Below are 49,393 nucleotides of genomic sequence, written 5' to 3'. Positions count from 1 at the left end.
CCTTTTATAAAAACAATATCACTATACAGAAAATCGCAATCGCCTATCAAAACCGATAGGTAGCCCGCATCCAGTAGTAACGGCCGACCGTGTCGTAGGTGCTCACGTCGGTGTTCGCGTTCAACACGTTGTTCTGGTACAGCACCGGCGGCTGCTTGTTGAACAGGTTGTCCACGCCCAGATCGAAGCGGATGTTGGCGTCACTCATGTCGTAGCCCAACTGCAGCGCGTGGTACATGTAGCTGCCGTAGTTCAGCACCACGCCCTTTTCCGAGCCATCGGCAGACATGTTCTCCGACAGGTCGGTGCTGCCGACCTGGATCTTGCCGATCCAGCGCGTGGTCCAGGTGGCGTCCCAGTTGCCCAGCTTCCAGCCGATCTGGCCGCGCGCGCGCCAGCGTGCGTAGTTGCCGTAGGACGAGTTGTACTTGCCGGCCATGTGCACCACCGAGTCGCCGGTGTCGATGTCGTAGCGCTGCAGGTAGGTGCTGTCCAGGGCCAGGGTGAACTTGCCGAACGCGGTGTCCGGCAGGGCGTAGTTGGCGCCGAAGTCGATGCCTTGGGTGTCCAGCTTGCCGATGTTGACCACCGGGGTTTCGATGTAGTCGATGTTGCCGGCGCTGACCGTGCCGGCCGCATAGCGGTGGATGTAGCTGCAGTACGGGCTGCTGTTGTCGTTGTAGCAGATGTTGGCCACGGTCTGCGCGGAGATCGACTGGATCAGGTCGTCGAGCTTGACCTTCCACCAGTCGAGGTTGAACGACAGGCCCTGCACGAACTCGGGGCTGTAGACGATGCCGTAGTCGTAGGAGGTGCCCTTCTCCGGCTTCAGGTCGTAGTTGGCGTAGGTGGAACCAGACACGATCGCGTTGGTCTGCGACAGGCCCGAGCCGGTCCAGCCGGTTTCCACGCCTTCGCAGGCGTTCTCGTGGCCGCTGCCGCTGTAGCCGATGCACGGATCGGTGAAGGTCGGCGAGTTCGCGGTCGGACCCTGGTACAGATCGTAGATGGTCGGCGCGCGGAACACCTGCGCCACGGTGCCACGCACCATCAGGTCGTGGATCGGGCGCCACTCGAGCTGGAACGAGGCGCTGTTGTTGGTCGAATTGACGCTGCTGTAGTCGGAGAAGCGATCGCTCAGGGTGACGTTCAGCGCACCGATTGGCGAGGACTGCGCCAGCACCGGGATGAACAGCTGCGCGTAGGCTTCCTTGACGCTGAAGGAGCCGCTCAGCGGCGAGGAGCAGGCCTCGGAGGAGATATCGCAGGTGTTGTCGCTGTTGATCAGCGCATTGCTGGACACGGTGTAGTCCAGGCTTTCCTTGCGGTACAGCGCGCCAACCGCCAACAGCGCGCTGCCTGCCGGCAGTTCCCACACGCTGCCGTTGGCGCTGGCTTCCCACTGGCGGCTGATGTGCGTGGTCTGATAGCGCGGGATCGATTCGTGGCTGTTCAGCCAAGACACGGTATTGGCATCGCTCTGGTCGAAGATATTCACTTCGCCGGCGTTGATCGCGTCCTGCAGCGCGGCGTAGTCCACGTAGCCGTGGCTCCAGTTGCGCTGCTGGTAGTGGCCGTAGTTGAAGTTGGCGTCCCAGACCCAACTGGTGTCGCCGATACTGCCCTTCAGGCCGAGCACGTCCTGGTCGGTGGTGGTGTCGTAGAAGCCTTCGCGCTGGCCCAGCGAGGTGAAGCGCGAGCGGTATTCGTAGCCGTTGGGACCGAACTCGACGCCGAACGGGTTGTAGGGATTGTCGGCGGCGATGGTGACGCCGTCGCTCTGCGCATCGAACGGCAGCGGCGCGATCGCGTAATGCGCCATCGTGTGGTTGTGGTAGGCGTTGACGTAGGCCTGCAGCTTGTCGGTGATGTTGAAGCTGCCGAGCACGAAGCTGTTGACGCGCTGCTGCGGGGTCATCAGCAGATTCTGCGACTGGTAGTTGTAGGCGTCGGAGGAGGAGTAGCACTTGTAGCCGCCGCCGCCGTCGCTGGTCATCGCGCCGCCGGTGCTGCAGCCATTGGCGGCCAAGGTGCTTGCAGGCAGCTTGTAATAGCCGCCTGGGGTCCGGCTGGAACCGCTCTTCAACACGCTGCCGCTGGATAGGTACAGCGCGTCCTTGGAGAACGCGCGATTGGCCGAGGAGATCTCTTTCTGCTTGTTGTAGTCGAGGCCGACCACGATGTTGCCGCGATCCCAGGTCTTGCCGAAGGTGAAGGTGCCGCCCTGGCGCGCGCCGTCGCCGCGGCTGGCCTGGCCGTAGTTGGCGGAGAATTCGCCGCCTTCGAAATTCTTGCGCAGGATGTAGTTGACCACGCCGCCGATGGCGTCGGAGCCGTACAGCGCCGAGGCGCCGACCTTCAGCACTTCGACATGGTCGATCATGCTGGCCGGGATCGAGTTGATGTCGTTGTTGAGGATGCGGCGGCCGTCGATCAGGATCAGCGTGCGCTGGTCGCCGAGGCCGCGCAGCGACACGGTCGAGGCGCCGTCGCCGCCGCCGTTGTTGACCTGCGGGTTGGTCGCATCGCCGGCGATGCCGGGCAGCGACTGCATCAGGTCGCCGAGCGTCTGCTTGCCGCTCTGCTGGATCTGCTGGCGATCGACCACGGTGACCGGGCTGGCCGTTTCCACGTCCACGCGCCGCACCAGCGAGCCGGTCACGGTGACGCGGTCCAGGTCGACCGCGCCGTTGGCGGATGTCGCCGCGGTGTCGGCGCTCTGTGCGTAGAGCGAAGCGGCGGGAAGCGTCGCCAATCCCAGGCAGATGGCCTGGGCGAGTCTGTTCTTTGGTGCGGACATTGGGGAAAACCTCATGTGATGGGCAACAGAACGCCAGCGGTGCACGCGGACGTGAACCGGTTCGAATCGCGCTGGGCGCGACGTCTTCGTTGGATGCTTCGGACTTGCGGGCCGATCGGGACCGTCAAGCACTTGTTAGTTTTTTATAAGAAAAGTGTTGTTTTCATGTGCCGCATTGCGCCAGCGGTTGGCATAATCGCTACATCGTTCGAAAACATGTGCGTCCCAGGGCGCGGACGGGGAAGGCGCCATGGGCGCCGGCACGGGCCGAAGCGGCTGCCCGAATCAGTCGACGCGATAGTCCCAGCGCTGCAGGTAGGGCTGCAGCAGCGGCAGCACCGGCTCGAAGAATTCGCGATACGGGCGCCAGCGGTCCAGGCCCTTGCGATTGATGCCTTCGACCACCTGCGCATAGCTGGGCGTGCTGATGAAGCCCTTGGCGCGCGCATGGCGCTGGAACTCCAGCAACCACTCCGGTTGTTCGAGTTCCAGGAAGCTGCCCAAGCGCGCGACCTGCGCCTGCGGATCGGCGACCAGGTCTTCGTAGCGCAGCTCCAGCGCGCGCGGTTGCAGCAGCTCGACGTGGTAGAGCCAGAACGCCATCGCATCGGCGTAGCCCTGCGCCAGGCGTTGCGCGCTGGAACACAGCACCGCGAAGGCCGGGGAGCGGAACGCCTGCATGTAGCAGCTCAACAGCACGTCGCAGGGATGACGCAGCGCCAGGATCACGTGCGCGTTGGGGAACAGCCGCTGGATCAGCGGCAGGCGCAGCAGGTTCAGCGGATTCTTGTCGACCAGGCGTTGTCCGGGCTGCAGCTGCACCACGCCGCGTACGGACCGCCAGTAGTCGGCGCGCAGGGCCGCGCAGGCGGCCTCGTCGAGCTCCCCGAGGCCATCGGGCCAGGCCAGGCCGCGGCGCTCGCTGCGCTCGGCCAGCCCTTGCAGGAACGGCCGTTCGTCCATCGCGCACAGCTGCGGATGCGCATCGAGCATCTGTTCCAGCAAGGTGGTGCCGGAGCGCGGGAACCCGACCACGAAGATCGGCGAGGCATCGCGCGGCGGCGCCGTCACCGGCAGCGCGGCGGCGTAGCGCACCGGATCCCAGCGGCGTCGCGCGACCGGCAGCGGCGCCGCGCCCGCCGCAAGCAGTTCGGGCACCAGCGAGGCGACGCCCTCGACCTGCCCGGCATGGCCCTGCGCGCACGCCGCCAGCATTTCGTCGTGGCGCCCCAGGCGGTCGCAGACGCGGGCCATCGCGAACAACAGGTTGCTCTGCTTGCGCGTGTCGGCGGCCGCGGCGGCGGACAGCAGGCCGCGCAGCAGCCGGTACGCGGCGTCCCACTGCCCGTCGCGCATCGCCAGCACCGCCAGCGCATTGATCGCATCGTGGCGCGCGTCCACGTCCTCGATCCGCTCCGGCGGCGGCAGGTGTGCGGCCGCCCGCCGCGCCTCGTCGAGTTGGTTGACCCGCTCGAGCACCAGCACCAGGCGCGACCAGGCGCGCTCCGGTTGCGGCATCGGTCCGGCGGCGCAGGCGCGCAGCATCTCGCAGGCCGCATCGGTGTGGCCGGACTGCGACAGCAGCCAGGCCAGTTCCAGCGTGGTCTCCGGGTCCAGCGCAGGCCATTGCGCCCAGTCCGCGAGCAGCGCCTCCACGCGCTGGAAGTCGCCGCACTCGTGGCAGGCCATCGCCGCGTGGACACGCAGTTGCGCCGAGTCCGGCGCCAACCCATGCGCATCCAGCAGATGCTCGCGGGCGACGCCATAGTCGCCTTCGTCCATCGCCAGCAGGCCCAGATTGTGGTGCAGCATCGCATCGCCCGGCGTCAGCATGAGCGCCTGCGCATACGCCTGCCGCGCCTCGGCGAAGCGGCGCGCCTCGCGCAAGGCGGTGCCCAGGTTGTTCCAGTGCGCCACGTCCTGCGGCTGCCGTTCGGTCAGTTCGCGATACAGCACTGCCGCCTGCGCCGCATCGCCCTGCATCTGCAGGCTCATCGCCAGCAGGCTGCTGGCCAAGGCGTCGCCGGGCGCGTGCTGCAGGTAGCGGCGCGCGCCCTGCTCCAGCGCCTGCGCCTGTCCCGCCTCCAGTGCCGCCAGCAATTGGGGCAGCGACGGGATCGCGGTGTCTTGCGGTGGGCTCATGCGCTGAAGGTCCAGACGGGCGGGCGGAAAGGGCTGCCACCATAGCCGGGCCGGATCGCGGGTCGCAACGCAGGCCGTGCCGGGCGCAGGCAAACGACGCACACACTGCGGATACGCAACTTCGCCGCACGACATGCTCGACGCCGGACCGCGCAAAGCACGCTGTCGCGATCGCGCCGACCGGCGCCAATCGCTCTAGATCGGATCGTGATACGCGGTAAGGAAGGCGCGCAGCGAGGCCGGCTTGACCGGCTTGGTCAGCAGCCGGTAGCCGCGTTCGCGGGCCTGCAGTTTCAGTTCGTCGCGGCCGTCGGCGGTGAGCAGCGCGCCGGCGACCGGGCCGACCATCGCCTCGCGCAGCGCATCCAGCGTGTCCAGCCCGTCCAGGCGGTCGTGCAGGTGGTAGTCCACCAGCATCACGTTGGGCGCGCGCGCCGCCAGCAGCAGCGCCTCGTCCACGGTGCTGGCGCAGATCACCTCCACCTGCCAGCGGCCGAGCAGCGCGCGCATGCCGTCGAGGATTTCCTGATCGTTGTCCACGCACAGCACGCGCAGCCCGACCAGCGAGTCGCTGCTGGCGACGCTGCGCTGCTGCCGCTGCTGCTTCTGCGGCACCGGCGCCACCCGTGGCACGGCGATCGAGAACATGCTGCCGTGGCCGACCGCGCTGCGCGCATCCAGGTCGTGGCCGAGCAGGCGCGAGATGCGCTGGCAGATCGACAGGCCCAGGCCCAGCCCCTGCTCGCCCCAGTCGAACGGCTGCTGGTAGCGCTGGAACTCTTCGAAGATCTGCTGCATGTGGTGCTTGGGAATGCCCGGACCGGTGTCCCACACCTGCAGCTCCAGCGCCGCGCCGCGGCCGCGCATGCCCAGCACGATGCGGCCCTGGCGGGTATAGCGCAGCGCATTGGCGAGGAAGTTCTGCAGCACGCGGCGCAGCAGGCGGCGGTCGCTGCGCACCCAGATCGGCCGCGCATAGACATGCATGCGCAGGCCGCGGCTGGCGGCGACCGGGGTGTACTGCGCGGCCAGTTCGCGCAGCAGCACGCTGGCGTCGAAGTCCTCGATCGTCGGGCGCATGCCGCCGGCGTCCAGCCGCGACACGTCGAGCAGGCCGTCGAGCAGTTCCTCGGCCGCACGCAGCGAGGCGTCCACGCGCTCGGCCAGATGCCGCTGCTCCTCGTTCTGGTGCGCTTCGCGCAAGGCGGAGGCGAACAGCCGCGCCGCGTTGAGCGGCTGCAGCACGTCGTGGCTGATCGCGGCCAGGAAGCGGGTCTTGGACTGCTGCGCCAGTTCGGCCTCGCGCGAGCGGTCGGCCACGCGCTGCTCCAGCGTCTCGTTGGCTTCCAGCAGCGCCTGCTCGGCACGTTTGTAGTCGGTGATGTCGTTGTAGCTGGTCACGTAGCCGCCGCCGGGCAGCGGCTGGCCGCGCATCTCGATCACCTTGCCGTCGCTGCGGGTGCGCTCGAACACATGCGAGGTGCCGGCGCGCAGATGCGCGATGCGGCGGCTGATCTGGTCCTCGATGCGGCCCTCGCCGAGTTCGCCGCGCTCGGCGTTGTAGCGGATCAGGTCGGCGACCGGGCGGCCGACGTAGAGCATGCCGTCGGGGTAGCCGAACATCTGCTGGTAGCGCCGGTTCCACGCGGTCAGGCGCATCGCCGGATCGACCACGCTGACCCCGGCGCTGATGTTCTCCAGCGTGGTGGACAGGATCTCGCGGTTGAAGCGCAGTTCCTGCCCGGCCTCGTCGAGCACCGCCACCACTTCGCCCAGGTCCATGCCCGAGCCGCGCAGCAGGCTGGTCAACACCAGCCGCGCCGAGGCCGCGCCGATCGAGGCGGCGAGCAGGCGTTCGGTGAACTGCACCCAGACGCGGTCGGCCACCGCATTGGGCTGCGGCTCGCGGCCGAGCAGTTGCGCCTGTTCGGCGAAGGCGCGGCGGGCATGACGCTCGCCGACCATGCGTTCGGCCAGCGCCTGCAGATCGACCACCTGTACCTGCCCGAGCCAGTCGCCGGCCACCGCCGGCCGCTGCGAATACGGCTCCAGGAACGGCGCCGCGCGCAGCCGCTCGTCCAGGCCCGGGCGCCAGCGCGCCGACACCAGCATCATCGTGCCGACGTTGAGCAGCAGCGACCAGAACGTGCCGTGCGCCAGCGGATCCCAGCCGCTCATGCCGAACAGCTGCTGCGGGCGCAGCCAGGAGATGCCGAACGGCCCGTCGTGCAGCCATCCCGGCGCCAGCCAGCCGGCCTGGGTCAGCGCCGGCAGCAGCAAGGTGTAGATCCAGGTGCCGAAGCCCAGCACCATGCCGGTCTCCACGCCCTTGCGGCTGGCGCCGCGCCAGTACAGCCCGCCGATCACGCCCGGCGCGAACTGCGCCACCGCGGCGAAGGCCATCAGCCCGTACGAGGCCAGCGAACTGTCGTTGCTGCTGCTGCGGTAGTAGCCGTAGGCGATCAGCGCCAGCAGCAGGATCGCCAGGCGGCGGATCCACAACACCCGCGAGGCGACGTCGGCGCCGGCCGCCTGGTGCCCGCGCCGGCGCAACAGCACCGGCATCACCAGGTCGTTGCTGATCATCGTCGCCAGCGCGATGCTGGAGACGATGACCATGCCGGTGGCGGCGGAGAACCCGCCTACGTAGGCGACCAGCGCCAGCGCGGTGCGGCCCTCGGCCAGCGGCAGCGCCAGCACGATGCTGTCGCGCGCCACCTCGCCGGAATGGCCGAACAGGGCGATGCCGGCCGACGCGATCGGCACCACCATCGCCGAGATCACCACCAGGTACAGCCCGAACAGCCAGCGCGCCTTGCGGATGTCGCCGATGTCGCTGCATTCCACCACCGCCACGTGAAACTGCCGCGGCAGGCACACGATGGCCAGGAAGCTGAGCAGGGTCTGCGAGATGAAGCCGACCGGCGGCGTGTTCTGGAACAGCGTGCGTGCCGACTGCAGCACCTGCCCGTCGCGGCCGCTCAACCACACGTAGGCGAACACGCCCACCGCGACCATCGCCAGCAGCTTGACCACCGACTCCAGCGCGATCGCCAGCATCATGCCGTGGTGGTGTTCGGTGGCGTCCACCTGGCGGGTGCCGAACAAGGTCGCGAACAGCGCCATCAGCAGCGCCACGTACAACGCCGGATCGGCGTAGAACGGCGCCCCGGCGCTGGACTGCCCGCTGAGCACCTGCAGGCTCATCGCCACCGCCTTGTACTGCAACGCCAGGTACGGCACCACGCCGATCAGCGCGATCACCGCCACCAGCGCCGCCAGGCGCCGCGAACGGCCGTAGCGCGAGGAGATGAAGTCGGCGATGGACACCGTGTTCTCGCTGCGCGCGATCAGCGCCAGCCGTTCGACGATGCGCCAGCCGAACAGCAGCATCAGCAGCGGACCCAGGTAGATCGGCAGGTAGCCGGCGCCGTTGCGCACCGCGCTGCCGACCGCGCCGTAGAACGTCCACGACGAGCAGTACACCGCCAGCGCCAGGCTGTACACCGCCGGGCGCAGCCACGGCCGTTCCGGGTACAGCGGCCGCCGATCGCCCCACCACGCCACTGCGAACAGCAGCGCCGCGTAGCCGACCGACACCAGCAGCAGGATCCAGCTAGAAACCAAGGGCGAGGTCCCCGGTGCGTTCGCCGCAGTCTAGCTCGCCGCCGCTCACGAGACCGCCGTCGCGCCGGCGTGCAGCGGCAACCGCAGGCGGAACACGCTGCCCTGCCCGGGCGCGCTCTCCACCAGCAATGCGCCGCCGGCCGCGGCGATCAGGTTGGCGCTGACCGCCAGCCCCAGGCCGGTGCCCTGCCCGCTGGGCTTGGTGGTGAAGAACGGCTCCAGGCAGCGCGCGCGCACATCCTCGCTCATGCCGTGGCCGCTGTCGCGCACCGCGATCTCCAGCGTGGCATCGGGCCGCGGCGCCAGGGTCAGCTCGAACTGCCCGCCCTCGGGCATCGCCTGCTGCGCGTTGGCGGCGAGATTGAGCAGGATCAGCTCCAGCTGCGCGCGGTCGAAGCGCACCGGGCACGGCGCCTCGTGCAGGTGCAGGCGCACCTGCACGCCCAGGCCGAACAACTGGTCGAACATCGGGCGCATGCCGGCGATCGTCTCGGCCGGTTCGAACACCTCCAGCCGCGTCGCTTCCTGGCGGCTGAAATCCAGCAGCTTGCGGGTCACCGCCGCCGCGCGCCGCGCCGCCGCATCGGCCCCCTGCAGCGCGGCCTTGAGCTGCTGCGGATCGTCGCTGCGGCGCGCACGGGCGGCATAGCCCATGATCAGGCTGAGCAGATGATTGAAATCGTGCGCCACGCCGCTGGCCAGGCGGCCGACGCTCTCCATCTTCTGGGCGTGCACCAGCTGGTCGCGCGAACGCTCCTTTTCCTGCATCTCCAGTTGCAGCCGGTCGCGCGAACGGGCCAGGTCGTTGCCGCGCTTGCGCGCCAGCGCCAGGCTGTCGCGCAGGGCCGCCACCGACTGGTCCAGCACCAGTGCGACCACCACGAAGCCGACCAGGCTGCCCACCGCCACTTCCAGGACCCGCGGCCACAGCGACGGCAGGAAGAACATGCGTGCCGCATCGCGCCATGCGCCCAGCGCGACCACCAATGCCAGCCACGCCACCGCGCCCCAGAGCGCGCGCCGGCTCAGCAACAGCCCGCCGATCAGTACCGGCAGCAGCTGCCCGAGCTGGCCGCGCAGTTGCGCTTCCAGCCCCCAACGCGCATAGCCCACGGTCAGCAGCGCCAGGCTCACCACCACGAACAGCCGCGCCGCCCACAGGAACGCGCCACGCCGCAACAGCGCGAAGCACACCCACATCGCCAGCGCATTGAATCCCGCCAACCACAACGCGACCGAGTCGATGGCTGCGCCGGCCCGCCACCATGCCATCAGCATCGCGATCAGCTGATACAGGCCCACGAACACCAGTACCAGCTGCAGCATCGCCGCGTTGCGCCGGTCGACGCGGTCGGCCAGCGGGATCGCGCGCCACCAACGCAACGCGCACGCCAGCGGGCCAGCGGCGGGCGGGTCGGCGGAACGCTGGGGCGTAGGCAGGTCGGGCATGCGCGGGCCAATGGCGGGAGCGCCGCCGGCAGGCGGACGCGGACTGCGGCTATATTAGCCACCTCCGTCTTCCCGCTGGATGCGACGCGGCACTGACCCTGCAGGTTGCCGCGCATGCTGCACGGGCCGATTCCGCCGCTCGACGCGCCTGGATTACAAATCGATGACGTTTCCCTTGTTCACCGGCCTGGGCCGGGCTGTGTTCGTGGCCGCAGGCCTGCTGGCAAGTCCGGTGCTGGCACAGACCGTTCCCGGCGCCGATCCGTACGAACCGCAGCTGCGGCGCTGCCAAACCAGCATTGCGCAGCAGCCGAGCGCCTCGCGGGATATCGCCAACGACCTGCTGACCATGCCCGGCCTGCCGGTACCGGTGCAGGTGCGGGCGACCGGCTGCCTGGCCACCGCGCAGCAGATGCTGGGCGACAGCACGCAGGCGGCGGCGACGACCGAGCGCTTGCTGGCATTGCTGCAGACACCCGGGTTGCCGCCGCTCGTCCGTAACGGCGGCCGCCTGCAGGCGGCGGCGCTGCTGCAGCAGGGTGGCCAGTTGACGCGTGCGCTGAAACTGCTGGAGCAGATTCAGGCCGATGCGCAGCGCAGCGGCGACACCGTCGCGCAGATCGGCGCGCTGGCCGGCATCGCGCTGATGCGCGGCGACGCGCTGGACGACTCGGAAGGCGCGCTGCACTACTTCCGCCAGGCCATCGCCCTGGCCGAACAGCTGCAACGGCCGCCGGCGCAGGCCGACATGATGCTGTACTACAACTACGGCTACGCGCTGCTGATGCTCAAGCGTTACGACGAGGCCGACGCCGCCTTCGATCGCGCTACCGCGGTGGCCGTCAAGCTGACCAACCAGGACCTGTTCCTGCACCGTATCGCCAGCCACCGCGGCGAGATCCAACGCGCCGGCGGCCACGCCGAGCGTGCCGAGCCGATGTTGCAGAAAGCGCTGTACTGGCAGCAGGCCGACGGCGATCCGCAAGGCGCCGCAGTGACGCTGCAACGCCTGGCGCGGCTACGCCTGGACCAGGGTCGGGCCAAGGACGCGCTGGTCTACGCCGAACAAGCGCAGACGCTGTCCGAGCGCAGCCGCTTCGTCGCGGAGATCCGCAACGGACTGGACCTGATCAGCGAGATCCACGCCGCGCTGGGCAATGCCGACGCCGCGGCGCACTACGCGCAGCAGGCGCGCGCGATGGACCGCGACAAGGCCCGCGCCGAAACCCTGGTCTCGCTGGCCAAGCTGCAGGCCGATGCGGCGCGCAAGCTGCCGCCGATCGCCGACACGGGCGCGGCACGCGCCGACAACGCCGGCCGCATCGCGATCGGCCTGGCGCTGGTGCTGGCGCTCGGCGTCGCCCTGGCGATCCTGTACCGCCGCCGCCAGCGCCGCGAGGCCGAACGCAGCCTGCTCGATCCGCTGACCGGGCTGCTGAACAGGCCGGAAGCCGAACGCCGGATGCAGGCGCTGTTCGCCGCGCCGAGCCGGGACAAGCGCGAGGCCGACGGCCGCTGTGCGCTCCTGCTGGTCGACGTGGATGGATTCAAGGAGTTGAACGCGCGCTACGGCCATGCCGCCGGCGACCGCGCGCTGTTGGCGCTGGCCGGCTGCCTGCGCGAGAGCTGCGATGCCGGCGACCTGATCGCACGCTGGGGCAGCGAGGAATTCCTGGTGGTGCGCGCGGACACCTCCGCGGCGGCCGCGTTCGCGCTGGCCGCGCACCTGCGCGGTGCGGTCGAACGCCTGCGCGTGGAAGCCGGCCAGGGCGAACTGCTGCCGTTGACGGTGTCGGTCGGCGCAGCGCCGTTCCCGCTGTTCCGCCGGCCCGATGCGCGCCTGCAGGACACCGTGGCGCTGGCCGAATGCGCGGTCCAGGCGGCCGGCCACGCCGGCGGCAACGCCTGGGCCGGACTGTGGGGCACGCCGGGCGACGTGACGGTCACGCCGCAACAGGTGCTGGCGGATCCGGTGCGCGCGCGCGCGCAAGGCTGGGTGCTGCTCGACGGCAGCGATCCGCTGCTGTGGACGCGCGCGTTCGCCGCGCCGGACGCGCAGCGCGCGTGAGCGCGTGCGCACGCGCGGCGCCGCCGTGGGCCGCGGCGGTCGTCCCCTCACCCCAACCCCTCTCCCGGTGGGAGAGGGGCCATGTGCCGCAGTGCAGCGGCGGCCGTGCCCATGCACGCTCCACGGCGGCGCAGTACCGCGGGTGCGACACGCTAAGATCCGTGCGGTGAACACCCACCCCCGCCCACGCTGATGTCGTCCGTCCCAGTCGAGTCGCGGGCGAGCTATCTGCAGCAGCAACGGCTGCGGCTGCAGACCCAGTTGCAGCAGGCGCAGGCGCGGCAGGCCGCTGCCGAAGCCGAGGTGGAGCGGCATCTGCCGGCGGTGGAACAGGCCGTGGCCACGATCCGCCGCGATTTCGTCGCGCAGGCCGCGCAGGCCGCGAGCGCGGTGCTGCGCCGCGAACGCCGCCGCGCGTGGTGGCCGGCGCTGCTGTTGCGCCCGCTGCTGCCGGACTGGCGCTGGCGGCTGGCGCTGCTCGCCTTCCTGCTGCTGGCGCTGCCATGGATGAGCGCGCACTGGCTCGGCGACGCGCGCGGCTATCTGGACTGGTGGCGCCATCTGGGCATGCAGCGCGACACCCTGCAGCTGCTGCAGCGCGTGCTGCCGTCGCTGCTGGCGTATGCGCTGCTGGTGATCGGCGGCGCGCAACTGCTGGCCCGGCATGTCAGCCACGACGAACGCGCGCGGTTGAACGGTTTCGCGCAACGGCCGCTGGCGCTGCTGCAGTTCGCCAGCGACAGCCGCCACGACGCCGCCTTTCCGTACCGCGTCACCCGCGCGCCATGGCCGCAGCGCGAACTGCAGGGCCGCTGGCAGATCGCCGCGGCGCACGGCGACCTGTTCGGCGCGCGCATGCTGGCGCTGCACGACGGTGCCGAACCGGAACCGCAGGTACAGGCGCTGCTGGTGCTGCCGGACGCGTCCCACGCCGCGGCGCTGATCCCGATCGCCGCCGAGCTGGATGCCGAGGCGCAGGCGCAGCTGCACGCCCTGGCGCTGGCCGTGGCGACGAACGCGGCGGCCGAATCGCAGCCCATCGCCGAGCTGCACCGGCACGTGGACGCGTGGATGGAAGCGCGCAGCCAGCAGCGCATGCTGCAACAGCGGCTGCAGAGCATGGACGCCATCCACCGCCACTGGGCCGACGTGGCACTGCCCGACACCACCCTGGACCAGATCCTGAAGCTGGTGGACCTGTTCGTGTCCGGGCGCGCGCCGGCGCCGAAGGGCATGCTGCTGCACGGACCGCCGGGCACCGGCAAGACCCTGATCGCGCGCAAGCTGGCGCGCCATGCCGGCTGCCATTTCGAAGCGCTGGGCGTAGCCGACCTGAAGGCCGCGCACGTCGGCCACACCGGCCCCAAGGTGCAGGCGATCTGGCAGCGCTGCCGCGCCAAGGCGCCGGCGATCCTGTTCATCGACGAATGCGAAAGCGTGTTCGCGCGCCGCGGCGGCGTGGACAGCGACAGCTTCGGCGCCGAGCTGGTGCAGACCTTCCTCGCCGAATGGGACGGCTTCCACGAGGCGCGCGGCCAGGTGCTGGTGATCGGCGCGACCAACCGTCCCGGACTGCTCGACGACGCGGTGATGTCGCGCTTCACCGCCAGCATCGGCATCGGCCTGCCGGATGCCGATGCGCGCGCGCGCATCCTCGGCGGCGAACTGCAACGCGCCGGCTTCGCGCTGGCCCTGGACCCGCGCGTGGTCGCCGACAGCAGCGGCCTGTCCGGCCGCGACCTGCACACGCTGGTGGCGCGGGTCGCCGCCGAGTGCATGGACGGCGAACTCGACGGCGACGCGCTGCTGGCGCAACTGCGCTTGCTGCGCGGCAAGGGCTCCACCCGGGTGACGCCGCTGGACTGGAACGACATCGTGCTGCCGGCACCGGTGATCGATGAATTCGTCGGCCTGGGCAAGGAACTGCGCAATGCCGAGACGCTGGCCACGCTGGGCGTGCCGGTCCCGCGCGGGATCCTGATGTACGGCCCGCCCGGCACCGGCAAGACCCAGCTCGCGCGGATCCTGGCCAGCCAGTCGGGGTTGGCCTTCATCGCCCTGACCGGCGCCGACCTCAAGGCCGCCTACCTGGGCCAGTCGGGCCAGCGCGTGCAGGCCGCGTTCGAGCGCGCCCGCGCGCAGGCGCCGTGCATCGTGTTCGTCGACGAGATCGACATCGTCGCCCCGGCGCGCGGCGCCGACGGCGACGATGCGCTGACCCGCGAGATCGTCGGCCAGCTGCTGCAGGAACTGGACGGCGTCGCCAGCCAGGCCGGGCAGGTGTTCCTGCTGGCCGCCAGCAACCATGCCGCGGCGATCGACCCGGCGCTGCTGTCGCGGCTGGACCGGCAGATCGAGATCGGCCTGCCCGACCGCGCCGCACGCAGCGCGATCGTCGCGCGCCTGTTGCACGGCAAGCCGCTGGCATTCGACGCAACAGAGGCGGCCACCTGGCTGGCCGAGCGCAGCGAAGGCCGCTCCGGCCGCGACCTGCAGACCTGGATCAGCCGCGCGATGCGCCGCGCCGCGCGCCGCGCCCTGCTGGAAAGCGACGATGCGGCAAGCACCCGGCTGCAATGGCAGGACCTGATCGACACCGCGGATGAGGCACGGGCATAGCGCGCCATCCTGTCGCGGCTGAAGCCGCTCCGACAGGAGCAGGCATGCCACTGGGCCCAGTGTAGGAGCGGCTTCAGCCGCGACCAGACACCATCCGCAGCCCGATCGCCCGAGCCGCCCTCACCTCTCCGGCAACATCACCTCGACCCGATAACGGCGCCCCGCCTCGATGCCCTCGATCCGCGCCACGTCCAGCACCCGCCCATCCACGCTGACCTGCGGCGCAACACACCCCGCAGCGCGCTGCATGCGCACCTCCAACACCGCTCCGCGAAACCGGCGCTGCACCGTGGCCTGCCTCCAGTGCGACGGCAACTGCGGGCGCACGCACAGCGCCTCGCCCTCGCCTTTCAGCCCGAACAGGCCCTCGATCAGGCAACGGTACATCCACGCCGCGGTGCCGGTATTGAACAACTGGCTGGAACGGCCGGCGGTGCGCGGCAGTTCGCGCCAGGCGCCGCGGTAATAGTTCGGCACGAACACCGGCAACTGGCCGCGCTGCAGGTAGTCGGCCAGGTCCGGCCCCGGGATCATCGCGCGCAACACGCGCCAGGCACGGTCGGCGTCGCCGATCGCGTACAGCGCATGCAGGTAGAACGCGGCGGCGTGGTTGTAGACCGAACCGTTCTCCGCCGAACCCAGATGCTTCTGCGTGAGCCGGCCAACGTCCTCGCGCATCGCGGTATACGGCGGCGCCAGCATGGTCGGCCCGTACGGCGTGTCCAGCTGCGCATCGACCGCCTGCAGCAAACGCTTGCGCTGCTCCGCATCCGCCGTACCCGCGAGCAACGCCCAGCTCTGCGGATTGAGATAGATGCGGCCCTCCGCGTCGTCCTTGATGCCGAAACGCACGCCGTCGTCGGTGATGCCGCGCGCATACCAATCGCCGTCCCACAGTTCGCGGTTGACCGCGGCGTTGACCTCGTCCGCGCCGGAGCGAAACGCCGCTGCCTGCGCCTGGCGGCCATGGCGTTCGCAGAGCGTCGCCCACAGCTGCAGCGCGTAGGCGGTGGCCACCGACAACCAGCCGGACACGCCGCGGCCGCGATAGCCGACCATGTTCATCGGGTCGCACCAATCGCCCTGCGCGATGTAGCTCAGCCCGCGCGCGTCGCGCGCGCCGAGCAGCCAGCGCATCGCCGCGTCCAGCCGTTCGGCGACGCTGGCGCCGTGCCCGTCGGCACCGACCACGACCTCGTCGAGCAGCGCCGCATCGCCGGTCTCGTCCAGGTACGCCGACAGGAACACCGGCAGCCACACGCAATGGTCGGTATGCGGCACCTGGTTGATGTACTTCAGCTCCGCGCCCTCGATCAGCAGGATGCCGTCCGGCATCGCGCCGCTGGCTTCCTGCTGGGACAGCGCATGCAGCAGCGCCGCACGTGCGGTCTGCGGGCGCAGGAAGCTCATGCCCATGTGATCCTGCAGGAAGTTGCGGGTCTGCGGATCGGTGGTCAGGCGGTTGACGTCGCCGTGATAGAACACCTGCCGCGGCAGCCAGTGGTTGACCAGGTTGTCCAGGCACGGATCGGGCGTGGCGATGTGCAGGCAGCCGGCCGCCTCGTTCAAATAGTCGCCGTACGCGGCCGCCGCTTCCGCGAAGCCGGCAGCGGACAGATAGCGCTGCCGCAGCGCAGCGATCTCCGCATCGTCGCGTGCCGGGCCGAACAGGAAACGCAACGTCTGTTCCTGCTGCGGCTGCAGCGTCAGGCAGTACTGCAAGGCTGCGGTGGGCGTTTCGTAGCGCGCATCGCTGCCGCCCAGCCGCGGCTGCAGCACCGCGCTCGGCGCGTGCAGGCCACCCTCGCCTTCGAACGCCGATTGCCGCGCATCCCACGCATCGGGCGCCTGCTCGTGCAGCAGGAAGGTGCAGTCCTTGAAGTCGCGGTTGCGGAAGTAGTCCTCGACCTTCTGGTATGGCGTGACGCTGCGGCAGACGATGCCGCCCAGGTCGGCGCGGTACTCGCCGCTCTGATGCATCCACGACATGTAGCCGACCGGGAAATACGCATACAGCGCGATCCGCCGCGCGCGCCCGTCCAGATTGCGTACCTGGCACTGCCACAGCTCGACCATGTCCTCGACCGGCAACTGCAGGCGCACCTCCACCTCGATCTCGGCGTAACGCACACACCAGGCGATGTCGCGCTTGCCGACCGAGAAACGGAATGCCTGCGGCGTCGCCCGCACCGGTTCGTACGGCACCGAATAGACCGCACCGCTGTCCTCGTCCTTGAGATAGAAGAAACGCCCCGGATGATGCGCGTAGTACGGCTGCTCCGGCTGCATGAAGGTCCTGGCTTCCAGGTTCGGCGCATGCGCGTACTTGGCCGGCTCCGGCTGCATGAACTGCGCGGTGGCGTAGCCGCGGCAGGTGGCCTGGATCATCATCCGCCGGTTCCACAGGAAGCCGCCGGCATTGGGCAGGGCCGTCGCGCTATGCAGCTCGTAGCGTTCGCCGTCGGCGCTGGGCGCCAGCAGATCGGTTGCCTCGCGGGATGCCTCATTGCCAACGCTCATGCGCTTGCCTCCTCCGCGGCGCGCTTGCGCACGGCCAGTTCCTGCTGGATACGCAGCAGTGCCGCATCGTCGAGCGGGTAGAACCGCATCGTCCACGCCGCCAGGAACGCGACCGCGCCGGGGATCACCGTCAGCAGCAGCACGATGCCCAACTGCGAGGCGTCGCTCTGCGCCTGGTTGGCCACATAGCCCATGCCCGCCAGCATCCAGGCGATGCAGGCCGAGGCCAGCGCGCCGCCGAGCTTCTGTGAGAACGTGGCCGCCGAGAACGTCATCGCAGTGGCGCGGCGCCCGGTCTTCCATTCGGTGTAGTCGGCGGTGTCGGCATACATCGAGAACGCCAGCGGCGATTTCGGACCCAGCGCCAGGCCGATCAGCAGGTTGATCGCGAACAGCGCCCAGATCGCCTCGCGCGGAATGAAGAACATCGCGCAGCTGAGTACGCCGACCACCGCCATCAGCCACATCATCAGCCGGCGCTTGTCGCACAACCGGGTCAGCAGCGGCGTGGCCGCCGCGCCCACCGCCAGCGCCACCGAATAGCTGCCCAGGAACCAGCCGGTCAGGTCCGGGCGGCCGACGTAGTACTTGAAGTAGTACACGCCGGCGCCGGCGCGCATGACGATGGTGATCATGATGATCAGCGCCAGCGCGAACAGCACCCGCCATGGCGGATTGCGCAGCAGGTCGGCGATGTCCTGCAGCACCGGCGCGCGCGGCTGCGGCAGCGGCTGCACGCGCTCGCGCGTGGTGGCGAACACGATCGCGAACAGCGCCGCCGCGGCGATGCCGTAGACCAGCATGGTGCGTTGCCAGCCCTGCGCATCGTCGCCGTTGCCGAACCAGCGCACCATGTCCAGCGTGGCGTAGTTGACCAGCGTGGTGCCGGCGAAGGCGGCGATGAAGCGGAAGCTGATCAGCGTGGTGCGCTGCTGGCTGTCGGCGGTGATCACCCCCGACAGCGCCGAATACGGAATGCTGATCACCGTGTACATCAGCATCATCAAGCCGAAGGTGACGTAGGCCCAGACCAGCCGCCCGCCCTGGCCCAGATCCGGCGTGGTGTAGGCCAGCACGCCGCTAGCGGCCATCGGCAGCGCCGCGAACAGCAGATACGGCCGGAACTTGCCCCAACGCGAGCGGGTGCGGTCGGCGATCGCCCCCATCAGCGGATCGGTGACCGCGTCGACCACCTTGGTCAGCAGGATCATCGTGCCTACGGCCGCCGCTGGCAGGCCCATGGTGTCGGTGTAGAAGATCAGCAGGAACGCGGAGATGTTGGCCCAGTAGAAATTGAAGCCCATGTCGCCCATGCCGTAGCCGACCTTCTCGGTCCAGCGCAGCGGGGCATCGGCGCGTTGCGGCGGGGTGGGCATCGGCGATCCTGTCGGGTGGTCATGCGATGATGGAACGGCGCCAGGCACGTTCCGCTGATCGTGGCGTGCCGACGCTACACCACGCTGCGCGCATCGCCAACGCCGACGCGCGCATCATGCCAAACCCCGTGCAAGGTATAACCGCTCGTGATGGACGCGACATCCCAGAATTCCGTGCCGCAGCGCAGCGAAGCCATCGTCGTGATGGGCATTTCCGGCAGCGGCAAGACCAGCGTCGCGCAGGCGCTGGCCGCGCACTATGGCCTCGCGTTCCTGGACGCGGACGACTTCCACAGCGCCGAGGCCAAGGCACAGATGGCGCGCGGCGTGCCGCTCACCGATGCGCAGCGCGTGCCATGGGTGGCGGCGCTGGCGCTGCGCCTGCGCCAATCGATCGATGCCGGCCAAAGCGTCGTGCTTGCCTTTTCCGGATTGCGCCGTGTACACCGACAGCAGCTGCGCGACAGCGGCGTGCCGATGCGTTTCGTGTTCCTGCATGCGGCCGCGCATGTGATCGCCGAACGCCTGGCACGGCGCAGCGGTCACTTCATGCCGCCGGGCCTGTTGCAGAGTCAGATCGATACGCTGGAGCTGCCGCTGGAGGAGCCGGACGTGCTCTCGGTGGACGTGGATGCGCCGTTCGATGCAGTGGTGGCGGATGCGATTGCGCAGCTGGATGCGGTGCCTATCGGTGCGAGCGTCGGCACCGGCTAGTGTGATTCTTCGCCTCGTGCTGTGGCGATCATATCGGGCATCGATGCGGCTTTTACGGTCTCAGGCGATTGACGCGATGACACGTTCGGCAATCCTCATGCGTGTGAAGTTGCCTCAATCGCATTGTCAGCATCGCGGCTGCCATCGGCGGGGCGATCCAGCGCCTGTCGCTGCAGCGACGCACCTGAGCTTTTGTAGGAGGGGCTTTAGCCCCGACAACTTCCCAACTGGAGAGACTTCTCCGCTTCGCTCGTCGCGGCTGAAGCCGCTCCTACAGGGCTCGCGGAGAACTGGGTGTGTGCACTGTGGGAGGGACTTCAGTCCCGACGCCTTTGATCGCGGCCACGCCATCGCACCGCGAGCGTTACGCCTGTGGATGAGGTCCCTCGCTACTCAGCCTTTGCGCACAACCTCGCGCTTCGTTCCCGACGACGACGGCCCCGATACGTTCGGATCGCCAGGCACATACCAACGCCACAACGCCTCCGTAGCCTTGCTGATGCCGATACGCGGCGTGGCGACCGGATCCGCAGGTGGAGGCGTGCCATCCTCACCCAGCCACAGGCGCGAGCTGGCCTGGGTCAGATCCAGCCCGTTGTCCGCACCCGAAGCACCCAGCGCCTTTGCCAGCCGGCCGGGCCCGCGGGTGAGATCGGCGATACGTCCCGCGCCGCGCGCTAACTGCATCGCCTCGATTCCTGCGATCGGCGCCAGCGCACGGATCAGCACCGCATGCCCGGGCGCGCCGCCGCACACCGCGTTGAGCGCCCAATGCATGCCGTAGATGAAGTAGACGTACAGATGGCCGGGCGGCCCGAACATCACTTGCGTGCGCGGGGTCATGCCACGGAACGAATGTGCCGCCGGATCCTCGGCGCCGCAGTACGCCTCGACCTCGACGATGCGACCGCAGCGGCCGTCGTCGGCGATCAGCAGCTTGTTCAACAGTTGCGGCGCCACCAGGTGCGCGTCGCGAGCGTAGAACGTGCGCGGCAGCGGTGTCGGCAACATCGCCACAACCTACCGGGACGCCCGTGAAGAACGTTGCGGCGCGTGCAGATCGGCATGCGCGCCGAAACGCGCGGATCGTAGCGCGCGCACCACGGCACCGCCTGGCCGGCGACGGACCACCGCGCATGGCGCCGCACCCGGATGCACGTTGCTCCATCCAAATGCCGCGCGCCGCACTCCGGCCGCCGGCATCACTGTGGAGCACCAAGCCCGGCACTTGCCGGGCACGGCCTTACTCATTCCGCAGGCAACCGCAGTTCCTGCAGCAACTGCGGCGCCGGATAGACCTTGGCCAGCAACCAGCGCAGGTAGCGCATGTCCACATGGATCGCACGCTTGTAGCGCGGGTCGTACCACCAGCTGGCGCTGACCGCCTCCCAGTTGCTGTCGAAATTCAACCCGATCAGCTCGCCGCGCGCGTTGAGCACCGGCGAACCCGAATTGCCGCCGGTCGTGTCCAGGTTGGTCAGGAAATTCACCGGCTGCGTCTTCAGCTGCGCATCGGCGGTGCTGCCGAAGTCGCCCTTGGCGATCGCATCCAACAGCGGCTTGGGCGCGTCGAACGGCGCCTGCCCGGTGTTCTTCTCGACGATGCCGGCCACCGTGGTCACCGGCGCGAAGCTCACCGCATCGCGCGGCGCCAGCGGCTCGACCCGGCCGTAGCTGACGCGCAGTGTGCTGTTGGCATCCGGATACACCGCCCGCCCCTGCTGCTTGCGCCAGGCGAACAGCGCACGCATGTAGGCCGGACGCAGGCGCAGCTGCTCGCCCTCGCGCGTCTTGCGCTCGTTCTCCAGGCGCAGTTGCGCCGGCACCAGCGCCGCGGCCAGCGTCGTCAGCGGATCGGCCGCCACCGGCTTGCCTTCGCGCGCGGCAGCGAAGCGCAACAGGCGCTCGGCTTCCTCGCCCAGCTTGGTCCCGGCATAGAGCTTGTCCAGGGCCTGCTGCAACTGTGCCGGCGTGCGCCCGAACGCCGCGTCGAATTCAGCCACGCGCTGCGCATCGGGCAACTGCTGGTAGCGCGTCAGCAGCGCACTCAGCAGCGCCTTCTCCACCGCAGGCGAGTAGCGCCGCTGTACCTGCTTCAGCGTGCCCTCGATCAGCGCCTGGTCGCGCTGCTGGTAGCCGGTTTCGCGCTGATCGTCGGGTTTGGCCGACTCCAGCCGCAACCGCTCCAGCGTCAGCGCCGAGCGCAGCAACTGGGTCTGGGTACCGATCAAGGTCAGCAGCAGATCACGCTCACGCAGCGCCGAGGCATCGGCCAGCAGCGCCTGCAAAGCTGCGATGTCGCGCGCATCGTCGCCCTGTGTGGCGGCGAGCATCCCGCGCTCGTCCTCGCCGCGCAGCCGCACCGCATCGCTGCGCTGCATCCCTTCCAGCTCGCCTGCCGCACGCTTGCGATTGTTCTTCAGCGACTGCAGCTGCGCCGCATAGCGCGTACGCGCCTCCGCATCCGCCTTGCCCGCCGCTTCGATGACCGCGATCATCTGGTCATACACCGCCACCCGCTGCGGCAGCGTCCAGTTCACCTGCTCGTCGAACTCCGCCGCCGTGCGATGCCGATAGGTGATGCCCGGATAGCCGGCCAACATCGCGAAGTCCCCGGCCTTCGGCCCCTGCGTGGCGATCTGCAGATGCGCCGGCGGCTGGTAAGGCACATTGTCGGCACTGTAGTCGGCCGGCTTGCCGTCCTTGCCGACATAGGCGCGCAGCAAGGTGAAATCGCCGCTGTGCCGCGGCCAGATGAAATTGTCGATCTCGTCGCCGTAGTTGCCGATCGCCCGCGGCGGCGCATAGACTAGGCGCACATCGCGCAACTCCAGCTGCCGGATCCGATAGAAGTCGGTGCCGTAGTACATGTTGGCGACGCTGCAGCGCACCCCGCCCTCGCGCTCGCAGTCGGCCACGATGCGCTTGCTCGCCGCATCCACCGCATCGTAATAGGCGCGCCCGGTCTTGCCCTTGGCCGGCCCCAGCACGGCGTCGGTGACCTTGTCGAAGCCCACCGTCACCAGCACACGGAAATCCGGATTGGCCGCGCGCTCGTCGCGGCGATCCTTGGCGATGAACCCCTGTTCGATCAGGTTCTCCTTGGCCGAGGTGTTGTACTGGATCACCCCATAGGCCACATGGTGGTTGGTCAGCAGCAAGCCCTCGCCCGACACGAACGCCCCGGTCCCGCCCCCGACCTTCACCACCGCACTTAACGGCGGCTGCGTCACCGTCGCCAGATCGCGCGGATCCCCACGGAAGCCGGCCTCGCGCAGTGGCTTGGCCAGCTCAGGCAATTGGGACGGCATCCACATACCTTCGTCGGCATGGGCGGTCGCAGTGAGGGCGAGGCTAAGCGTGAGCGAAGCGGCAAGTGCGTTGGGTTTGGACATGCGGATGTCATGGCGATGCAGTGACCGTGACCTTAGCCGGGCGTTGCGTTCGCGGCAACCGACCCCGTACTCGTAGCCGCATATGAAACCCGTAGATGGGACCGCTCGTGGATCAGCGCGAGCAAGCTCACCCATCAACCGAACCAAGAGGGCGATATGCACTCTGGAGGTACGGCAGTCGCGCAACCGGATACACGGACGACGAAGTCAAAATCACTTCACGCCTCAAGACCGTTGTCGAATATCTGTTTTTTGTTCTTTTCAACCTTAAAGCCAGCTGCAACAACCGGGAACCGGCGCCCGGAAGAAACAAAAATGGCAACTGACGATCCAGCAACCTCTCTGCCGAGCATGTCTTCCAAGTGTTGAAGCTCATCCAACGTAGGCTCCGCAAGCTCCAGCCCGCGCATGAACCGCGGTAAGGCAAGATATTCAACACCTGTGCAAATTACATCGACATTCCTGGGTTCATCCGTGCTTTGCGGGCTTCGAACAAGCAGCAGCCCATGGCTAACGCGATAGTCCTACAGCTGGAATGTTCTGGTTGCAAAACGTGTTTCGATCATATCACTGAGCTCTAAGTGGCTTGCACAGCGAGCCGGCTCCAACTTCCCGAACTCCGGCTCAGTGCTACCGATCAACTCGTCCTTATAACTCTACTGGGCAAGCCCCGACAGCACACTAATCACCTTCAACACACCGACATCTGAGGCGCAAGCACCAGGAAGGAACCCTACTTCTCCTTCCGCCAATTAAGCGACCCACGATTCTCCACCGTGCTCGATTCCACCTCCGCGTCGAAGCCGCGGCCGAGCAGGTATTTCAGGGTCAAGACCGAACCGCTGCCGATCAGCGACACGCCATAACTGACGTAGAGTTTCGGCGAGAGATATTTGCCGAAACCGACCACCGAGCCGCCGAGGGTGCGCGACTGGCTGACGCCGGCGTCGTCGAAGCCGAGCTTGGCACCGAGTTGCGAGGCGAGGATGCCGCTGCCGGCGGACAGCGCACTGGCCGCGGCGGTGACCTGGTCGGCTTCGTCGCTGCTGGCGTTGCTGAGGCTGCGGCCGAGTACCAGATACGACATCGCTTCGGATTGCGACATCGACGGGTCCGACCACACGTCGGCGCGCGGGGCGGTGGCGCGGCCGGTGACGTCGATGCCGGCGGTGACGTCGCCGACCTTGCGTTGCGCGCGCATGTTGATGCGCGGGTCGGAGACGATGTTGTTGCTCCAGGTCAGCTGGCCGCGGGTGATGGTCAGGTCCTGGCCGTAGGCCTTGTACTGGCCGCTGACGTCCAGGCCGCCGGTGGCGGTCATCTCGCGGCCCTGGCGCGAGCGCACCTGCATGGCGCCGGTCAGCGCGCCCTTCAGGCCGAAGCCGGCCATCTTGACCTGGTCGCCGAGCACCACGCGCAGGTCCATTTCCAGCGGCGAGCTCGGCGCTTCCTCGGGGTCAGCCGGATCCAGCACCACCACGTCCTCGGACACCGAGGTGCCGCGGTCCAGCCGCTCCAGATCGATGTCCGCCGACGGCACGGTGACCTGGCCGTTCAATTTCATGGTCTTGTTGGCGATGCCGAACTGCAGGTCGGGATTGGCCACCGCGCGCAGTTCTGCGGTATTGGACAGCAGCACGTTGGTGCCGCGGATATTCAACTGCAGTGGCGTGGTGTCGCCGTACCACGACAGGCCGCCGTCGACGTTGAGCGTGCCTTCGCCGGATTTGACCGAGGCGACGATGCGCGCCGAGCCGTCCGGCTGCGCGTCGAAGCGGCCCTTGCCTTCGCTCAGGGTCAGGCCCAGCGCCGGCAGTTCGCCGGTGAAGTCGCTGAGCGTGGCGTTGCCGCCCATCGATGGCTGCGAGCGCGTGCCGCGCAGGCTGACGTGGCCTTCGACCAAGCCTTTGGGCCGCACCAGGTCGGGCGAGAACAGCTCCATCCAGTACAGCCGCGACATGTTCATGTAGATCTCGCCGGTGAGCGGCGCGTACGCATCCCAGCCGGTGTCCACGGTGGCGTCGATGAAGCCGTCGCCCTTGAAGCCGACGCCGAGCTTGGAGTGGATGTGCTGGGCGGTGAAGTCGGTGACGAAACTGAACTGGTCGTAGCGCACCAGTTCGCCGCGCGCGTTGTCGCCCAGGCGCAGGCCGCCTTCCGGCGAGGCCAGCCGCAGCGATCCCTGCCAGGCGTTGCCGGCCGGCTTGAAGCTGCCGTCGAGGGTGAGTTCGCCGCGCAGGTAGATCTTGCGGCCGCTGTTGGGCGGCAGCCACGGCTGCACCAGCGACAGCGGCAGCGCGTCGCCGCGCACGGTCAGGCCCTGCTTGGGCCAGTTGGCGGCCAGGCACAGCGCGCCGCCACCGGTCGCGCCGAGGCAGGTGTCGGACAGAGTGAATGCGCTGCCGGCGATGGCGAACGTGGCCGGTTGCCGCAGTTGCCACGGCTCGCCCTTGGCCGGCGCGACCCGCAGCGTATTCAACCCACCCTGCCAGCGCGCGCCGTCGCGGCGCAGTTGCCCGGCGAAGGCGAGCGCGCCCATGTCGTTGTGGGTGTCGGCATCGAGCTGCAGGTTTTCCACCGCGCCGCGCGCATCCACGCGCACTGTCTCGAGCACCACGCCGGCGCTGATCGCGCTGCCGCGCAGCGCCAGTTCGCCGCCACTGCCGCGCCACGGCAGGCGCCCGCGCAGGCTGACGCTGTCGGCGCCGTAGCTGTCCCACTTCAGGCCGTTGCCGGTGAGGTCGGCGGTGAGGTCGGGCGCATCGCGGCGGCCCTTGACCCGCACGCTGCCGCGCAGGCTGCCGGTGGCGCCGGGCAGCAAATCGGCCAGTTGCAGCGGCTGCAGTTGCGCATCGATGTCGAGCTGGTCGCCGACCTTGCCCTGCGCCTGCACGCGGCTGTCGCCCAGCGCCAGTTGCAGCTTGCCTTCGCCCTGTTCGCCCTGCAGCGCGAACTTGCCGTTGGCATCGAGCGGGCGGCTGCGCAGCTTGCCGTTCAAGCGCGGCACGTCGAGGCTGGCCTGGTAGCCGGCGGCGCTGCCGTCGGCATGCGCCGACAACTGCTTGCCCTTGGAGGCGAACTGGCCGGACAGGTTGCCGTCCCAGCCCGGCGCGAAATAGCCGGGATCGAAGCCGGCCAGTTTGGCGTTAACATCCCAACTCAATTCCGGTACCCAGGCCACTTCGCCGCCGAGGTCGAGCGTGCCGCTGGGCATCTTCGCCTGCACCTGCTTGAGCTGCGCGCGCTGGTCGTCGCCGCGCACATCGAGGTGCAGTTCGGCGCTGTCCTTGCCGCGCGATACGGTGGCTTCACCATAGGTGGCCCACTGTTTCAGCGTGCCGGCCAGGCCGAGATTGGCGTCGACCAGTTTGATCGGCACGGCCGGCGCGTCCGGCGTGGACGGATCCGGGGCGGTGGCGAAATTCAGGCCGCTGGCGTTGACCGAGAAGCGGAACGTGGCGTTGTCCGGATCGCGGAAGTCGGCGGTGCCGCGCAGCCGCGCCTGGCCGTCGAAGGCGCGCAGTTGCAGCGGCGCGACGGTGAGCACCTGGTTGTCCAGGCGCACGTTGGACGGGTCCAGCGTCAGCTTCTGCGCGCCGTATGCGAGCTGGCCCTGCAGCTTGGCGTCGCCGCCCTTGCCGGAGGCGCTCAGGTCGAACGCGATCGGCTCGCTGGCGGGGGCCGCGGCGGCGCCGGGCGGCACGAACAGCGACGGGTCCAGCGCCTTGCTGCTCGCCGCGAACTGCCAGGTGGGATCGGTGCGGCCGGTGAACACCAGGGTGGCGCGCAACGGTGCCGGCGCGTTGCCGGCGATCGCCACTTCCATCTTGTCCAGGTTGCCGCGCGCGATCAGGCCCAGCCGCGCCGGCGTGCGTCCGCGCGCAGCCGGCAATACCGCACTCGCGGTGAGATTGGCCTTGTAGTCCTGCGCCGGCACGTAATCGCCATCGACGCGGAAGTCGCCGCGGTCACTGGTCACGACCAGGCGCTTCGCGCGAAATTCGCCGTTGGCCACTTCGATGCCGCCATGCAGCGTGTGGATATCGATCATCGGCTGCTGCGCCTGGGTGATGCGCAGTCCGTTGATCAGGATGCGATCGGCCTGCAGCGCCAGCGGCACTTCGATCTGCGGCAGCGACTGCGGCCAGCTCGGCAGCTCGAACGGCTCGTCGCTCTTGGCCAGGTTGAGCGTGGCGTTCTTCAGTTGCAGCGTGTCGAGTTGCAGCTTGCGCCCGAGCAGCGGGCGGATGTCCGGATCCAGGTAGGCGCGCTCGGCGGTGAAGTGGATCTGGTCGTAGCGGAAATCCAGGTTGTACAGGATCAGCGGGCCGGCCAGGGGGCCCTCGGCGCGCTCCCAGGTCAGCGAGGATCCGGCCGGCAGCCGCGCCACCACCTGCGCCAGCAGCACGTCGCGCCCGGCCACCGTCTGCAGCAGCCAGTACACCGCCAGCAAGGCCAGCAAACCCAGCCCGGCGATGGTCAGTCCCGAACCCCACCAGAAGCGCTTGCGCCGGTAGAAGCGCGGGCGCCGCGGCGGCGGCGCGGGCGTGGCGGGGCCGGTCGCGCTCACAGGTTGGCTCCGATGTTGAGATAGAGCTGGAACTGCGAGTCCGGATCGTTCAAGCCGTGCGCGATGTCCACCCGCACCGGTCCCACCGGCGAACGCCAGCGCACGCCGAAACCGACGCCGGTGTGCCAGTCCGGGGTGTCGTCGAAGGCGCTGCCGCTGTCGACGAACACCGCGCCGCCCCACGGGCCGCCCTTGAAGTAGTGCTCGTACTCGGCGCTGCCGGTGAGCACGTGCTTGGCGCCGAGCGCGAAGCGGTCCGGCTTGGGGGTGCGCGGGCCGACTTCGCGGAACGCGTAGCCACGAATGCTGTTGTCGCCACCGGCGAAGAAGCGCAGGCTCGGCGGCATCGCCACCAGCGCGTTGGTCCAGGTGCTGCCGGCTTCGCCGCGCAGGAGCAGGCGGCTGTTGTCGCCCAGTCCCTGGAACCAGCTCAGGCGCATGTGCGCCTGGGTGAAGCTGGCGTCCGAGCCCAGCCCTTCGGCGCCTGCACGCAGGCTGAGGTTGCCGCTGAAGCCCTTGCGCGGAAACACTTTGTCGTCCACGCCCACGTAGTCGGCTTCGATCTGCGGATAGACCAGCGTGGAATACTGGTACAGCGCGTTGTCGAACACCTCGTCGGTGGCGTAGCGCCAGCGCTCGCGCAGCGCATTGAGCGAGGCGATCGCGGTCCAGTGCTCGTTGATCTCGCCGCTGCGGCTGCCGGTGAGCTTGAGGTTGCGCAGGTCGATGTAGTCGGTCTGCTCGTCGTAGGCGCGCATCGAGGCGGTGTACCAGCCGTCGAGCCAGCGGAACGCCGGCACCCGGTAACTGGTGATCAGGCTCTTGCGCTTCTGCGCGTAGTCCAGCTGGGTGCTGAGCTTGTGCCCGCGCGCGTTGACGTAGCGGCGGTCCACGCCCAGGCGCACGCCGGCGCCGCTCTCGCTGCCGTAGCTGATGCCGCTTGTGTAGATGCTGCGCTTGGCGCGGGTCAGGTTCACATCGACCGGCACGTTGCCGTCGGCGTCGGCCTCTTCGGGCTTGGGCTGGATGTCGACGGTGCTGAAATAGTCCAGCTTGACCAGCGACTCGCGCAGCCGGTCGAGCTTGCCCTCGTGGTAGTAGCTGCCTTCGTCCCAGTACACCAGCGGATCGAACAGATCCTGGTTGAAATAGTCCTGATGGAAGCGGATCGCGCCCATGTTGTAGCGGCGCCCGCTGTCCCAGCTCAGGTCGATGTCGGCGGCATGGTCGGCGCGGGTCACCTCGACCCGGCGCTGGGTGAAGTCGGCATCGAAGTAGCCGCGCTCGGCCAGGCGCCGGGTGATGGTGACCTTGCTGGTCTCGTAGGTGGTGTGGTCGAAGACCTCGTCGGCCTTGGGATGGAACTTCTGCAGGTCCTCGCCCAGGTAGCTGTCGTCCTCGGCCGGCCCGGTGATGCCCACATGGAAGTTGCGCACCCGCACCGGCTCGCCCTTGTCCACGTGCAGGGTGACGGTCAGCTTGTCGTCGTTGCGCGGCGCCTCGACGGTGATGGTCGGGGTGTAGTAGCCGAACGGCTCCAGCGCCTGCCGGGTCTGCCGCTCGGCCTGGCTCAGCAGGTACTCCAGGCGCGATTCGCCCTGGACCTTGCCGATGGCCTGGTACAGCGACAGCGAGACTTCGATGTTCTCGATCATCGCCGCGTCGTCGTCCTTGTCCAGGCCTTGTATCTGGACTTTTTCAATCGTGCCGCGCGCCTGGACGAGGCCGGCCAGCGACAGCAAGGACAAGAGCAGGGCGAGGCGGGGGATGGATCGCATGGGCGCCAGAATACCGACACACCGTGTGAAGCTGTTAACTAGACGTTGGCTTGCATCTGTCGGCAAGGTCGCGTAAGCGCTTGGTGGGAGGTCGTTGCCGTGGTCCTGTGCGGCATCGGCGACCGCGTCGGCGGCGGCTCCCTTGTCATTGCAGCATGGTCCGGGACGCGCGCCTGAGTGCGCCACGTGCGCTGCCGGATGCCATCCTGCGCGGCGGTGAGAGGCCGCGCTCGCCGCTACCTGCGCATCGGCGGCGCTGCCAGCGCGCCATAGGGGCCGACGAGCGGGCAGCAGACGACGTGCTCCTTCGCGCGGCCAAACCGTACAAGCGCCGAATGCCCGCGCCCACCCCTGCAGCTTGCCAATCCGCACAGGCCGCGCCACGCTTGCGCGATCGTCATCCCCGCAAGGACGTGCAGTGTCCACCGTGATCGAAACCGCGCGCCTGCGCCTGCGCTTGCTGGAGCCGGACCGCGACGCCGCCGCGATGCTGGCGTTGCTCAACGACCCTGGCTTCCTGGCCCATATCGGCGACCGCGGCGTGCGCGACGAGACCCAGGCGCGCCGCTACCTCGCCGACGGCGCGGTGCTCAGCTACGCCCAGAACGGCTTTGGCCTGTATGCCGTGGAACGCCGCGACGACGGCGCCTGGCTCGGCGTGGCCGGCCTGGTACTGCGCCCCACCCTGCCCTGTCCGGACCTGGGCTACGCCCTGTTGCAGCCTTACGCAGGCCACGGCTATGCCAGCGAAGCCGCGCGCGCTGTCCTGGCGTACGCGCAAGGCACCCTGGCGCTGCCGCGTCTGTGCGCGATCGTGGCGCCGGACAACGCGCGCTCGACACGGCTGCTGGAAGCGCTGGGCTTCGCTGCGCAGGGCCGCATGCGGATCGCCGCGGATGCGCACGAGGTCGAGCTGTACGCACGCGACCTGTCTGCCTCGAACGAACGACCGGGAGCTTGAACCGTGGATGCCCTGGAAGCGCTGCAGTTGCTGGCGCGCTACAACCGATGGATGAACGAGCGCCTGTATGCGGCCGCGGCGACCCTGCCGGAACAGGCGGTCGCGCAGCCGCGCGGTGCCTTCTTCGGCTCGCTGCTGGGCACGCTCAACCACCTGGTGGTGGCCGATACGATCTGGCTGCAGCGCTTCGCCCAGCATCCGGCCCAGTACCCGGCATTGAGCGCGATCGCCGCCGCTCCGACCCCCGCCGCGCTCGACGCAGCGCAGGCCACGACCCTGGCTGCGCTATTGACCAAACGCCAGGCGCTGGACGCCACCATCGCCACCTGGATGGCACAGGTGAGCGCCGCGGACCTGGACATCACGCTGCACTACCGCAACACCCGCGGCGACACCCATCGCCGGCGCTTCGGCGATGTGCTGCTGCATTTCTTCAATCACCAGACCCACCACCGCGGCCAGGCCACCACCCTGCTCAGCCAGGCCGGCGCGGAGGTGGGGGTGACCGATCTGCTGATGTTGATTCCGCAGATGGAGATCGAATGAGATCGATGCAGTCGGCAGCGCGATAATCGTACGCGCCAGCCGCAATGGAGACAGCAAGACCCGAGCGCCCAACGTCGCCGCGCGGCTGGAAGAAACCACTCGCGGCATCGCCTTCGGCGAGTCGCTGACACGGCCATGATGCCGAAGACTCTCTAGCGACGCGCGCCAGCGCACGGCCGCGACAGCCTCCTGCTGAACAACGGCGCTATGCCGTATCGCCCTGCGCCTGCGATGCGGCGACGATCTCGCGCAGCTCCGCCACCTCGGCTTCCAGCGCCTGCACCCGCGCTTCCAGCTCGTCGTTGCCGGACGCGGCCGGGCGCACCTTGAACGATGCCGCCAACGCCTCCGCATCGATCGGCCCGCCGAGCAGATGCATGTAGCGGTCCTCGCGCTGGCCGCTGGCGCGCGGCAACTGCACCACCAACTGGCGCTGCGCCAGGCGCTCCAACTGGTGCCGCACGTCCTCGGCATCGGCGAACCGCGCCATGCGCTCGGACCGCGCCAGCAGCTCGTTTGCCGTCTGCGGGCCGCGCAGCAACAGCAGCCCGATCAGGATCACCTGCTGCTGGGTCAGATCCAATGCCGCTGCCAAGCGATGCTCATAGCGCACCGCGCGCGACGAGAACTGCTGCCGCGCCAACCCGTACCCTTCCAACTGGCGAAGTGCATGCTGCACATCGCCCGGACTCAGCGACAGCACCGGCTCGCGCGAGGTCTTCTGGTTGGCCGCCACCACCGTCGCGTTGACCGTGAGCGGATACGCATCCGGCGTGGTGGCCTCTTTTTCGATCAGGCAGCCCAGCGCACGAGCTTCGACGGCGGAGAGGACGGGGTGTACGGAAGTGTCGGTCATCGTGCTCGGCATCCAGGCAATGGCGTGCAGCATAGCGCCGAACCGCGATCGGTTCGCCTGCAACGCACGGAGCCGGTCTGCGCTAGCCGCCATCCCGGCAATGGCGGCCCTGCCGACAAGTGCGGCGCCGGCAACGTCGATGCAGCGACAGCAGGGCTACTGCTGCGTTACCGCCACGCTCTCGGCTGTGTGGAACAGTTCGGGAAAGCTCTGCGCGAACTCGGCGGCGCATTGTTCGGAGAGCTCATCGGCCCGCCGCTTGACCTTGGCGTAGTCGTCGGCCTCCCAGTCGGCAATTGGCAACTCAATGACGCCCGGATTGCAACGCTGCGTCACCGACGCCTGACGTACGCCGCCCACATCCGCAGGCCGCGCCTGCATGCTGACCGCAAAGCGCAGTTCGTACGGCGTGTCCGCATCTCCCAGCGACTTGTAAACGAGCAACCAGTCCTCGGCCTTCACCTTGAACATCGCTGGCGGCAGATCCTGCGGATGCGCGGCGGCATACGCATGCAAGCTCTTTTCCAGCGCAGCCGGCAGCGTACTCAGCGCAGGATCGACGATGGCCTCGTTGGGGTCGCCGAGCAGATCCTCCTTCTTGAATCCCGTCACTACCTGTCCACTCATGGCGCCGAACACGCCCTGCATGACCTTCACGCTTGTCATCTTGGCGGTGTGCGAGCGCCGGACTACACGCAAGCCGCGCGTTTTCGAGTCGGTGCTGGCGAGCACGGTCAATGGGGTCTGCACCGGCTCGACGAAGGCGGCCTTCTTGCCGGTACTGGCGCAACCGACCAACGCAGGCACCACGGCGGCGACAGCGACCCCATACATCCATATTTTCAATGACACGGAACGTTCCTTATTGTTGCTGTTCGGCGGGACATGTGGGCGAACGACTGGGCACCGAACGCCGATCGATCCGACCGTCGGCGTCTTTGACGAGCGCATAGATATCCAGGCTGCACCCGCCGGACGCGGTGTTCAGGACGGCTTCGTAGTCCTGCCCGGCTTGCGGCACGAACGTCCCTGCGGCGATACAGGTGGGACCATGGCCGATCGGGCGATTGCAGACCATCCGATAGCCGGGCGGCGCAGGCGGACACGGTGCGGCAGGCGCCGACGCGCCGGCGTCGAATGACAGCACGACCGGCTGCTCGGAACGAACATAGAGTTCAAGCGAGCGCTTCGGTGTATCGCTCAAGCGCGGCATCTGCAGGTTCCGATGCGCAGTCAACGGAGAGAACGCAACCCGTCCGAAGCCGGGTACATGGCCGCGATTGCAGGTGGTGCCCGGATAGATCACGGCGTTGTCGGTCGCGTCCAGCAGACGCAGGCGCGTGCGCTCGCCGTCGGTAGGCTCGTCGTAGAGGAAGAGTTGCGGGGCGTTCTTGACGATGGCGCAAGAAGCGGTCGTCGCGGCAAGCGACACCAGGCACAGCCACGAGAGTTTTCTACCGACCATGGATCGATCCTTCCTTGGAATTTCAATAGGGGATGTTTGTGCAGGCGGAACAGGAAGACCGCATCGCTGGAATGCGGTGTGCCGTGCTGCGAAGCGAGCGATCGGCGACGAAACGAAATCCCCTGACAGCGATTCGGCGCTGCTGCATTGTCTTGCGCTGCAGGCAGCTCCGCCATCCGAGCATCTCCGACGCACTGTCGGGATAGTCCTGACAACGCAGGCTAGCGATACCCTGTCGTCCGCATCTTCGCGCGCTATGTTCAACCGCTGTCGATGGTGATGGTCGGCTTCGGCCTGGTGCATCCACACACGGACGTGGTCAACGCGCGCCGCATTCGCACGCTCGCGCCTGAAGCCATGTCCGGTTCATGCCGCGGGGCATAGATTCGCCAAAATCGTGAGTCGCCGCCGTCGCACGGAGTGCCTTCTATGTCTTTCGCCGGGTTGCGAGCTAGCCTCGCCATAGCCGTCCTCGTCCTGTCGCCATGCGCGCCGGCCGCTGCGATACAGCGCCTTTGGCCGACCGAGCAGCAATGGCGCCAACTCGGCACCGGCAACGACGCGGCTGCCGCACAACTGCGCCTGGCCAACGCCGCGCTGCACGATACCGCGCACCCTATCGCCGTGCTGAGCACCGCCGGCCGGCTGAAAGGCGACCCCGTCAAGGCAAGCACCGAAGCCAGCTTGGGCGACATGCGCAAGATCCAGGCACTGGCCGTGGCCTATGCCCTGACCGGCGAGGAACGCTATGCGACGAAAGCCGGCGACTATCTAGGACGATGGGCCGCAGTGAACCAGCCTACCGGCCAACCCATCGACGAGACGGGCCTGGAGCCGGCGATCTTTGCCTATCGCATCGTCAGGAAATCGCTGCCGACCGGCACCCGCGATGACGTCGACGACTGGATGCGGCGCATTGCGCGCGCCGAGATCGCGTCGCGCGATCCCAAGCGCAAGACCGCCACCAACAACTGGCATAGCCATCGCCTGAAGACCGTCGGCCTGATCGGCATCGCGCTGGACGACGACGCATTGATCGCCTACGCCAGGGATGGCTTCAAGCAACAGATCGGCGACAACCTGCGACCGGACGGTCAGAGCATCGACTTCATCGAGCGCGATGCGCTGTCCTACCATGTCTATGACCTGCGCCCCCTGGTGACGCTCGCCTTGGCGTTCTCCGAGCGTGGCGACGACCTGTATCACTGGCAGGCGCGCAACGGCGCCTCGCTCGCGCGCAGCGTGCAATGGCTGCTGCCCTACCTCCGCGGCGACAAGACCCATGCCGAATTCGTCGGCAGCGACGTCGCCTTCGACAAGGCCCGCTCGCGCAACGGCGAAGCGGGCCATGTGGTCGGCAGTGCCTACGCTCCGCGCGATGCATTGCCGTTGCTGTCGTTGACGGCCGCCTACGATCCCGACAGCGCCCGTCTGGCCACCCAGCTCGGTAGCAGCACGGCGGACCTGCGCCTGGCTTTGAGCTTGCTGCCGACGCGGCCGTCGAATGCGGAGCAGAAACGCTAGTAGATCGCGCGGCTGCTCAGGCCGTAATACCCTAGAGACCGCAGGCATGCCGCTCACGTTCTACGTGACAGAATCTAGTTCGCCCTATTTACAGCGAATATCGAATTCTTTATCTGTCTCCAACTCAGTCTTGAAACCAAAAATAAGCCCGACCTCAAGCAACTTTACCGCCAGCTTACCTGATAAATTGAATGGATATTTATCCAATAGACACACTATATTTTCATAAGCCAAACTGTACTCTCCCGCATCATCAATCCACCCCATCATTTGATCCATTTGATCCGAATATGACATCCCGCAATTGGGAAAATGAACCGCAACGCCAGGCTGGTTGATTAACTCAGAAACTATTAAATTTAGATTTTTTCTATTAGATTACAATTATTTTTCATGACTTAGGATTCTCTGGAGTATTAGCAGATATCCAGTAACGATTCTGCAGAAACGGAGTCAGAGTGCACTTTTTCTCTCCCATCAGTTTAACTTCGGCTACCGATCTATCCCGCAGCGGGCCTGCATGATGGCTAAGTTGACGCTCAATGGCAGTACGAAAGCGGTCGTTGCCCAGCGCATGTCGCGCCGCGGCTTGAGACGGATGGCAGCTGTCTCGTCCATAGCGGCGACCTAGCGAATGCATCAGCGCTGACGTCGTACCGGCTTGCTGGCTGGTGAGTAGCAAGTGCACATGCTTGGTCATCAAAACATACGAATGCACGGCAATTCTGAGCTTGAGCGAAAATTCGCGCAGATCCGCAGGTCGAGTAAGCGCCTGAGTTTCGGTTGGGAAAGTACACTCTGACCCTGGTTCCCGGAAACCAATGCCGGCGTTCGCACATGCCGGTTGGCACACCCGGCAGCAAAGCGGCCCTATTCGTCGCTACATTCCTGCGCGTCTTTGAGTTCGACCGGAGCTAGCGCTACGCCGTCGCTGGTTTCGCTAATCCTGGAGATGGTGAGATGGCAGTACTGGCGCGAGAGATCCAGGGCGACCTCGTAGTCCTGGCCCTTTTCGGGGACAAAGGACACGCCGAAATCGTCGCAGCCGCGCGAAATGCCGTTTGGCGAAGTAAAGTAGGGCGATGAGCCTGTGGTTTCATAATACGAAGCGTGGATGGCGATGGGCTCGCCGGCGGTGATGGCGTATTCGCGATAAAACGCCTTGGCCAAGATGCCGTTGCGCTGTTTGAGGTTGGTGACATTGGGGGTGACCGGCATTCCCAGGGAAATGTTCTTCTTGCTGCCGAAGGCACCGCCGAAGCCGCTGCTGGAGGGCGTTTCGCTTTCAGCATCACCGCCGTAGCACATGGTGTTGCGATAGAACTCCAGGCCAATCACGGCCTGCCCAAAAAAGCGGATCCGCGCCTGGTTATCGGGGTTGACCCGTGCCTGCTCGTCCTCGTCCTCGTCGTCGTCGGCTATGGCCGCGGCTGGACAAGCTGCAGCGAAAGATGCGGTCAGCAGAAAAAGCTTGGGTAGTAGTTCCATTCTGACCTCGTCGTGACTTGAAGTAGCGATAGCGGCTGCGGGCCGAGATTCTGAAGCTGTTTGATCGTCCGACAACGGTCGCGTTGCTCTGGGAAACTACGCCTTTCCAAGGGGCCATGTGCCGCCAGCGCACGTTTGCGCCGTGAAACATGATCAGAATGGAGGCATCCCCACGTTTTTCATGAAGGGGCAACCATCTGGTCGAGGACGTGTTCCGGAAGTTCTCGCAGTCGCTGCAGCAACCTCCAGACCGGCTCCATGGGCCAGCTTCGGGCCAGCGCCTCCCTCCCCACGCGCAGGTTCGGGTACAGCTTGCGCCGCCGTTTGGCCGGATACAGCCATTGATCGATCCCGGTGGCCTCACAGCCCAGACCGGCCAGCCACTGGTCGCTGCTGATGAAGTTGTCGTATTGACGAAGCGCGGATCGGTCTCGATCAAATAGCGGCGACCGGGGCCGGCGTTGCGGTTGGCGTTGACGCAGCCCAGGCCTTTGGCGGCGCGGCCCAGTGCGTTGGCGCCGAGCACCTGCAGCGAATTTCCAAACGGTTGTTTCCTCTGGCCCCGTTATTAGATAAAACTAATAGCTTGAATTTACCCAAAACACCTACTCATCTTTGAATTTAAGAGGAATTAGTGACTTATTCGCCCATGAAACATTGTTTTTTTTAAATAGACCTTCAAGCTCTTCTCTAAACTTATCGAGGCATTCGTTATCGCTCACATCCCTGCCCGCAAAACATCTTTTAAAAATCGATTCTCCAAAATCAGTTGAAACCAGCTGAGGTTCAAGCCAAACCCCCATATCCAAAGCATGTTGCCTAGACATTCCCTCAACGGAAGTTGATTTTTTATTTTTGTCGACGCTGGCTAATTTTTCAAAATAGTCATCAATACTTTTAAACCCAGCATCCGCCACCCAGTCGTCAGGAAAAAATTCTACTAACCCACACTTAATAAACCGATAAATCATGTCTACCGATAGTTGCTGAGAGGATGCAGAACACACAGGATACTCATCAAGCCCCGTGCCATCCATCCCAAAAAATATAACCGGCATTTCGCTGAGAATAAGCACATCCATAATAATTGCCAGCTCTTTAACAATCTCTTTTTTCATATGCTTCACTTTAACCCCCAGGCCCAGTTTCCCCAGTCAATGGAAATTTAAGCTTCAATGGCTTATTACCATTCACCAAGTTTACATCAGGCCTATTTATTTCTACTGTGGCTGTAGTTAACTTTGTCTTTCCGCTCGCCACTCCTGCTGGGCGATATGTAACCCACGTATCACCCCCTGGAATTTGTGCTCGCCATGCTCCATCTTTCATAAGAATCGCATCAGATGGGACTTTACCCCCGAAGAACTCCATTGCAAACCCCTCAGCCGCCGCACTGGGATTGGAAGTAGGCAGCATTTCACGGGGCGAACCGGTTCCACCGATAGGTGTTCCAGGAAGATTTCCCGAATTTATTTCGCTTATTACATCCCTGGCTGTCCGGCGAGACAAGCCATCGCCATTGATGGCATCGGGAAGCATTTTATCAGCATTGCCAAGCAGATTTTTTGAAGTTTCTTTAGGAACGGTAGCACCGGCCAAGGTGCCAGTCTCAGCTACTTCGCCGGCAGCGTTCATACCGGCGCGTGCGACGTTACTCCCGCCTCCTGTCAAAGCAGTCTGGACTATTCCCACAGCACTCAGGAAGCGTGCAGACCAAGCATCTGCGCCCTCCACAGGCTTACCAGTGAAATAATTGCTCGCCTGGCCGGGCTGGACAAGATCCTGCCATGCCGCAAACGTCTCACCACCGGCAGTTAAAAGACCTTGATTCAGTATCCCCGCAGCCACGAATGTATTTTTACCGAGTAACAAGTCCGGCAGCAGCCTTGGTGAATTTCCTAGAAGATCGTAGAGATCCTGTCCAAATGTCGGGTAAGTACGAACTAGAGCGTTTGTAAATATGGCGTCCTTTTGACCGCCCAAACCGTTGGCTTTCCAGTAGCCTCCCATATAGAAGTCGAGTTCGCCAAGCGTGTGCGGAATACCGTCCGAATCCATATTCGCGTTCGCCAAGGCGACATTTGCAGCGTAGTCAGCGTCCCGTGCTTCATCTAACTTATTTATGGCGTCTACGATGTCGCATGACAGTTTGTTCGCTGCCGTGCACTCGGTCTGAGCGACCTTTTTCAAGGCGGCTTCATCTTCCTTCAACCAGTTGTTTTCCACCGCATTGCGTGCAATGCCGCTTCCGATGGCGGCATCATTCAGACTGCCCCCGGTCATCCCTCCCACCAGCGCGCCGACCGCCTGCGACAGCGCCACGATCGTCTGCTTGTCTTCTTCCGGAAGCAGGTTCGGGTTGAACTTGCCGCTCTCGGGGTCAATCGCGCGCGGGTCGCTGCCGTACAGCTCCTTGGTCAGCCACTGAGCTGCAAGTTCGCCACCGGCACCGGCCAAGGCGCCGCCTGTTCCGGACGTGCCATTCACTTCCGCCAGCACCGCGCCCAGCAGCGCGTGCGAGAGCACCTGCGCCGCTGCATTCGGATCGCTGCCGTGGTTGGCGTCGAAGGTTTGGCCGATCAGTTGTGCCGCATAGGGCGCCAGCGCGTTGCCCGCCACCTGGCTGGCGGCCTGGCCCGACACGCTGCCGACCAGCGCCGTCGTGACCGCCTGTAGCGCTCTGCTGTAGTCGCCGCCGGTGCCCCATTGCCGTTGGCTGTCGTACGCGGCTTTGTAGTCGGCACTATTGTCCAACAGCTGGTTTTGCTGTTTTTCAGCACTCAGAGCATCGAACGCCGCCAGGCCATCCTCATCCAGTCCCCTCCGATACGCTTCGCGTGCGTTATCGGCCTTAGTTTTCGCATTGGCCGCGATATCCCCGGCAATCTGCTGGCCGGTCTGGATCACTGTCCCGGCCGCGGCCCCCATCGCCTGCTGATCGACCATGAGCTTGCGCACGTCAGGCAGCGTCGCGAGGACTTCGTTTGCAATGCTGGCGTCGGTATTGATGCCCGTCTCCGCCGCCGTGGTGTGCTTGCCGCCGATGACGATCTTGCCTTCGGTCAGCGTGGCCCGCGTGGTCGAGGTGTCCTTGCCACTTTCGGACATCGGGACGCCGCCGCTGAAGTTGGCGGTATTGGCCTGACCATAGTTGCCGTTAGCGATGGTATTTCCGATGTCCTTGGCCTGGCCGCCCACCGTATCGCCATCGGCGCCAGTGGACTGACCATTGCCTGTGCTCCCGAACCCGCCGCTGATGCTTCCGGACGCGGCGCTGTAGTCCATCTGATTCTTCAGATCGGTATACGTCAGCGAGTCGGCGGTCAGCTCGCTGTTGTCCGCGTTGGTGCTGGCGATGCCGGCGCCGATCAGGTTCACGTTGCCGGCGGTGACGTGGTAGCCGCCCTCCCCGGCGAACAGGCCCGACTGTTCGGTCACTCCCGAAGAATTGCCGCTCGCCTTGGCCGAACTCGCGTAGCCGCTGGCATCCCAGGCGCTGCCGAAGGACACCTGTATCCGTCCGCCGTAGCCACTCTCCTTGGACTGGATGTTGGCGGTGTCCTGCAGCGACTCGATGGTCAGGTCGCCGCCGGTCTGGACGTCGATGCGGTCGGCCTTGGCCACTGCGCCGCGCAAGGTAGTGTCTCCTTGCGAGGTGAGGGAGATGTTCTGGCCTGCCAGCTGCGTGTTCTGCCAGGTGCTGTTCTCCGCATCCGACTTGTGGCTGCCCACGCTGGCCTGCACATACACGTATACGCCGGTCTGCGCGCCCACCGATGCGCCCACGCCCACTTCCACACCGGCATTGCTGCCCTTGCTGTGCTCGGAACTGCTGGAGTTGCCCGCTTCCAGCACCAGATCGTGTGCCGAGTCCAGGCTCAGCGTGCTGCCCGCGCTGAGGTTGCCTTGCACCACATGAAGGTCGCCCTGCGTGGTCGTCAGGCTGACGTTGCCGCCACCGCTGATGGTGGAGCCTTGCGAGGTCTGGCTGCTGCCCTTGTACTGTTCCGTGCTGGTCGCATAGCCCACGCCGGCCTCGACGCTGACCAGCGAACCGCTGCCGGCGCCGCCGGCGGTGCTGCTGATCGCGCTGGCCGCCTGGTAGCCATTGGCCGCGGCGGCCATGCCCTGCATCGCCGACAACCGGCCGTCGGAATTGCGTGCCGCATCCACGTTGTTGATCAGGTCGATCAGCGGCGACTTCACCCGTGCGAACACGCCGAACTTCAGCGTGTCGTCCTGCGACGAGGCCGAGTGCGTGTCGTTGGCAGTCAATATGTCGATCGACGCGGCGGTGATGTCCACGTCCTTGGCCGCCACCACATTGCTGGCGGACTGGGTGTAGGCGCCGCCCGTGGTCAGGCTGACGCTGCCGCCCAGGCTGCCCACGCTGCTGGCCACTTGCGTGACCTGCGCGCTGTCATCGCGATGGTCCTCGGTGTGGTAGCCGGCGAAGCGCTCCGTGTCGGAGATGACCACCGTGCCGATGGCTTTGTTGTTGTAGGTGTTGGCGTTGCCAACGGTATCCTGTCCGCTCTGGATCGTCAGGTCGCCCGCCGCGCGGATCGCGACATCACCTTGCGCCGCGATGTTGCTGGCAGTCAGCGCGATGTCGCCTTTGGTGGTGGTCAGGCTGGCATTGCCGCCAACGGACAGTTGGGTACCGGTAATCGTGTCCGACTGTCCGTTGCCATCGCCCTTCTGGTTGTAGTTGCCGAACGGCGGACTGGCGGTGTTGTTGGCGTAGCCCCAGCCCTTGCCGGTGCTGGCGTTGCCGCTGGACTCGGTGTTGTGCGCGACATCGAACACGATGTTCTGGCTGGCCAGCAGCAAGGCATTGCCTTCCGCCGACAACTGCGCGCCCTGGCTGGTGATCGAACCATCGCTGGCCAGCAGGGTGAGGTTGCCGCCGGCGCTCAGCTGACTGACCCGCGCGTCGCTGGTGCTGTCGTTCTGCGCATCATTGGAGCGATGCGCCCCGGTCTGGATCACCACCGCCGTGGTCGCTGCCGCCGTGCCGGCCATGTCGCCCTCGGCCCGGCGGCTGATCTTGCCCATGGCCGAGCCGCTGTCGGGCATGTTGTCGGTCGTCGAATCGCGAGCGCTGCGGTACGCTGCGCCCGGATCGTAGGTCACGCCAACGGAGAACCCGCTTGACTTGCTGGACAGGCTGGATTGCGTGTCGGTGGTGTCCTGGCGCGCCAGCAGCGCGATGTCCTTGGCCGCAAGGGTCAGGTTCTTGCCTGCGGCGACGTCCGACGCGGCAATGATCAGTTGATCGCCTGCGCTGATGAGCAGATTGCCGTGCTGCGAGCCGACCGCCGAGGCCACCTGCGTGGTCGTCTCCGTGGCCGTATCGCTGCCGCTGCGCGACTTGCCATAGCCCACGCTGGCGACGCCGCCGGACAAGCTGCCGCTGAAACCGGATTTCTTCTGGCTGCTGCTGTGTTCCTCGCTACTCTGATCCTGGGCAGACTTGATGGTGACATCATGGCCCGCGACAAGACGCACATCGTTGTCCGCCAGGACCGTGGAGCCGACCACGGCGATATCGTTGCCCGCCTTGATCTGCACGGTGTCGCCGCTGAGCGAGGTTCCTATTGCGAAGCTGTCGTGCCAATCGTCATGCGTGGTCGTGGTCTTGCTGGACAGGAAGCTCTTTTTCTTCTTCTGCATGTCCTGTTCCGCGTCGTGCTGCTCCTGAGTGGCGAGCAGGTTGACGTCGTGGCCGGCGGTCAAGGCGACGGCACCGGTCTCGGAGTAAACCTGCGCGGCGGTCAGGTTGATGTCATGGCCCGCTTGCATGGCGATGTCGCTGCCGGCGCTGAACTCGGTGCCGTGGACGGTCTCATCGGTGGTGCTGGTGGTCTGCTTGAATCGCTTGCGCGTCTCCAGCGTGTCGCTGCTGTCCACCGTGGTCAGCGTGGTGCTGTTGATGTCGTTGCCGGCGACCACCGCCAGGCCCTTGCCGGCGTCGAGCTTGGCCGCGACCAGGTTGACGTCGTTGCCGGCGCTGAGGATCAGGTTGCCGCCGGCGGTCAGTGCCTGCTGGTCGAGGTCCTGGGTGGTGGTGGTCGTGGTGACCTTGGTCTTGCCCTGGCGGCTGTGGTCGGTGGTGGTGGTGCTCTCGCCCAGCACCGAGGTCACGTTCAAGTCGTGTCCGGCCGCAGCGATCAGGTCGCCACCGGCCTTCACTTCCGCCTGGCGGATGGTGATGTCGTTGCCGGCCGCCAGTTGCAGGCTGCCGTCGGTGACGATGCTGGTGCGCACCGTGGCCTTGCCGTTGGCATCGGTGACCGGCGTCAGCGACAGGTCGTGGCCGGCCTGCAGCGCGGCGTCGCCGCCAGCGGTGATAGTTACGCCGTGCAGTTGCAGGTCGTTGCCGGCGAGCAGCGAAAGGTCGGCGCCAGTGGCGAGTGTCGTTGTCGCGCCGTCGCGGGTGAAGCCGCGTTCTTCCGAGCTTGCCGTTGGCTGCAGCACCAGGTTGTTTCCGGCCTGCAGCGCGGCGCTGCCGCCGGCCTGCACCGTGGCGCCGGTGAGGGTCAGGTCATGGCCGGCATTGATCAGGAGATTGCGGTCGGCAGTGATGCCGGAACCTGCATTCAGCAAGCCGCCGCTGGTGCTGCTGAGCATGTCATTGCCGGCGCTCAGCAGGACGTCGCGGCCAATGATCTGACCGCCGAGGTTGAGCAGGTCCTGCTGCGCTTGCAGGCTGACCGTGCCGGTGCCGGCGATGCGGCCCTGGTTGAGCAGGTTGCCGGCGGTAGCGCTGACGTTGACGCCGCTGATGGTGCCGCTGTTGCTCAGGCCGGCGGTGGCGTTGAGTGAGACGTCGCCATTGTCGCTGGCGAGCAAGGCGCCGTCGCTGCGCAGGGTCAGCGCGGTACTGGACGACAGGTATACCACCGGCACCAATACCTTCTGGCCCTGGTACTCCTGTTCGACCATCCACACGATGTCGTGGGTCAGCGCGGCGACCTGTTCGGCAGTCAGCGCGACGCCGACATCCAGGTGCAGCGCGCCGGCCTCGGCCACGGCGCCGTCCAGCAGCGCGCGGTACTGCGCCACGCCGTCGTCGTAGTTGCCCAGGTAGCGGCGGCCGGTGAGCTGGGTGATCTGGTCCAGCACCAGGCGTTGTTCGTAGAAGCCATCGCCCAGGCGGGTCTGGGTCCACTCCGGATCCACGCCGAGCTTGTCGAGCAGGTAATCGCTGCTGATGAAGTTGTCGTAATTGACGAAGCGCGGATCGGTCTCGATCAGGTAGCGGCGACCGGGGCCAGCGCTGCGGTTGGCGTTGACGCCACCCAGGCCGTTGGCTGCACGCCCGAGCGCGTTGACACTGGCGCCGTTGGCGCCGACCAGGCTGTACAGGCCGCCGATCGGCAGGGTGATATTGCCCAGCGGGGCGCCGATGCCGCCGACCACTTGCGGCACGTTGCCGGTACCGGGGTCGATCTGCTGGCGCTGGCCGGCGACGTTGGCGCCGGCCAGCACGGCCTGCGCGCCGCCGGCCTGGATCTGGCTGCGGGTGGCATCGCCGCTGCCGTCGAGCGCTGCCTGTACGCCTTGCGCCTGAACATCGACCGCGGAGGTCTCGACACTTTTCACCAGCGAGGCCTCGCCGTCGGCGATGCGGATCGGGCCGATGCTGGCACTGACGATGCGGTTGCCGACCGTTGCGCCGCCCGCGGCCGTGCCGGCCTGCGCCTGCACGGCCTTATTGCCGACGCCGCTGGCGCTCTGCGCGCTGCGTCGGTTCAGTGCCGTACCTTGCGTGGCGTTGAACGCGGCACCGCCGATGCTGCGGCCATCGCTACCGACGGCGCCGTTGCTGATGGTCGCGCCGTTGATCGACACGCCTTGGCCGCCGGTCATGTTGGCGGCGAGGGCGATGTAGGCACTATCCGTGGTGCCGGAGCCGACGACGGATACCGCCGTCCCACCGATGTTGCCGCCACTGGCCTGTTCTTCCGCGTCCTCGGCACTACAGGCCATTTTCCCTGGAGGAGGTGTGCAGCCGCCTTGACGTACGCTGGCCGTGTATTCCTTGTCGGTGTAGTTGAACCGCTGGTTCAGCGCGAGCGCCTGATTGAGCACGTTCTCGCTGCCTGCGATCATTCCGTCGGCCAAGCCGGAGACACCGCGCTGGTTGATCCACAGCGCACCCGCTGCCGCAATTGTCGAAGCGGTGTTGGTGACGCTGCCGGACAATGCGATATTGCCGCCCGCCGCGATGCGGCCTTCGGCGCTGGCGCCGGTCACTCTTTCCTTTTCCTGTGCGTCGAAGGTTCGGAAGACGCCGAGATTGTGGCCGTGGTAGTTGGCCGGCTCCGGATCGTTGCGAAGCTCTTGCTCCGGCATGGTCTGATTCGCCGCAGCGCGCTCGTCGGCAGACACTTGCGAGGTGGCCGTCGTGATCGTCAGCCGCCGGTTGTTGAGCTGATTGGCCGCAATCAGGATGCTGCCATCGGCCTCGATGCTGCCGGACAGGTTGTTGACCAAGCCGGTGCGCGCGGTGAGCGTGCCACCGCCGTCGCGCGCGGCGCCGATGGCGATGTTGCCCAGGCTGAAGATCTTCGCGTCGCGGTTGAGCAACTGGTCGCGGACCAGCAGGGTCATGCCGTTGGTCGCGCCGATCAGCGCCGAACCGTAGGCCGCGTTGTCGGTGGCGCTGCCCAGGTCGGCGCCGTTGACCAGGGTGCCGGTGTCCACCAGCACGTTGCCGCCGACCAGGCTGCCGGTGTTGGTGACGCTGCCGGCCGTGAGCTGCAGGTTGTTGCTGGCGGAAATGTCGCCGGCGTTGTCGATGGTCCCGCCGGTAGTCAACTGGGTGTTGCCCGCCTGCATCGTCGCGCCGGCGCCGTTGCTGATGTTGTTGGCGGTCACGCTCAGGCTGCGCCCGGCCTTCAGCGCGGAGGAATTGACCATGTTGCCGCCGACGCTAAGGCGGAAGTCGCCATTGCTGGTGATGTCGGCGCCGGCGCGGTGGGTGTAGTCGCTGCGCACGGTCAGGTCGAGCAGGTTCTGCGCGAGGATGTTGCCGCTGCCGTCGAAGCCGACGGTATCGATGACCACGTCGCCGGTGCCCCCGACGCTGCTGCCCGCGCCGATGCGACCGCCGCTGTTGCTCAGGCTCTGCAGGGTCAGGCGTACCGCCTGCTCGGCCTTGATGGTGCCGCTGCGGTTGTCGAGCGTGGCGCCGGAGCGCTGCAACAGGAAGCTGTTGCCGGCGTAGATGTTGCCGCGCTGGTTGTCGAGTGCGTTGGTGTTGGCGACGAGATCGCCGCCGGCCACCAGCTGGCCGTCGCTGTTGACCACGCTGGCGGCGTTGAGCACGACGCTGCCGCGTCCGCCCAGGCTGCCGCCGGCATTGCGCAATTCGCCGCCGGTGGTGAGCTGGGTCAGGCCGCCGCCGTTGTTGGCGATGCTGCCCTGGCTGTTGTCGATGCGGCCGCCGGACAGGGTCATCGCATTGCCGCTGTCGAGTTGGCCGCCGCTGTTGAGCAGTGCGCCGGTGACCGCGACGTTGAGATCGCGGCCGCCGCCGATGCGGCCGCCCTGGTGGTTGTCGAGTTGGCCGCGCGCGGTCAGCGCCAGGTCGCGTCCGGCCTGGACGGTGCCGGCGCTGTTGCTGAGGTTCTCGGCGCCGACGCTGGCGTCGTTGCTGGCGCCGAGCAGGCCGCCATCGTTGTTCAAGGTATGCGCGATGTCGGCGCGCAGATCGCCGCCGGTACCGCCACTGGCGATCGCCTGCAGCGTGCCGCTGCGGTTGTCGAGACTGTCGGCGCGTACGGTCAGGGTGCCGCCGGAGGCCTGCAGCACGCCGCTGCGGTTGTCGAGCGCGCCGCCGAGCTGGGTGTTCAAGCTGCGTGCCGACACGCTGCCGCCGACATTGCTCAGGCTGGCCGCGGTCAACGTGGCGTCGCCGGCGGCGGCGATCCCACCGTTCTGGTTGTCGATGCCGGCATTGGCGCCGAGTTGCAGCTGGCCCTGGGTCAGGAGGCGGCCGCCGGCATTGGCGACGGCTCCGCCGATGTTCAGCGTCGCGGTGCCGGTGCCGGCGTGTTCGATGCGCCCCTGCGCATTGTTCAGCGATGCAGCGCTGAGGCTGAGATCCTGCCCGTTCGTGGCCAGCTTGCCGTTGCCGTTGTCGAACGCGCCGGTGATGGCGATGCGGGTCTGCCCGCTGCCGCTCTGCACCAGGGTGCCGCCGGTGTTGCGCAACGACGCTGCGCCCAGGTCCAGGCGCGCGGCCTGCATTTGACCGCCGATGCCGTTGAGCGTGCCGTTGTCGAGACTGCCGCCGGCGCGCACGGTCAGCAGGCCGCCGGCGAGCAGATCGGCGCCGCGATGATCGAGGCCATTGCTCGCGGTCAGGCTGGCATCGCCGCCGACGCGGGTGGTGCTGCCGGCCAGGTTGAGTTGGGCGGCCTGCGCGGTGAGGTTGCCGGCGGCGATCAGCTTGCCACTGGCGCTCAGGGTGCGGTCGGCATGCAGGTCCAGCGCGCCGCTGCCGCCGAGGCTGCCGTCGCTGCGCACGCCGGCCGCGGCGACGCCGCCGATGGCGATGTCGCCGCCGCGCAGGCTCAGGTTGCCGCTGGACAGGGTCTGCCCGGCGTTGTCGATGCGCTGCGCCTGCAAGGCGACGTCGCTGCCGTTGACGGTGCCGCGCTGGAGCAGTGCGGCATCGCTGGTCAGGGTGAGCTGATTGGCCGAGAGCGTGCCGGCCACGGTCAGGTCGCCGTGCGACTGCAGTTGCAGCGTGCTCGCGGCGCTGAGCGCGCCGGTCTGCGACAGTGCGCCGCCGGCTTGGGCACTGAACGCACCGGCCGCGGCCAGCGTACCGCCCAGCGCGAGATCGCCATGGCTGACCAGCGCCACGTCGCCGCTTTCGCTACCGAGCTGGCCGCTGCTGGCGACGCTGGCCGCTTCCACGCGCAGCGCGCTGCCGGCGATCAGGTCGCCGCGGTTGTCGACGGCGCCGCTGGCGGTCAGGCCCAGGCGCTGCAGGCCGTAGCTCTGCCCGGTCTGCTGCAGCGAGCCGACATCCAGTTGCAGGCGCTGGCGCGCGCGTAGCGCACCCGCGTTGTCCAGCGCGCCGCTCACGGTCAGCGTCGCATCGCCCTGCGCGGCGAGCAGGCTATTGGCGGCGTTGTCGACGCTGGCCGCGCTCACTATCAGATCGCTGCCGGCCACGACCTGCGCGGCGTTGCTCAGCGCGCCGCCGGCATTCACGTTCAGCGTTGTCGCGGCCTGGGCGATGCCGGCGAGCGCGAGATCGCCGCTGCTGGTCAGCGCCAGCGTGGTGCCGGCATCCAGCGTGCCCTGGCTGTCGATGCGCGCGCCGGTCAGTGCGAGCGCGCCGGCACTGTGCAGCACGGCCTGGCTACCGGTGCTCAATGCGGCGCCTGCGCTCAGCGACGCGGCCTGGCCGGCGTTGGCTTGCCCGTCCACGCGCAGGTCGCGCTGCGCCTGGATCTGCAGCGACTGCATGGCCGCGACCTGGCCGGTCATGGCGATATCGCGCCCGGCATGCAGGTCCAGCACTTGCGCGCTGAGCGTGCCCGACTGCAGCAGATCGCCCAGCGCCTGCGCCTTCAGTTGCGTCGCCGCGGCGACGGTGCCGCCCAGACGCAGGTCGCCCTGGCTGGTCAGCGCGACCTGGCCGGTCTCGCTGCCGAGCTGGCCGCTGCTGGCGATGCTGGCGGCGTCTACCTGCAGATCGCGCTTGGCGATCAGGTCGCCCTGGTTGTCCACCGCGCCGTTGGCGCGCAACGTCAGGCGATCGCCCGCGTAGGCCTGGCCGCTGTGTTGCAGCGTGCCGACGTCGAGAGTCATGGCCTGGCCGGCCTGCAGGCTGCCGGCGTTGCTGACCGTACCAGGCGTGGCCAGTTGCAGCGCGCCCTGCGCGGCCAGCGTGCCGCTGGCGGCGTTGTCGATGCTGTGCGCGGCGACGCTCAGGTCGCGGCCGGCCACGATCTGGCCGGTAGTGCTCAGCGCTGCACCGGCATCGAGCGCGATGTCGCGCTTGGCCTGCGCCACGCCGGCGATCGCCAGCGCGCCGTCGCTGCGCAAGGTCAGGTCGGTGCCGGCATCGAGCGTGCCGCGGCTGTCGATGGCGCCGCCTTGCAGGGTCACGGCCGCCGCGCCTTGCAGCACGGCGGCCGTACCGGTGGCGATGCTGGCGCCGCTCAGGCGCAGGTCGCCGCCGGCCAATGCCTGGCCATCGACGCGCAGCGCGCGCTGCGCCTGCAGCTCCAGCGCGGCGGCGGTCTGCGCGCCACCGGCGACGCTCAGGTCGCGGCCGGCGGCGAGCGTGGCCGACTGCGCCTTGAGCGCGCCATCCACCTGCAGATCGCCGAGCGCACTGGCGCTCAGCGCCTGCGCGGCGATCACGCTGCCGCCCAGTTGCATGTCGCCCTGGCTGCTCAGCGTCACCTGGCCGGTCTCGCTACCGAGCTGGCCGCTGTTGCTGAGGCTGCCAGCGTCGATACGCAGGTCGCCGCCGGCGATCAGCGTGCCGCGGTTGTCCAGCGCGCCGGCGCTGTGCAGATCCAGCGCCTGGCCCGCGTACAGCTCACCGCTGTGCTGGAAGCTGCCGGCCTGCAGCAGAAGGGAATTCTGGCCGCGCAGGCGGCCGGCGTTGTCGAGCAGGCCGGAGACGCGCAGGTCGAGCGTGGCCGCCGCCGCCAACGTGCCGGTGGCGCGGTTGACCGCACTGGCAGCGCTCAGGTGCAGATCGCGACCGGCGACGACCTGGGCGCTGTTGTCCAGCGCAGCGCCGGCGTCCAGCACGACATCGCCGCCGCCTTGGGCGATGCCGGCCAGGGTCAGCTGGCCCTGGCTGCGCAGGCGCAGATCGGTGCCGGCATCGAGTGCGCCGCGGCTGTCGATCGTCGCGCCGTCGAGCGTGATCGCCGCGGCGCTCTGCAATACGGCGTTGCCGCCGGTGGCGATGCTCGCCGCGCTCAATTGCGCAGCGCCGCCGGCCACGGCCTGGCCATCCAGACTCAGCGCGCGCTGCCCCTGCAATTGCAGGTCCGCGGCACTTTGCAGCGAACCGGCGACGCTCAGATCGCGCCCGGCGCTCAACTGCAGCGACTGCGCCTTGGTGGTGCCGCGCTGTTGCAGATCGCCGACCGCCTGCACGCGCAGCGTGGTCGCCGCGATCTGGCTGCCGTCGAGCTGTACGTCGCCACGGCTATCGACCAGCAGCTGTCCATCCTGGCTGCCGAGCTGGCCGCTGCTGGCGACGCTGCCGGCGGCCACGCGCACATCGCGCTTGGCGATCAGGTCGCCGCGGTTGTCGAGTGCGCCATCGACCTGCACGGTCAGCGTGTCGCCGGCGTAGGCACGGCCGCTCTGCTGCAGGCTGCCTGCGCTCAGGGTCAGCGCCTGTCCGGCCTGCAGCGTGCCGTCGTTGTCGAGTGCGCCTTGCACGTGGGCATCGAGCGCCGCCTGCGCCGAGAGTTCGCCCTGCGCCCGATTGGTCGCA

The 49,393-nt window shown here is 67.3% G+C and carries 24 protein-coding genes and 2 pseudogenes (1 of these 26 running past the window's edge); 6 read left to right on the top strand and 20 right to left on the bottom strand.

Annotated features, from left to right (window positions below):
- Positions 1-46: 46 nt before the first annotated feature.
- From JR064_RS15640 to JR064_RS15625, 4 genes are all read right to left on the bottom strand, one after another.
- Positions 47-2,800, bottom strand: coding sequence for a TonB-dependent receptor (locus JR064_RS15640; RefSeq protein WP_241093105.1), 2,754 nt, complete (start codon positions 2,798-2,800; stop codon positions 47-49).
- 285 nt (positions 2,801-3,085) lie between these two features.
- Positions 3,086-4,942, bottom strand: coding sequence for a tetratricopeptide repeat-containing sulfotransferase family protein (locus tag JR064_RS15635; protein ID WP_206230354.1), 1,857 nt, complete (start codon positions 4,940-4,942; stop codon positions 3,086-3,088).
- A 195-nt stretch (positions 4,943-5,137) separates the two neighbouring features.
- Complete coding sequence (locus JR064_RS15630; protein ID WP_206230353.1) at positions 5,138-8,569, bottom strand: hybrid sensor histidine kinase/response regulator; 3,432 nt, start codon at positions 8,567-8,569, stop codon at positions 5,138-5,140.
- Between the two features lie 45 nt (positions 8,570-8,614).
- Positions 8,615-10,018, bottom strand: a complete 1,404-nt coding sequence (locus tag JR064_RS15625; protein WP_179570042.1) for an ATP-binding protein — start codon at positions 10,016-10,018, stop codon at positions 8,615-8,617.
- 163 nt (positions 10,019-10,181) lie between these two features.
- On the opposite strand from JR064_RS15625, the gene JR064_RS15620 reads away from it, so the two are divergent.
- Positions 10,182-12,086: a GGDEF domain-containing protein gene (locus JR064_RS15620; protein ID WP_206230352.1), complete on the top strand. Its 1,905-nt coding sequence runs from the start codon at positions 10,182-10,184 to the stop codon at positions 12,084-12,086.
- A gap of 192 nt (positions 12,087-12,278) precedes the next feature.
- Positions 12,279-14,705, top strand: coding sequence for an AAA family ATPase (locus tag JR064_RS15615; RefSeq protein WP_206230351.1), 2,427 nt, complete (start codon positions 12,279-12,281; stop codon positions 14,703-14,705).
- 120 nt (positions 14,706-14,825) lie between these two features.
- On the opposite strand, the gene JR064_RS15610 is transcribed toward JR064_RS15615, so the two are convergent.
- Both JR064_RS15610 and JR064_RS15605 read right to left on the bottom strand, forming a co-directional pair.
- Complete coding sequence (locus JR064_RS15610; RefSeq protein WP_206230350.1) at positions 14,826-17,225, bottom strand: GH36-type glycosyl hydrolase domain-containing protein; 2,400 nt, start codon at positions 17,223-17,225, stop codon at positions 14,826-14,828.
- Positions 17,222-18,601, bottom strand: a complete 1,380-nt coding sequence (locus tag JR064_RS15605) for an MFS transporter (protein WP_206230349.1) — start codon at positions 18,599-18,601, stop codon at positions 17,222-17,224. Before JR064_RS15605 ends, JR064_RS15610 begins: the two co-directional genes overlap by 4 nt.
- A 150-nt stretch (positions 18,602-18,751) precedes the next feature.
- Here JR064_RS15605 and JR064_RS15600 point away from each other — a divergent pair, with 150 nt between their 5' ends.
- Positions 18,752-19,315, top strand: a complete 564-nt coding sequence (locus JR064_RS15600) for a gluconokinase (protein ID WP_206230348.1) — start codon at positions 18,752-18,754, stop codon at positions 19,313-19,315.
- A gap of 393 nt (positions 19,316-19,708) precedes the next feature.
- Here the strand turns inward: JR064_RS15600 and JR064_RS15595 are convergent, their stop codons facing one another.
- From JR064_RS15595 to JR064_RS15575, 5 genes are all read right to left on the bottom strand, one after another.
- Positions 19,709-20,326 (bottom strand): DNA-3-methyladenine glycosylase, encoded by a 618-nt coding sequence (locus JR064_RS15595; RefSeq protein ID WP_206230347.1) that lies wholly within the window; start codon positions 20,324-20,326, stop codon positions 19,709-19,711.
- 236 nt (positions 20,327-20,562) lie between these two features.
- Entirely contained in the window at positions 20,563-22,710 is a 2,148-nt protein-coding gene (locus JR064_RS15590; protein WP_206230346.1) for a S46 family peptidase, read from the bottom strand.
- Between the two features lie 218 nt (positions 22,711-22,928).
- Complete coding sequence (locus tag JR064_RS15585) at positions 22,929-23,090, bottom strand: hypothetical protein (RefSeq protein ID WP_206230345.1); 162 nt, start codon at positions 23,088-23,090, stop codon at positions 22,929-22,931.
- Positions 23,091-23,443: 353 nt separating this feature from the next.
- Positions 23,444-27,280: a translocation/assembly module TamB domain-containing protein gene (locus JR064_RS15580; RefSeq protein WP_206230344.1), complete on the bottom strand. Its 3,837-nt coding sequence runs from the start codon at positions 27,278-27,280 to the stop codon at positions 23,444-23,446.
- Complete coding sequence (locus JR064_RS15575) at positions 27,277-29,058, bottom strand: autotransporter assembly complex protein TamA (RefSeq protein ID WP_206230343.1); 1,782 nt, start codon at positions 29,056-29,058, stop codon at positions 27,277-27,279. Before JR064_RS15575 ends, JR064_RS15580 begins: the two co-directional genes overlap by 4 nt.
- 418 nt (positions 29,059-29,476) lie before the next feature.
- Here JR064_RS15575 and JR064_RS15570 point away from each other — a divergent pair, with 418 nt between their 5' ends.
- Complete coding sequence (locus JR064_RS15570) at positions 29,477-30,019, top strand: GNAT family N-acetyltransferase (protein ID WP_206230342.1); 543 nt, start codon at positions 29,477-29,479, stop codon at positions 30,017-30,019.
- Positions 30,020-30,022: 3 nt separating this feature from the next.
- Complete coding sequence (locus JR064_RS15565; protein ID WP_206230341.1) at positions 30,023-30,565, top strand: DinB family protein; 543 nt, start codon at positions 30,023-30,025, stop codon at positions 30,563-30,565.
- A gap of 205 nt (positions 30,566-30,770) precedes the next feature.
- On the opposite strand, the gene JR064_RS15560 is transcribed toward JR064_RS15565, so the two are convergent.
- From JR064_RS15560 to JR064_RS15550, 3 genes are all read right to left on the bottom strand, one after another.
- The gene (locus tag JR064_RS15560; RefSeq protein ID WP_206230340.1) at positions 30,771-31,421 is read right to left on the bottom strand and encodes a YceH family protein; all 651 of its coding nucleotides are present in this window, start codon (positions 31,419-31,421) and stop codon (positions 30,771-30,773) included.
- 156 nt (positions 31,422-31,577) lie between these two features.
- Positions 31,578-32,273: a hypothetical protein gene (locus tag JR064_RS15555; RefSeq protein WP_206230339.1), complete on the bottom strand. Its 696-nt coding sequence runs from the start codon at positions 32,271-32,273 to the stop codon at positions 31,578-31,580.
- A 10-nt stretch (positions 32,274-32,283) separates the two neighbouring features.
- On the bottom strand, positions 32,284-32,886 hold the full coding sequence (locus JR064_RS15550) for a hypothetical protein (protein ID WP_206230338.1): 603 nt from the start codon (positions 32,884-32,886) through the stop codon (positions 32,284-32,286).
- 429 nt (positions 32,887-33,315) lie between these two features.
- Here JR064_RS15550 and JR064_RS15545 point away from each other — a divergent pair, with 429 nt between their 5' ends.
- Positions 33,316-34,410 carry an alginate lyase family protein gene (locus tag JR064_RS15545; RefSeq protein WP_241093104.1) on the top strand — a complete coding sequence of 365 codons (1,095 nt, stop codon included), beginning with the start codon at positions 33,316-33,318 and terminating at the stop codon, positions 34,408-34,410.
- 84 nt (positions 34,411-34,494) lie between these two features.
- On the opposite strand, the gene JR064_RS15540 is transcribed toward JR064_RS15545, so the two are convergent.
- From JR064_RS15540 to JR064_RS15520, 6 genes and pseudogenes are all read right to left on the bottom strand, one after another.
- Entirely contained in the window at positions 34,495-34,677 is a 183-nt protein-coding gene (locus JR064_RS15540) for a hypothetical protein (RefSeq protein ID WP_206230337.1), read from the bottom strand.
- A 603-nt stretch (positions 34,678-35,280) separates the two neighbouring features.
- Positions 35,281-35,898 carry a hypothetical protein gene (locus tag JR064_RS15535; protein ID WP_206230336.1) on the bottom strand — a complete coding sequence of 206 codons (618 nt, stop codon included), beginning with the start codon at positions 35,896-35,898 and terminating at the stop codon, positions 35,281-35,283.
- 179 nt (positions 35,899-36,077) lie between these two features.
- Positions 36,078-36,281, bottom strand: a pseudogene (locus JR064_RS15530) (IS4 family transposase); the annotation flags it as partial.
- A pseudogene (locus JR064_RS23405) lies at positions 36,258-36,409 on the bottom strand (S-layer family protein); the annotation flags it as partial. The pseudogenes JR064_RS15530 and JR064_RS23405, both read right to left, overlap by 24 nt.
- A gap of 94 nt (positions 36,410-36,503) precedes the next feature.
- Positions 36,504-37,016, bottom strand: coding sequence for a hypothetical protein (locus JR064_RS15525; RefSeq protein WP_206230335.1), 513 nt, complete (start codon positions 37,014-37,016; stop codon positions 36,504-36,506).
- A 10-nt stretch (positions 37,017-37,026) separates the two neighbouring features.
- A protein-coding gene (locus JR064_RS15520; RefSeq protein WP_241093103.1) for a hemagglutinin repeat-containing protein crosses the window boundary here: on the bottom strand, positions 37,027-49,393 show its 3' portion. 3,017 nt of this gene lie beyond the right edge of the window; the window shows 12,367 of its 15,384 coding nt (coding positions 3,018-15,384); the start codon falls outside the window, past its right edge — the gene reads right to left on this strand; it ends in the stop codon at positions 37,027-37,029.

Origin of the sequence: Xanthomonas bonasiae, assembly GCF_017163705.1 — a bacterium.
GTDB classification, from domain to species: domain Bacteria; phylum Pseudomonadota; class Gammaproteobacteria; order Xanthomonadales; family Xanthomonadaceae; genus Xanthomonas_A; species Xanthomonas_A bonasiae.
Note: the sequence above shows the minus strand (reverse complement) of the source record. Positions and strands in the feature narration are given on the sequence as shown.

Bases quoted from the DNA above. Each gene is read 5' to 3' on its own strand.
- JR064_RS15640 (WP_241093105.1), bottom strand. From the start codon at position 2,800: ATGTCCGCACCAAAGAACAGACTCGCCCAGGCCATCTGCCTGGGATTG.
- JR064_RS15635 (WP_206230354.1), bottom strand. From the start codon at position 4,942: ATGAGCCCACCGCAAGACACCGCGATCCCGTCGCTGCCCCAATTGCTG.
- JR064_RS15625 (WP_179570042.1), bottom strand. From the start codon at position 10,018: ATGCCCGACCTGCCTACGCCCCAGCGTTCCGCCGACCCGCCCGCCGCT.
- JR064_RS15620 (WP_206230352.1), top strand. From the start codon at position 10,182: ATGACGTTTCCCTTGTTCACCGGCCTGGGCCGGGCTGTGTTCGTGGCC.
- JR064_RS15615 (WP_206230351.1), top strand. From the start codon at position 12,279: ATGTCGTCCGTCCCAGTCGAGTCGCGGGCGAGCTATCTGCAGCAGCAA.
- JR064_RS15610 (WP_206230350.1), bottom strand. From the start codon at position 17,225: ATGAGCGTTGGCAATGAGGCATCCCGCGAGGCAACCGATCTGCTGGCG.
- JR064_RS15605 (WP_206230349.1), bottom strand. From the start codon at position 18,601: ATGCCCACCCCGCCGCAACGCGCCGATGCCCCGCTGCGCTGGACCGAG.
- JR064_RS15600 (WP_206230348.1), top strand. From the start codon at position 18,752: ATGGACGCGACATCCCAGAATTCCGTGCCGCAGCGCAGCGAAGCCATC.
- JR064_RS15595 (WP_206230347.1), bottom strand. From the start codon at position 20,326: ATGTTGCCGACACCGCTGCCGCGCACGTTCTACGCTCGCGACGCGCAC.
- JR064_RS15590 (WP_206230346.1), bottom strand. From the start codon at position 22,710: ATGTCCAAACCCAACGCACTTGCCGCTTCGCTCACGCTTAGCCTCGCC.
- JR064_RS15575 (WP_206230343.1), bottom strand. From the start codon at position 29,058: ATGCGATCCATCCCCCGCCTCGCCCTGCTCTTGTCCTTGCTGTCGCTG.
- JR064_RS15560 (WP_206230340.1), bottom strand. From the start codon at position 31,421: ATGACCGACACTTCCGTACACCCCGTCCTCTCCGCCGTCGAAGCTCGT.
- JR064_RS15550 (WP_206230338.1), bottom strand. From the start codon at position 32,886: ATGGTCGGTAGAAAACTCTCGTGGCTGTGCCTGGTGTCGCTTGCCGCG.
- JR064_RS15545 (WP_241093104.1), top strand. From the start codon at position 33,316: ATGTCTTTCGCCGGGTTGCGAGCTAGCCTCGCCATAGCCGTCCTCGTC.
- JR064_RS15540 (WP_206230337.1), bottom strand. From the start codon at position 34,677: ATGGGGTGGATTGATGATGCGGGAGAGTACAGTTTGGCTTATGAAAAT.
- JR064_RS15535 (WP_206230336.1), bottom strand. From the start codon at position 35,898: ATGGAACTACTACCCAAGCTTTTTCTGCTGACCGCATCTTTCGCTGCA.
- JR064_RS15525 (WP_206230335.1), bottom strand. From the start codon at position 37,016: ATGAAAAAAGAGATTGTTAAAGAGCTGGCAATTATTATGGATGTGCTT.